Origin of the sequence: Mucilaginibacter gossypiicola, from assembly GCF_900110105.1 — a bacterium.
GTDB lineage: Bacteria > Bacteroidota > Bacteroidia > Sphingobacteriales > Sphingobacteriaceae > Mucilaginibacter > Mucilaginibacter gossypiicola.
The window spans coordinates 57,672-114,060 of sequence record NZ_FOCL01000018.1 but is presented as its reverse complement, the minus strand read 5'-3'; the positions used below and the strand labels follow the sequence as shown (position 1 = coordinate 114,060).

General features: G+C 46.2%; 62 protein-coding genes and 1 pseudogene (2 of these 63 only partly in view). 21 read left to right on the top strand and 42 right to left on the bottom strand.

The window, feature by feature from the left end:
- The 3 genes in view from idi to BMX50_RS32035 are tightly spaced (at most 38 nt apart) and all read right to left on the bottom strand, a layout consistent with a single transcriptional unit that may run on beyond the window.
- On the bottom strand, positions 1-154 hold the start of the coding sequence (gene idi / locus BMX50_RS32045; protein ID WP_091221232.1) for an isopentenyl-diphosphate Delta-isomerase. It extends 368 nt beyond the left edge of the window; 154 of the gene's 522 nt are visible here — the first part of the coding sequence; it begins with the start codon at positions 152-154; its stop codon lies beyond the left edge, outside the window.
- Between the two features lie 38 nt (positions 155-192).
- Positions 193-1,029, bottom strand: a complete 837-nt coding sequence (locus tag BMX50_RS32040; protein WP_091221228.1) for a phytoene/squalene synthase family protein — start codon at positions 1,027-1,029, stop codon at positions 193-195.
- Complete coding sequence (locus tag BMX50_RS32035; RefSeq protein WP_091221224.1) at positions 1,026-2,543, bottom strand: phytoene desaturase family protein; 1,518 nt, start codon at positions 2,541-2,543, stop codon at positions 1,026-1,028. Before BMX50_RS32035 ends, BMX50_RS32040 begins: the two co-directional genes overlap by 4 nt.
- Positions 2,544-3,071: 528 nt before the next feature.
- Here BMX50_RS32035 and BMX50_RS32030 point away from each other — a divergent pair.
- Together BMX50_RS32030 and BMX50_RS32025 are read left to right on the top strand one after the other, a co-directional pair.
- Positions 3,072-3,434, top strand: coding sequence for a response regulator (locus BMX50_RS32030; RefSeq protein ID WP_091221220.1), 363 nt, complete (start codon positions 3,072-3,074; stop codon positions 3,432-3,434).
- Between the two features lie 18 nt (positions 3,435-3,452).
- Positions 3,453-3,980, top strand: a complete 528-nt coding sequence (locus BMX50_RS32025) for a DUF892 family protein (RefSeq protein WP_091221218.1) — start codon at positions 3,453-3,455, stop codon at positions 3,978-3,980.
- Positions 3,981-4,424: 444 nt separating this feature from the next.
- Here BMX50_RS32025 and BMX50_RS35020 read toward each other — a convergent pair whose 3' ends face one another.
- The 6 genes from BMX50_RS35020 to BMX50_RS31995 form a co-directional block, all read right to left on the bottom strand.
- Entirely contained in the window at positions 4,425-4,619 is a 195-nt protein-coding gene (locus BMX50_RS35020) for a hypothetical protein (protein ID WP_223818015.1), read from the bottom strand.
- A 200-nt stretch (positions 4,620-4,819) separates the two neighbouring features.
- On the bottom strand, positions 4,820-4,894 hold the full coding sequence (locus BMX50_RS35240) for a hypothetical protein (RefSeq protein ID WP_394332330.1): 75 nt from the start codon (positions 4,892-4,894) through the stop codon (positions 4,820-4,822).
- A 1-nt stretch (position 4,895) separates the two neighbouring features.
- Positions 4,896-5,102 (bottom strand): hypothetical protein, encoded by a 207-nt coding sequence (locus BMX50_RS35010; protein WP_244281159.1) that lies wholly within the window; start codon positions 5,100-5,102, stop codon positions 4,896-4,898.
- A gap of 370 nt (positions 5,103-5,472) precedes the next feature.
- Positions 5,473-9,540, bottom strand: a complete 4,068-nt coding sequence (locus tag BMX50_RS32010; protein WP_244281157.1) for a chemotaxis protein CheB — start codon at positions 9,538-9,540, stop codon at positions 5,473-5,475.
- A 2-nt stretch (positions 9,541-9,542) separates the two neighbouring features.
- Entirely contained in the window at positions 9,543-11,063 is a 1,521-nt protein-coding gene (locus BMX50_RS32005; protein WP_091221215.1) for a GAF domain-containing protein, read from the bottom strand.
- A 599-nt stretch (positions 11,064-11,662) separates the two neighbouring features.
- A complete protein-coding gene (locus BMX50_RS31995; protein WP_091221208.1) occupies positions 11,663-12,046 on the bottom strand; it encodes a response regulator in 384 nt (127 codons plus the stop codon).
- Positions 12,047-12,343: 297 nt separating this feature from the next.
- Between BMX50_RS31995 and BMX50_RS34690 the strand changes: the two genes are divergently transcribed.
- The 4 genes from BMX50_RS34690 (at position 12,344) to BMX50_RS31980 (ending at position 13,830) form a co-directional block, all read left to right on the top strand.
- The gene (locus BMX50_RS34690; protein WP_167668165.1) at positions 12,344-12,502 is read left to right on the top strand and encodes a hypothetical protein; all 159 of its coding nucleotides are present in this window, start codon (positions 12,344-12,346) and stop codon (positions 12,500-12,502) included.
- 16 nt (positions 12,503-12,518) lie between these two features.
- Positions 12,519-12,764 carry a hypothetical protein gene (locus tag BMX50_RS31990; protein ID WP_091221203.1) on the top strand — a complete coding sequence of 82 codons (246 nt, stop codon included), beginning with the start codon at positions 12,519-12,521 and terminating at the stop codon, positions 12,762-12,764.
- Between the two features lie 161 nt (positions 12,765-12,925).
- Entirely contained in the window at positions 12,926-13,183 is a 258-nt protein-coding gene (locus BMX50_RS31985; RefSeq protein ID WP_091221198.1) for a hypothetical protein, read from the top strand.
- 59 nt (positions 13,184-13,242) lie between these two features.
- The gene (locus BMX50_RS31980; RefSeq protein WP_167668164.1) at positions 13,243-13,830 is read left to right on the top strand and encodes a DUF4142 domain-containing protein; all 588 of its coding nucleotides are present in this window, start codon (positions 13,243-13,245) and stop codon (positions 13,828-13,830) included.
- A 664-nt stretch (positions 13,831-14,494) separates the two neighbouring features.
- Here the strand turns inward: BMX50_RS31980 and BMX50_RS31975 are convergent.
- From BMX50_RS31975 to BMX50_RS31955, 5 genes are all read right to left on the bottom strand, one after another.
- Positions 14,495-15,037 carry a YciE/YciF ferroxidase family protein gene (locus BMX50_RS31975; protein WP_091221186.1) on the bottom strand — a complete coding sequence of 181 codons (543 nt, stop codon included), beginning with the start codon at positions 15,035-15,037 and terminating at the stop codon, positions 14,495-14,497.
- 47 nt (positions 15,038-15,084) lie between these two features.
- The gene (locus BMX50_RS31970; RefSeq protein WP_091221181.1) at positions 15,085-15,570 is read right to left on the bottom strand and encodes a DUF421 domain-containing protein; all 486 of its coding nucleotides are present in this window, start codon (positions 15,568-15,570) and stop codon (positions 15,085-15,087) included.
- A 419-nt stretch (positions 15,571-15,989) separates the two neighbouring features.
- On the bottom strand, positions 15,990-17,189 hold the full coding sequence (locus tag BMX50_RS31965; protein ID WP_091221175.1) for a DUF2252 domain-containing protein: 1,200 nt from the start codon (positions 17,187-17,189) through the stop codon (positions 15,990-15,992).
- A complete protein-coding gene (locus tag BMX50_RS31960) occupies positions 17,186-17,644 on the bottom strand; it encodes a low affinity iron permease family protein (protein ID WP_091221172.1) in 459 nt (152 codons plus the stop codon). Before BMX50_RS31960 ends, BMX50_RS31965 begins: the two co-directional genes overlap by 4 nt.
- Entirely contained in the window at positions 17,641-19,842 is a 2,202-nt protein-coding gene (locus tag BMX50_RS31955) for a glycoside hydrolase family 88 protein (protein WP_143065318.1), read from the bottom strand. The genes BMX50_RS31960 and BMX50_RS31955 overlap by 4 nt, the downstream gene beginning before the upstream one ends.
- Positions 19,843-20,022: 180 nt before the next feature.
- On the opposite strand from BMX50_RS31955, the gene BMX50_RS31950 reads away from it, so the two are divergent.
- Positions 20,023-20,949, top strand: coding sequence for a manganese catalase family protein (locus tag BMX50_RS31950; RefSeq protein ID WP_091221166.1), 927 nt, complete (start codon positions 20,023-20,025; stop codon positions 20,947-20,949).
- Between the two features lie 248 nt (positions 20,950-21,197).
- On the top strand, positions 21,198-21,668 hold the full coding sequence (locus tag BMX50_RS31945; RefSeq protein ID WP_091221326.1) for a CinA family protein: 471 nt from the start codon (positions 21,198-21,200) through the stop codon (positions 21,666-21,668).
- On the opposite strand, the gene BMX50_RS31940 is transcribed toward BMX50_RS31945, so the two are convergent.
- From BMX50_RS31940 to BMX50_RS31920, 5 genes are read right to left on the bottom strand one after another with little or no spacing between them, the layout of a single operon-like run.
- A complete protein-coding gene (locus tag BMX50_RS31940) occupies positions 21,655-22,383 on the bottom strand; it encodes a DUF3891 family protein (protein ID WP_091221162.1) in 729 nt (242 codons plus the stop codon). The two genes, BMX50_RS31945 and BMX50_RS31940, sit on opposite strands and share 14 nt — an antisense overlap.
- Complete coding sequence (locus tag BMX50_RS31935) at positions 22,380-23,360, bottom strand: SDR family oxidoreductase (RefSeq protein WP_091221159.1); 981 nt, start codon at positions 23,358-23,360, stop codon at positions 22,380-22,382. The genes BMX50_RS31940 and BMX50_RS31935 overlap by 4 nt, the downstream gene beginning before the upstream one ends.
- Positions 23,360-24,412: a glycoside hydrolase family 130 protein gene (locus BMX50_RS31930; RefSeq protein ID WP_091221156.1), complete on the bottom strand. Its 1,053-nt coding sequence runs from the start codon at positions 24,410-24,412 to the stop codon at positions 23,360-23,362. Before BMX50_RS31930 ends, BMX50_RS31935 begins: the two co-directional genes overlap by 1 nt.
- A 4-nt stretch (positions 24,413-24,416) precedes the next feature.
- The gene (locus tag BMX50_RS31925) at positions 24,417-24,710 is read right to left on the bottom strand and encodes a DUF3175 domain-containing protein (RefSeq protein ID WP_091221153.1); all 294 of its coding nucleotides are present in this window, start codon (positions 24,708-24,710) and stop codon (positions 24,417-24,419) included.
- On the bottom strand, positions 24,697-26,217 hold the full coding sequence (locus tag BMX50_RS31920; protein WP_091221148.1) for an FAD-dependent oxidoreductase: 1,521 nt from the start codon (positions 26,215-26,217) through the stop codon (positions 24,697-24,699). Before BMX50_RS31920 ends, BMX50_RS31925 begins: the two co-directional genes overlap by 14 nt.
- A 111-nt stretch (positions 26,218-26,328) precedes the next feature.
- On the opposite strand from BMX50_RS31920, the gene BMX50_RS31915 reads away from it, so the two are divergent.
- Genes BMX50_RS31915 through BMX50_RS31890 form a run of 7 tightly spaced genes read left to right on the top strand, consistent with a single transcriptional unit; the run spans position 26,329 to position 30,894 of the window.
- Positions 26,329-27,537, top strand: a complete 1,209-nt coding sequence (locus BMX50_RS31915; RefSeq protein WP_091221144.1) for a zinc-dependent alcohol dehydrogenase — start codon at positions 26,329-26,331, stop codon at positions 27,535-27,537.
- A complete protein-coding gene (locus tag BMX50_RS31910; RefSeq protein WP_091221141.1) occupies positions 27,537-28,325 on the top strand; it encodes an SDR family NAD(P)-dependent oxidoreductase in 789 nt (262 codons plus the stop codon). Before BMX50_RS31915 ends, BMX50_RS31910 begins: the two co-directional genes overlap by 1 nt.
- Positions 28,326-28,330: 5 nt before the next feature.
- Entirely contained in the window at positions 28,331-29,176 is an 846-nt protein-coding gene (locus BMX50_RS31905; protein WP_091221138.1) for an SDR family oxidoreductase, read from the top strand.
- Positions 29,177-29,208: 32 nt separating this feature from the next.
- On the top strand, positions 29,209-29,388 hold the full coding sequence (locus BMX50_RS31900; protein ID WP_091221134.1) for a DUF6496 domain-containing protein: 180 nt from the start codon (positions 29,209-29,211) through the stop codon (positions 29,386-29,388).
- A gap of 1 nt (position 29,389) precedes the next feature.
- A complete protein-coding gene (locus tag BMX50_RS35145) occupies positions 29,390-29,803 on the top strand; it encodes an SDR family oxidoreductase (protein WP_317040919.1) in 414 nt (137 codons plus the stop codon).
- 15 nt (positions 29,804-29,818) lie between these two features.
- Positions 29,819-30,397, top strand: coding sequence for an SDR family oxidoreductase (locus BMX50_RS35140; RefSeq protein WP_317040920.1), 579 nt, complete (start codon positions 29,819-29,821; stop codon positions 30,395-30,397).
- Entirely contained in the window at positions 30,394-30,894 is a 501-nt protein-coding gene (locus BMX50_RS31890) for a DUF4142 domain-containing protein (RefSeq protein ID WP_091221131.1), read from the top strand. The genes BMX50_RS35140 and BMX50_RS31890 overlap by 4 nt, the downstream gene beginning before the upstream one ends.
- Positions 30,895-30,934: 40 nt before the next feature.
- On the opposite strand, the gene BMX50_RS31885 is transcribed toward BMX50_RS31890, so the two are convergent.
- From BMX50_RS31885 to BMX50_RS31865, 6 genes are all read right to left on the bottom strand, one after another.
- Complete coding sequence (locus BMX50_RS31885; protein ID WP_091221127.1) at positions 30,935-31,135, bottom strand: hypothetical protein; 201 nt, start codon at positions 31,133-31,135, stop codon at positions 30,935-30,937.
- Positions 31,132-31,425, bottom strand: a complete 294-nt coding sequence (locus BMX50_RS31880) for a hypothetical protein (protein WP_091221123.1) — start codon at positions 31,423-31,425, stop codon at positions 31,132-31,134. Before BMX50_RS31880 ends, BMX50_RS31885 begins: the two co-directional genes overlap by 4 nt.
- 61 nt (positions 31,426-31,486) lie before the next feature.
- Entirely contained in the window at positions 31,487-31,927 is a 441-nt protein-coding gene (locus tag BMX50_RS31875) for an Hsp20/alpha crystallin family protein (protein WP_091221118.1), read from the bottom strand.
- A gap of 370 nt (positions 31,928-32,297) precedes the next feature.
- Positions 32,298-32,762, bottom strand: coding sequence for a hypothetical protein (locus tag BMX50_RS31870; RefSeq protein WP_091221115.1), 465 nt, complete (start codon positions 32,760-32,762; stop codon positions 32,298-32,300).
- A 331-nt stretch (positions 32,763-33,093) separates the two neighbouring features.
- Complete coding sequence (locus tag BMX50_RS34685) at positions 33,094-33,261, bottom strand: histidine kinase dimerization/phospho-acceptor domain-containing protein (protein WP_167668163.1); 168 nt, start codon at positions 33,259-33,261, stop codon at positions 33,094-33,096.
- Positions 33,262-33,301: 40 nt separating this feature from the next.
- On the bottom strand, positions 33,302-33,532 hold the full coding sequence (locus BMX50_RS31865) for a PAS domain-containing protein (protein WP_091221111.1): 231 nt from the start codon (positions 33,530-33,532) through the stop codon (positions 33,302-33,304).
- A gap of 228 nt (positions 33,533-33,760) precedes the next feature.
- Between BMX50_RS31865 and BMX50_RS31860 the strand changes: the two genes are divergently transcribed.
- From BMX50_RS31860 to BMX50_RS31840, 5 genes are all read left to right on the top strand, one after another.
- Positions 33,761-37,207: a PAS domain-containing protein gene (locus BMX50_RS31860; protein ID WP_091221108.1), complete on the top strand. Its 3,447-nt coding sequence runs from the start codon at positions 33,761-33,763 to the stop codon at positions 37,205-37,207.
- 168 nt (positions 37,208-37,375) lie between these two features.
- Entirely contained in the window at positions 37,376-38,950 is a 1,575-nt protein-coding gene (locus tag BMX50_RS31855) for a PAS domain-containing sensor histidine kinase (protein ID WP_091221104.1), read from the top strand.
- The gene (locus BMX50_RS31850) at positions 38,937-39,305 is read left to right on the top strand and encodes a response regulator transcription factor (protein WP_223818012.1); all 369 of its coding nucleotides are present in this window, start codon (positions 38,937-38,939) and stop codon (positions 39,303-39,305) included. The genes BMX50_RS31855 and BMX50_RS31850 overlap by 14 nt, the downstream gene beginning before the upstream one ends.
- Positions 39,306-39,807: 502 nt before the next feature.
- On the top strand, positions 39,808-40,248 hold the full coding sequence (locus BMX50_RS31845; protein ID WP_091221099.1) for an Hsp20/alpha crystallin family protein: 441 nt from the start codon (positions 39,808-39,810) through the stop codon (positions 40,246-40,248).
- Between the two features lie 832 nt (positions 40,249-41,080).
- Positions 41,081-41,305: a hypothetical protein gene (locus BMX50_RS31840; RefSeq protein ID WP_091221095.1), complete on the top strand. Its 225-nt coding sequence runs from the start codon at positions 41,081-41,083 to the stop codon at positions 41,303-41,305.
- Positions 41,306-41,487: 182 nt separating this feature from the next.
- On the opposite strand, the gene BMX50_RS31835 is transcribed toward BMX50_RS31840, so the two are convergent.
- The 14 genes and pseudogenes from BMX50_RS31835 to BMX50_RS31775 form a co-directional block, all read right to left on the bottom strand.
- Positions 41,488-41,865 (bottom strand): helix-turn-helix domain-containing protein, encoded by a 378-nt coding sequence (locus BMX50_RS31835; RefSeq protein ID WP_091221091.1) that lies wholly within the window; start codon positions 41,863-41,865, stop codon positions 41,488-41,490.
- A 104-nt stretch (positions 41,866-41,969) separates the two neighbouring features.
- Positions 41,970-43,538 carry a hypothetical protein gene (locus tag BMX50_RS31830; protein WP_091221088.1) on the bottom strand — a complete coding sequence of 523 codons (1,569 nt, stop codon included), beginning with the start codon at positions 43,536-43,538 and terminating at the stop codon, positions 41,970-41,972.
- Positions 43,539-44,247: 709 nt separating this feature from the next.
- Positions 44,248-44,706, bottom strand: a complete 459-nt coding sequence (locus tag BMX50_RS31825) for a macro domain-containing protein (protein ID WP_208864845.1) — start codon at positions 44,704-44,706, stop codon at positions 44,248-44,250.
- Positions 44,707-44,930: 224 nt separating this feature from the next.
- Complete coding sequence (locus BMX50_RS31820; RefSeq protein WP_208864844.1) at positions 44,931-45,770, bottom strand: PRTRC system ThiF family protein; 840 nt, start codon at positions 45,768-45,770, stop codon at positions 44,931-44,933.
- The gene (locus BMX50_RS31815) at positions 45,770-46,516 is read right to left on the bottom strand and encodes a hypothetical protein (RefSeq protein WP_091221085.1); all 747 of its coding nucleotides are present in this window, start codon (positions 46,514-46,516) and stop codon (positions 45,770-45,772) included. The genes BMX50_RS31820 and BMX50_RS31815 overlap by 1 nt, the downstream gene beginning before the upstream one ends.
- Positions 46,491-47,444, bottom strand: coding sequence for a hypothetical protein (locus BMX50_RS31810; protein ID WP_091221082.1), 954 nt, complete (start codon positions 47,442-47,444; stop codon positions 46,491-46,493). The genes BMX50_RS31815 and BMX50_RS31810 overlap by 26 nt, the downstream gene beginning before the upstream one ends.
- Positions 47,445-47,491: 47 nt before the next feature.
- Positions 47,492-47,668 (bottom strand): hypothetical protein, encoded by a 177-nt coding sequence (locus BMX50_RS34680; RefSeq protein WP_167668162.1) that lies wholly within the window; start codon positions 47,666-47,668, stop codon positions 47,492-47,494.
- A 2-nt stretch (positions 47,669-47,670) separates the two neighbouring features.
- Positions 47,671-47,886, bottom strand: coding sequence for a PRTRC system protein C (locus BMX50_RS31805; protein WP_091221079.1), 216 nt, complete (start codon positions 47,884-47,886; stop codon positions 47,671-47,673).
- Positions 47,887-47,897: 11 nt separating this feature from the next.
- Positions 47,898-48,497, bottom strand: a complete 600-nt coding sequence (locus tag BMX50_RS31800; protein WP_091221076.1) for a PRTRC system protein E — start codon at positions 48,495-48,497, stop codon at positions 47,898-47,900.
- Between the two features lie 5 nt (positions 48,498-48,502).
- A complete protein-coding gene (locus BMX50_RS31795) occupies positions 48,503-48,757 on the bottom strand; it encodes a hypothetical protein (RefSeq protein WP_143065317.1) in 255 nt (84 codons plus the stop codon).
- 2 nt (positions 48,758-48,759) lie between these two features.
- Positions 48,760-49,134, bottom strand: a complete 375-nt coding sequence (locus BMX50_RS31790) for a hypothetical protein (protein ID WP_143065316.1) — start codon at positions 49,132-49,134, stop codon at positions 48,760-48,762.
- A gap of 55 nt (positions 49,135-49,189) precedes the next feature.
- A pseudogene (locus tag BMX50_RS31785) lies at positions 49,190-50,247 on the bottom strand (DUF932 domain-containing protein).
- A gap of 35 nt (positions 50,248-50,282) precedes the next feature.
- The gene (locus tag BMX50_RS31780; RefSeq protein WP_091221066.1) at positions 50,283-50,627 is read right to left on the bottom strand and encodes a single-stranded DNA-binding protein; all 345 of its coding nucleotides are present in this window, start codon (positions 50,625-50,627) and stop codon (positions 50,283-50,285) included.
- 30 nt (positions 50,628-50,657) lie between these two features.
- Positions 50,658-51,104, bottom strand: a complete 447-nt coding sequence (locus tag BMX50_RS31775) for a hypothetical protein (RefSeq protein WP_091221063.1) — start codon at positions 51,102-51,104, stop codon at positions 50,658-50,660.
- A 1,219-nt stretch (positions 51,105-52,323) separates the two neighbouring features.
- Between BMX50_RS31775 and BMX50_RS31770 the strand changes: the two genes are divergently transcribed.
- Entirely contained in the window at positions 52,324-52,878 is a 555-nt protein-coding gene (locus BMX50_RS31770; protein ID WP_091221059.1) for a low affinity iron permease family protein, read from the top strand.
- A 381-nt stretch (positions 52,879-53,259) separates the two neighbouring features.
- On the opposite strand, the gene tal is transcribed toward BMX50_RS31770, so the two are convergent.
- From tal to BMX50_RS31755, 3 genes are all read right to left on the bottom strand, one after another.
- A complete protein-coding gene (gene tal / locus BMX50_RS31765; RefSeq protein WP_091221054.1) occupies positions 53,260-54,354 on the bottom strand; it encodes a transaldolase in 1,095 nt (364 codons plus the stop codon).
- 203 nt (positions 54,355-54,557) lie between these two features.
- Positions 54,558-55,757 carry an ATP-binding protein gene (locus tag BMX50_RS31760; RefSeq protein ID WP_091221050.1) on the bottom strand — a complete coding sequence of 400 codons (1,200 nt, stop codon included), beginning with the start codon at positions 55,755-55,757 and terminating at the stop codon, positions 54,558-54,560.
- A gap of 1 nt (position 55,758) precedes the next feature.
- Positions 55,759-56,389, bottom strand: partial view of an ATP-binding protein gene (locus BMX50_RS31755; protein WP_091221047.1) — the 3' portion only. The gene runs 380 nt beyond the window's last position; 631 of the gene's 1,011 nt are visible here — the last part of the coding sequence; its start codon lies beyond the right edge, outside the window; its stop codon occupies positions 55,759-55,761.

Below are 56,389 nucleotides of genomic sequence, written 5' to 3'. Positions count from 1 at the left end.
CCAAATCCCTTCGCTGAAGCAGCAACTGGCCTTTGCTGTTGAATACAAAAACGGAGAAGGCGCGGTGCAGCGTTCCCGATATGTGAGCCTCCATCTTATCTATTTCACCAATAGCGTTACCGGCTGTATCAACTATAATTATGTTATCTTCCAATTGTTATTTATTTAGGTTACTAGATCTTTCATCATGGATTAAAGCACATTCAACTTGTACCTTACCAGTGAATCAAACATTAAATAAAACTTGTGCCCGTTTGATACCCGTATCCTTTCCGACATTACTTTTTCGGCCGGTACTTTCGCTATTTTCCCGAATAGTTTCTTATAATAAACGTAAGCCAGGTAAACACCCTTGCGGCAGGAACGTGGCAACTCCCTGATCCCTTCCAGGGCTTCGTTAAGTTCTGAAAGAATATCCTGTTCTATAGCACGCTTGTTCTCGTCTGAAAATGCAGACAGGTCAACATCCGGAAAGTAGGTGCGATTAAGTTGCTCATAGTCAGCGTTTACATCCCTGAGAAAATTGACTTTTTGAAAAGCCGATCCCAATTTCATCGCAGGGATTCTCAAGCGCTCAAATTCGGCCTGATTGCCATTGGTGAATACGTGCAGGCACATCAGTCCGACTACCTGGGCAGAACCCATTATATATTGCTGGTATTTTTCTGCATTATAAGATTGTTCACCAAGGTCCATCTCCATGCTGTTCAAAAACTGTATGATCAGGTTGTGATTGATTTTGAATTGGTTGACAACCTGTTGAAATGAATTAATTACCGGGTTAATACTGATGCCACGCTCGATAGCGGTAAAGGTGTCAGCCTTTAACTCTGCCAGCATAAGTGATTTTGGATAATTATGGAAACTGTCCACGATTTCGTCGGCTAATCTTACAAAGCCGTAAATCGCGTGTATGGGATGACGTACCTCCTTGTTAAGAAATAATATCCCCAGGGAGAAGCTGGTACTGTAAAGCCGGGTTGTTTCCCTGCTGCACGTAGCAGATAAGATATCAAATCGTTCTTTCATTTATGGTTAAGATATTGTATTAGCAATTGAGCGGAAACCTTACCCGAAATAATTGAAGGTGGTACTCCCGGCCCTGGAACGGTAAGTTGCCCGGCATAAAAAAGGTTCTTTACCTTTTTATTTTTGATGGAAGGTTTAAGGTGCGCGGTTTGCATTAATGTGTTGGCCAGGCCGTAAGCATTCCCTTTAAAGGAATTGTAATCTGTCTTGAAATCTTTTACACAGTAGCTTTTCTTATAGTCAAGTGCGGTTCTGATCGATACACCAGTATAATCTTCCAAACGTTCCATAATTAACCCGAAATATTCCGCTCTTAACGCCTCGGTATCTTGTATATCCGGTGCCAGCGGCATCAGGATAAATAGATTTTCATATCCATCAGGGGCTACGCTATCATCTGATTTTGAAGGGCAGCAAACATAAAAAAGCGGCCTTGTAGGCCATTTTGGATCTTTGTAAATTTCTGTCGCATGGAGCTTTAAATCCGCATCAAAAAATAAAGTATGATGTTCCAGTTTTTCTAATTTTAGTTTTACACCCAAATAAAAGATCAGGCTCGAAGGAGCCATTACCCTTTTTTCCCAGTAGTCGGCACTATAGTTCCTGTTGGCTTCATCAAGTAATTGTTGCTCCACATGATGATAGTCCGCCGATGCAATAACGCCTTGAAATTCATCCTCGCCATATTTAGTACCTACCTTTTCGATATGTCCATTCGCAACCCGTAAATGGCTTACCGGTGAGTTGGTATGAAAAACAACTCCCTGGGCTTCGCATACTTTTTGCATGGCTTCGATGACTTTGCCAAAACCGCCTTTAGGATACCATGTACCGAGCTTTAATCCGGCATAATTCATTAAGCTGTATAAAGCAGGCGTATCTTGTGGCATCGCGCCCAGGAAAAGCACCGGAAATTCCATTAATGTAATTAAACGAGAATCTTTAAAAAATCGCCGGACATGCTTACTAAAAGAAGTAAAAACCTGTAGTCTGAAAGCGCCTTTGATCAGATCCCAATCGGCAAACTCTGATAAAGAAAGGCCTGGTTTATAAACCAATTTATTCATCCCCGTGCGATATTTATAGGCGGCTTCTTCTAAGAAAAGCTTAAGCTGTATAGCACTTCCAGGCTCTATCGATTCAAATAGCGATTCTAAAGCAGCATAGTCCGCAGGCACGTTTAATACATCGCTTTTTCCGAAGACAATAGTGAACCCGGGATCGAGTTGTTTCAATTCATAAAAATCGGACGCTCTATAACCGAAATCATTGAAAAAGTTCTCAAATACTTCAGGCATCCAGTACCAGCTCGGCCCCATATCAAAAGTGTAACCTTCCTCAACCATTTGACGGGAGCGGCCTCCTATGCCAATATTTTTTTCATAAACAATGACACGGTGTCCTGCCTTGGCTAAATAGGCGGCTGCACTCAGGCCGGCAAATCCGGAACCTATCACAGCGACAGAAGGCTTTTTACCGGTGATAATGTGATCAATATGATTTGGCTTTAACATTTGGCAGTTAAGGAAACAGGTTATTTTGAATTGCTGGATCAAATATAATTCAATAATATACTATATTTTAATTAATGGTATGTTTTTGTATTAATTCAGAAAGGTTTTAAATTGCATTTTCCACAAACATTATTTGCCGTTGATCTTATTGTTATCTGATAGTTTTAGTAACACTGAGAGCTTGGAGGTACTAGCTGTGGCAGCGTTTGCTTGGTGTTGACCAAGAATATAAAGCTAGTTAAGAAAGCTTTAGGAACGAGTATAGTTGCCGAAGAGGGTATAGGCTTTGCAAACTATAAGACGGAGTTTTCCATAAAGAACATATGTTAGGATACATAAAACATTTACAACTTATCTGATTAAAAAATCCATTTAATAAAAAAGCGTGTATTGAATGCGGAACACTTTGCTAACTTACTACAGGTAAAAACAATTATATTTTCCTTAAATCGGCTTTGTAAATCATTTTAGTTTTTTTCTGAGCCTTTGGATACGGTTTTGATATACATTTCCGAAGAAGCGCAACATATGTCTAAAAGAATACTGGTAATTGACGACAACGAGGATATCCTTGAAATATTGAACATCGTGTTCCAGGAATCCGGATACGACGTTATCTTGTCCAATACAGGCGAGGCAGCCGACAATATCGCGGTGATTCGCCCGGACCTTATTTTGCTGGATGTGAATATTGTTGGATCCGAGAAAACGGGGCCGGAAATTTGCCGTGAGATCAAGTCTAATTACCTAACCGCTGATCTCCCTGTGATGCTGGTTTCAGCCGAAACCGATCTTGACCTGATAGCAGTTGGCTGTGGCGCTAATTCATTTGTAAGAAAGCCATTTGACATCTACGAATTATTGATGCATGTTAAACAATACCTATCTTAGCAGAAAGATTAAACAGCTATGATGGAAAAACAACCCGGCGGATCTTTACAAAAAATTAGTCTGCCAAAACAGGAACTGAAGTCGTTTTTTATAAGTCACCTCAATAAAATTTACGCTGCCAAAGCACATTTGGTTTCAAACCTTCCGCAAATTGCCAATGAAGCGCATTTTAGGGATCTTCGACATGCCATAATAGAAACAATTGAAGATGTGGAAAAACAAATGGCTCGGATGGAAATGATATTCGCTTTACTGGACAGCAATATCAATCCCGGAAATTTCGGTGGATTGGCCGGCCTCGTAGATGACGCTTTTAAGGATATTAAACTTCACGAAAAGAAACATGAGCTTCGGGACATGTCCATACTGTTTTATCTGCACAATATTGAAAGCATGGAAATGGCATCATTTCAGATCCTCCAGATAGCGGCGGTTAAATTAAAGAACAACCAAATTAAACAGCTTATCCGGGAAAATTATGATGAGGCAAAGGCAGACAGGACATTAATGCTGCTGATTGCGGCTAAATACATTACTTCGGTTTAGCAATACTCCTTAACCATAGGATATGCGTAGCTAGGTCATTTCTGACACAAGGTAAGAGTTAGCCATCTCAAAATTTTCTCCCAATTATAATCTTTAATATTTCCAATTATAGAGTTCTACAAAAAAAGGTCCCAAAGAAGCCGTGTTTTATTTCACGTCACGTTTGCCCGAGCGTGCGTTTACCGGGCAAGTAGATTTGGAACCCAAATGACAGCCCCAGGCTGCTTTGATAGCCAGCGTTGCCAAAGCCCCCAACACCCTTGTACTTGACCATTGTCTCCAATTCAATATTGGGCGTAACAAAATAGACAACGCCCGGCCCGAAACTAAATAACAATCCATTGCGGTGGCTCCCGCCATCGCTGACATTAATCCCGCCAAGACCGACTGTTGCTTCTCCAAAAAACGCCCGTGTTTAACTACTTCAATGTCGGCGCCCAGATATTAACGTCCAAGTCCGCCGATTCCATAGTTTACCGTAGTGGCCGAAGCTTTTGCAGTTTGTATCCCAAGGTTAACACACCCGCCAAGGGCGACATTATCTTTTACAAACCAGGCGGCCTTTGGCGTGAGGTCAAGACTGAATACCTTCGAGTCATCCAGTCCAAGAATGATATTGGACAAACTGCCTCCCACCATCACATTTCCTTACTGTACTTGGGCGCTAACGATTTTTACTTGCGCAACCGCAGCAAGTAACATCAATAAGAATATTTTTTCATTTTGCTTGTTTTTTTTAAAAATAAAGTGAGTCCAATCCTCCGGTTTTGCTGACGGCCGGTAGCCGTTTTATTACTCGCTAAGGGCTGTGTTTGGCCATAACTCGTTGCTTCAATCCATTAAGCATAAGCACCTTGCACAACCAGGTAGGCTTCAACAGCTTTCGCGCGGTTTTTTGAAAGATGTATATTCAAATCAGCGGATCCAGTGTTGTCTGCGTGGCCAGCAATTTTCAACCACTTTGCCGTCTTCTTCTGTAACAATTATTTTTTTTTGCTGGATTAGTGGCACAACCCATTTAATAGGGCAACCTGCGCCATCAGCCTTCGTGCTGGCGTTCAGCACGGTGCCGGTGCCTTTATCAAATTTATTAGCAACAAGTTCACGGTTCTCAGCGGCCATGTCCATAGTATATTGCTGCTGGCCGCCTGTCGTTTTGCATCTGCTACTGCAAGACGGTTAAAATACTGTTGCCGTTGCTACAAATGTTTTTAAAAAGCAATAGGATTCAGAGCTAAAAAGTACTTTATTAGCCGGAAAATAGATCTTTTGATTAACGCCTAAATATAAAAGCCCTTTCTTCTGATTTAAAAAAAATTTATCTTCTCAAGTAGCCGGCGCGCGACTCGAACCGTAAATTGGATTGTTGGAAAACTACAAAGTCAGGAGGGTGTTAAAAGTTTTCTGTTCCCGATAAACGCATATTTTGTCAATTCATGGTTCGAATTCCGCACAATAAGGGGTAAACCCAATAAAAGCCTTATAGAATAGTTCATCGGATTTTAGGTTTTACCGGGACCTTAAACCAGAAAGTCGAACCCTGGTCGTTGTTGTCCTTTACACCAATACTGCCATCATGGCGACGGACAATTTCTGCAGAAATATAAAGACCGAGGCCAAGACCTGAAAAATGGGACGATGATTCCTGGACACGGTAAAAGCGGTCAAAAAGGAATTCCCTTTTATTGGGGGGAATGCCAATGCCGTAGTCTTTAACTTCCGCTACGAATTGTTCTTTTTCAACTCGGCAGTTGATCAGTACCTCTTTTGCTTCAGGGGAATATTTTATGGCATTTGTCAAAAAGTTATTGACCACCTGCTCCAAACGCGTACGATCAGCTGTTATCTCTAGCACACATTCGTCTTCAAAAATCAAACGGTGTGAATTATTCTGCAAGCCAACTTCATCTACACTTTCCTTCACCATCTGACAAGCATCAAAAGTGCTATAATTCAACTGTAATTTACCTTCCTGGATTTTGGTAACATCAAGTAGGTCATTGAGTAAAGCGGTCATTTTTTGAGTTTGCCTTTCTGCTTTATTGATGAATGAAACCATTTGATCTTTTGGGTCCAGTCTCCTGGCTATGCGTTGCAGGATCTGCAGAGAACCTTTCAAACTGGTTACCGGGGTTTTCAGTTCATGGCTGGCTATGCTCATAAACTCATCCTTTTTACGCATGAGTTCCTCTGTCGCGGACTGTGCCTTAATGAGTTCGATCTCAATTGCTTTTTGGCTTGTAATATCAATGATCGATCCCACCAGGCGGTAAGGCGTCCTGAATTCATCTTCCAGGATACTGCCCCGGTCGAGGATATAAGCATAATTACCATCTGATTTCAAAAAACGGTACTCAGCAGACCAGTTTTTAGCATGGTCATTTATTGCGTCGTAAACACTATCCTGAACGCGGTCGCGATCTTCCGGATGAACTTTGTCAAACCAAAAGCTGATCTTGTTAGTTTCATCATTACGGGTATAACCAAACATGGTGGTAAAATTTTCGCTTCGCCAAATCGTGTTGCTAACCAGGTCCCAGTCCCATATGGTGTCATTGGTAGCTTTTGCCACCAGATTAAAACGTTCCTCACTTTCCGAGAGTTTCTGCGTGCGTTCCGTTACCCGGTCTTCTAATTCCAGGTTAAGCGTCTTGAGTCCTTCGCGGGCGGTGATCAATTCCTGGTAGTTTTTACGGAGCTTTTGTTCGGCAATTTTCCGGTCGGTGACGTCATTCAGGCTCACAACAAAACCATCGTTCATCTTGGCAGTTACCACCTGGTACCACTTATCGTTATGGGCCTTCAATTCAGATTGCAGTGCTTTCCCTGTTTCGATCACTTTTGCTAATTGCTCGAAACTAATGGACTCCAAATCCTGAAAAGAATGTAATGAGGGCTTTGTTGAAAGGTCAGCGACAGTTTTTCCAACCAATGCCAAAGCCGTATTGTTATAAGCAATACATTGGTAATCGGTTACTTTGTGGTGGTTGCGCACTTCTTTGAAAGCCAGGATTGCTGCCGAGCTGGCGTTGAAAACACCTGAAATGATATTATTCAACTCCGTGATGACAGAGATATCTATAAAAGAAATGACTACACCGTCCCGCTGTTTTTCCTTACGGACATATGGCATAATACGCATCAGGTTAGTCGTTCCGTTCTTAAGCTGCACTTCTTTTTCAACGACCTGTGCGTCAGATAAGACCGTGTGAATATCATTCACCAGATTATCGTATTGAATATTGCTCGAAATATGATTGATCGGACGGCCTATGTCTGCCTCGATCAGGTTCACCAATTTAACGGCAGCCGGGTTGAATTTCCGGATATGCAGGTTACTGTCAATAAAGATCTGGCCGATATCCGTGCTTTTAAAATAATTATCAAGATCATCGTTCAATTCGATAAGCTCCCGGATCTTGGCCTGATGCTCCGTATTCAACGTATGAAGTTCTTCGTTCAAAGACTGGAGTTCCTCATTGCCCGATTGTAGTTCCTCATTGGCAGATAATAGTTCTTCGTTACTTGACTGTAACTCTTCATTGGTAGTCTCCATTTCCTCTACCGCCATTTGCAGGTTGGCGCGGGTTTCATTCAGTTCGGCCTCCACTTCAAGCAAGTGCTCCTGATGCTGTTCAGTCCCGGCAGAACTCAGATTGATCCCGTCTTTATCAATAAACTCCCCTTTGATCTCGGTAAACATGATCAGGGTTAATCCTCGTTGTGATGATGCGCCGGGCGGTTTGATCACGATCTGAAGGAATGCTTCTTCTTCTTTGCGCTTCAATCGAACCCTGTTGAGATATGTTTTTTTATGTTCCTTCCAGGCTCTGCGGATTGCTGTATTCAGTACGATGGCTATTTCTTTACTAACGAGGTTCAGGATGTTAAGGTCGATCTTTTTTTCAGGCAGATGCAGATAGCGGCGGTAGTTACCGACTGTTTCTTTGACGGTGAAATGTTTGTCAACGAATACAGCTACCGGCCCCGATTCTTCCGCCATTAAGTCGATAAATTCCTGTTCAGGTGATTTCTCCGGCTCTGGCACACTTTCTTTCTCTTTTGCTTTGAGCTTAAGAGACGGGCTGACGGAAGTGTAAGTATGGTGCAGGCCATAATTAATAGTACCGGTTTTTTGATAGATCTTCCAGCGGCCGGATATTTCAGTGATCCCTTCTTTTATCCCAGCGGCATTTTCACTGGAACCTAAAAATAAAAAGCCGTCTTTGATCAGCGAATAATGAAAAGTTGCAATTACTTTCTGCTGCAACAAAGTGTTCATATAGATCAGCATGTTCCGGCAGGTTACCAGGTCGTTCTTGATAAACGGCGGCGACTTGATGACATTATGCCTGGCGAATACGATCTGTTTACGGATAGACGGAATTACAGAATAAGCTTCGCGGTCTTTAACAAAATATTTTTTCAGCAGTTCGGCGGGAATCTCTTTAGCTACGCTCAAGGGGTAACTGTTTTTTCCAGCGATCTCAATACTGGTTTCGTCCACATCGGTGGCAAATATTTTAATATCCAGTTGCTTGCCGGATTTTTTGACACAATCATTGATTAGTACTGCAATGGAATAGGCCTCTTCTCCGGTACTGCAAGCACAAACCCACACCTTCAGCAATTCACCATCCTGTTTATGAGCAATAATTTCAGGAATAATATCTTTGGCCAACACTTCGAAGGCGGCCTTGTCCCGGAAGAACTTCGTGACCCCGATCAAAAAATCCTTGGCCAGCAATTTGACTTCCTGTTCATGATTATGCAAGTAGGCTACGTAATCTTTTACGTTAGCAATGTCGACAGCCAGCATACGACGGGCGATCCGGCGCAGAATTGTCGGCGTTTTATAAAGATTAAAATCCTGACCGCTGCTGGTGCTGACCAGCTGGAACAAATCATTGAGCAGCTCATCATCGATATGTTTGCCAGGCAAGTCAGGACTGATCTGCTGGCTGATAAAATTACGCAGTTCCTCATTCATCTTTGCGGGCGGCAGGATAAAATCAGCATTACCCGACGTGATCGCGCTGTTGGGCATGCCGTCGAATTTCGCGGTAGAGGGTTCCTGGACGATGACCATGCCGCCTGCATCTTTGATCGCCTCGATACCTTTAGTGCCGTCCGTTCCGGTTCCGGATAAGATGACTGCTATGGCCTTGTCCTTTTTATCGCTCGCCAGGCTGAAGAAAAAGGTGTCGATCGCGGTATTGGGCGATTTATCTTTGACCTTATCCGCCAGCTTCAGCTTATGGCCTTTAATAGTCATCAGCTTTTTATTGGGAATGATATAAACGCAGTTACGCTGCAAGGTCATATCATTGGCTGCTTCGGCTACCTTCATCCGGGTATGTTTGGCAACCAGTTCAACCAACAGGCTTTTATAGTCCGGCGATAAATGCTGTATTACGATAAAGGTTAGTCCGGAATCTTCGGGCATATGGTCGAAAAATTCATGGATAGCTTCCAGCCCACCGGCCGATGCGCCAATAGCTACGATATATCGGTCCAGCGAAGTTGCTTCCGGAAAAGTGATATGTTTTGGAGCAGCCACGTTTAAACTCTTGATTTTTTAGTATTGAATTCGAAAATAAAGGCTCTTAGGTTTTCGGCAGCGGCGACTTCCTGTGGTGTCCAAGCGGCGGCGGTATTGCGTACAGTTTCCTGCCATAATTTAAACGAAGCCCGCGGGTGGTATTTCTTGCCGTCAGGATCGAAATTGATCGTTTTTGAGGGATCTCCGCCCCAGTTAATGGTACGTACCACTTCAGGGCGGAAAACTACAATGAACTCGCCGCGTTCCGGGTTGACAGGAATCGAAAGTATGCCGCTCGCAATTTTAGCATACGGTATGGCTTCATCGAAAACTTCGGGCAGACTATCGGTGCTGAACACCTTGCCATCCTGTTTGTTTTGCAGCCAAAGGAACAAATTTTCCAGCGTATCCTGGTCAGGAACATCGCCTTGCGTACGTAAGGCCGGACCTATTTGGGTGGCTGCGCCACTGCTTTTAAACAGGTCTGTTAACCGAACCTCTCCGGCGTCAAAAAGCCCATCCCACAGGTCATCCTTAGCATAAGTTTGCGCTATCAACTCTGTTTGGAGTTGTTGCAGCTGGCTGTCGGCATCATATTGCGTTTTATGGGTAATACTGGAAATACGGTTTGAAATGACCGAAGAAAGCATTTCACAGACAGCGCCTGTTTCGAAGCTCAGGTAATGCGGGCGGACATGGTGGCACGCGATCAAGCCCCAGAGTTTTCCATTATCGATCACACGAATAGACATTGATGCTTGTACATTCATGTTTTTAAGGTACTCCAGATGTACCGCTGCTACGCCACGAAGGTTACAATCAGACAGATCGATGAAAGTGTTGGTCACCGGGTTCATCACCGGATAAAGCCTCACCGGAGTAAAATCACGATCAGGGATTAGACGGTAAGGGTTTTTTAAATAAAGGTCACGCGCTTGCCTGGGGACATCGGAGCCTGGGAAAGTATGCCCGAGGTAATGTTCAAGTTCCGGCGCATCTTTCTCTTCTGCGATAACGGTGCCGTTCCAATCTTCGTCAAAACGGTACATCATAATGCCGTCAAACCCGGTAATTCGGCGCAGTTCATGTATAGCCGCCTGACTTGCGTATTCAATGGTTTCCGCGGCCTCAATAGCGGCCATTGCGTATTTAACTTCCTCGTAAACACTCGTAAAAGAGTGTTCAGTAGGAAGGTCAGCTTTTTCGATCTCCAAAATGATATACTCCGGCTTAAAATGTGCCAGCGCCATCATTTTTCGCGACCCGAGTGTAATGGTAAGCGGGAATTTCTCTTTTGAATTTTGATCAAAACGCTCGCTAAGTGACTTAATAATGCTGGTATCGGTAAAATCCGAAAATAGTGTACCCGGAATAGACTTCAGGGGTTTTTCAAACAGATCAGAAGCATTTTCGCTAAGTTGCAGAATACTAAACTGATCTTTGCTCAGCACAAGCAAATAACCATAGTCCTGGACAACATTAATATGGTTGAGCGGCAGGCTGCCACAAAATTCGGAATCATAATTTTTTCTCTTAGCCATCAGCCAAATACAAATTAAAACAGGTAGTAATGATATAGCTAAGAAGTATATCGACAAAAAAGTATCGGCAAACTGATTTCAGGGAATAGCAGATTAAGTGCGAAAATATCTATTTTCCTTTGAGGAAACAATCTCACGCTCACACCAGATAGGAGTATCAGGAAGCCCGGCGGAGGATCAGATCAACAGTGGTTTCCTGCGTTCGTTCCAATTTTTCCGATTGAATAAGAGCGACATAGCTTTCGGCAGTGGATTTGATCTTTCCGTTTACATTGCTCAAGCCTGTCTTAAACAAAAAAAGGGAACGTTGCAGTTCTTTGAAATTTCTGCATACCGTCTGCGATTTTCCGCGATTTCGGACAACAACCTTTGTATATGTGCCATATCCATTTATTCCTGCTTCAAAATTTACCATATTGTAAACCTGCTCCAATAAAAAAAGTTTTCAAATATTAAATTTCGGGAAAAATGTATGTCTCGCTATTCAAGAATTACAGGCATAGTTGTAGGAACGCGGAAGCTAATCGCAGCGGCTTGCGGCAGTTGATTAAAGTACAAACTTTCCGTATTACTTCATTAAATATTTGAGTAGTCTCAACTTAGTCAGGCCGTAGGGCGTTTTGATGTGGTGATAGCCAAGACTGGACTTTATCCATAAAGAAGTCGAGATCGAACGGTTTAGGGATATAATCATCTGCATGGCTTTTTTCAGCAATGCATTCGATGTCATTTTTTGCAGAAATCAGTACCACCGGGATTGTTTTAGTCTGACGGTTCTGCTTTAATGCCCTGCAAAGCAGGTGCCCATATCCATCGCTAAGCCAGTCGTCAAGCAGGATCAAGTCAGGCTTGACGTTGCCTAATTTATTAAATGAAAGTATATCGGTGACTGCATCAACCAAGTAGCCTTTTTCTTCCAGTATATAGCGTATTATTTGAAGGATATCGTCATCGTCGTCGACTACAACAATTCTCTTTTTCATGTGCTTTCAAATTAGGTTGTCCATTCGCTTTAGATTCAAAGACTGATTACAACTATAGAAGCGAAGTTAATAATTGTTTCTTTAAAATCAAACATATAAATTAAAATTCAATTTTAATTTGGGATTATTTTCGATATTATTCAAAAAGTAAATATTCATATTCCATTTTAAATGAATCTGTTGTCTATTTAAAACTTTGTAAAAATCTTTCTCATTTTAATTTTCAAAAACTTTCCGTCCGAATTTTTATTAATTAAAAGTAAAAGAAGTATTCAACTGATTATTTAATTCAAAACTATGAAATCAAAAGTCAATACGGAAACAAGCAAAGGCCGTTTAGCTGGTGAACAAAAAAAGCCGGAAGCACCAAGAGTCTCAACGGTAACACCTGACAACGAAAACGGCGAGCCTGGACCTCCTGTAAAACGAGAAACAAAAACTACCACTCAGAAATAATTAGTTAAGATCGAATATGAGAAAGAACATTTTTACCGGCTTATTCGTGCTTTCAGTAAGCCTCATCATGGCTTGCAATGGTGATCATTCTGCCAGATCAGGGGAAGACACCGCACAAGCCAAACACGATGCGCCGTCAAATTTAGATACTTCAAAAACGACCAGCGTTACCGGCGATGCATCGACAATCGATAACAGTCCTTCCGGTGGTACTAAAACAAAAAAAGCGGATACCTCTAAAATGGATAGCGTCAAGAGGTAATGTTTGCGAATAATAGTGTACGGCAAATGTCTCATGTCGGCAAACGCGGTGAGTTTTCTTTTTCTTGTAATAGGCACGCCGTTTCCTTTGGGAGGTAAATTTTCAATTTATAGGTAGGGGAATTGTAAGAAGTTTAACTGAATAATTAATTTATCAAATCTATGAAAGCTTTAAAATTGATTGCATTTTTTGCAATGAGTGCTTTTGCTTTGACAGCCTGTAATCCGAATGATCGTAACAAAAAACTGAACGGTTCTACAGACACTACTGCAACTTTCAAAGCAGGGAGCGGGGTACAGCCTGATACCAATACGATCAATGATCAGCGAAAGGCTGCCAGGAAAGATACGTTGAAAGGCGATACTAATGGTAACGGTAATGCAGATCCAAGCGGCAGCTCTTCCAAAAGCAATCATTAATAATCTTTAAAAAGGACCTTAAGGGAAGGATAGTCGAAAACTAAATTCACTAAATGATTATGAAAAAGCTAATTATTATATTATTAGCATCTGCAAATATTGTGATTAGCGGATGCAATTCGAACAAAGACAGTAAAGAAAAAGCTGATAGTACAAATACTCATCAAGACTCGATCCATAACAAACAAACAGGCACGGGCGACTGGGCGATAAGTGCTCCCGACGCCAAATTTGCGGTAGAAGCGGCAAACGGAGGGATGGCCGAAGTTGAATTGGGCAAACTTGCGCAGGAAAAAGGCACTTCTAAAGCAGTAAAGGATTTTGGAAAGATGATGATCGATGATCATTCAAAGGCCAATTTGGAATTAAAAGAACTGGCTAAAAGCAAACGTATCGTCTTACAGGACTCCGTTGGCAAAGAAGAAGCCGAACTAAAATCTAAGCTTGCCTCGATACCCGCTAATGAATTTGACAAAGCCTATATTAATGCAATGGTGGATGATCATAGAAAGGATATCGCTACCTTTGAAAACGCACGTCATAAGGTAAAATATCCGGAAATGAAGGTGCTTATAGATAAGGCCTTACCAATGCTGAAGATGCACCTGGCTACTATCGAGAAAATAAAAATGCAAACCCCCGACTAATATTATCGGTTCGCAGTTGCAGAATTAGCCTGCAATCATGCAGGCTATAACAATTATTGTCGTAGGTTATAAATATATTTCGTTTTTGGTTTCAAAGTTTCATTACATTGGTCTTTTCAAGATGCCTGTTGCTCTAAATTTACTATGGTGAACAAGTTTGACCAATCACCAAATCGTTTGTTTTCTCTGAACGTACGAGGACAGCTGATAAATGGTTTGAGCGATCTCTCAATTGTTTAGCAGGGCTGTTTTCTCATAATTGTTATACCTTCATAAGGTAAATAAGCTGTTGTCTTTACCCTGGCAAACGGTTATTACGGTAAATCCATGCTCAAGAGGAAAGCTTAAATGAAACATTCAGCCGATCCAGCTCTGACTTCCTGCCCAGACTTATCTGCCATGCCGCTAAATAATCTTATAGCGTAGGAAGTGCCGGTTCCAAAGCCCGAAAGGTGGCGGGTATGGTTGGAGTCCATCCGGTATTAATGTCAAATGTGCACTCAAGGTCATCTGACTTAAGACCCATGAACTGGTCTTTTATACGCACTGTTATCTTTTGCGGCGCTGCATAGTTTGCATTCCTATAAAAATTCACTTAAAAAATCGGGCCATAAAAAAGGGATACCTTCCGGCATCCCCTTGTTAATCACAATTTTGCGGATGATTATTCTACTTCTGCGGCGGCGGCTTGGTTCACGTAATTTTCGGCTACTTGGGTCAACAGGGAATCGGCATTTTTTTCTTCGGCTAAGGTCTCATCCAGCAGGCTTTGTGCTTCGCTAAAACCCAAAGTTCCGGCCAGCGTACGCAGTGTGCCGTAAGAGGCGATCTCATAATGTTCCACTTTTTGCGCGGCAGAAATAATAGCTACGTCACGTACTTCGGTACCTTTGTCGGTATCTTCCAGTAACTCAGTCGCTTCCTTTAGCAAGCCTTCCATCGCCAGGCATTTCTTTGCAGCGGCTTTTTCACCGATTGATTCAAATACGCTTTCTAAGCGGGTGATCTGACCTTTGGTTTCCTCCAGGTGCGTGCTGATGGTGTTTTTAAGGTCTTCTGAAGTGGCGCCCTTAATCATTTTCGGTAAGGCAGTCGCCAGGTGTTTTTCCGCCCAATAGATGTCCTTTAATTCGTCAACGAATAATTCTTTTAACGCACTCTCTGCTTCAGGGGTGCGGCTCACATTTTTGCTTGCTTTTGTTTTCATGGTATTCAAAATTTAATCTATCTATACAATTAATATTCCAAAAAGCATTATTTTCGGATTACGCTGATCTCCCCGTTGCGTTCCATGTAGACTTTCTTTATTTTTTCCATATCCTCGGTCAAAGCTGATTTCCGTACTCCTTGCATGAGGTCTTCTTGACAGACGAGGGCCCTTTTCATGTGTTCTTTTAAGAACACACCGTCTTCAAAAAGCAAAATCTTATCGCCTTCCACCACACGGCTGAATTTCTTACTTGCAGCGATCAGCCGGCCTACTGCACGGTGCAGTAGTACGATCACCAGGCAACACACGACGACCGGGAAAAGAGGAGAGGCCCCTACAACGGCCCGGCTCATTATGGCGCCTAAAGAAACGGCAATTATGTTATCCAGTGCCGTCCGCACCCCGAATGACCGGCGGCCCGAGATGCGAATCAGCACCAGCATGATCAGAAACATCAGGGCGCCTCGGCTGCTCATTTGCAGCACGCTCAACTTTTCACCCTCTCCAAAAAGTTTAACTAATATTTCCATTCGCAATAAGTTTTGGGCCTGCTTGGCGCTCAGCCGGGCGGTCACCCGGATAAGCTTGCCGGCCTGTTGATCATAATTTTAAAGATGTATTCCGGCTGATTTAAATGGCCTTTGGCTTTCCCTGTCTGCAGCACTTTAAAATCTGGAAACAATTGCAAAGTATCCGTGACACCGACTATGCTTTCATCGCGCACCGTCCTACCGTCCCGCCCAGCCTGCTCGCAATGTATACCGTCGGTAATCCCGAAATCCGCCAGTTAGATCAGGAATGATCCGTATTATCCACAAATGACATCCAGCGGATCGCTTTACCCGTGTGAGCCCGCCGGATAATCTATTGAGGCGGAAGCGTTTCTTTTTTTATCTAAATCGATATTTCACCGAAGGCCGTCGGGCTTTCGTTCATGACTATAAGAAATTTATTCTTCATATTTTTCGGTTTTATAATCTTTTACAAACTCGTTGTAGTATTGTTTTGTTCTGGCAGCATAGCATTGTGCGTAGGCGATCACTGCTTCCTGCCATCCGAGGTCCAGCCCAAATGCTATCAGTTCGTCCAAAGTTCCTGAACCCTGCCTCCCGCCGCTGCGCAATTGCGCCGAAGCGGTCAGTGCCGCCATATCGTCTATAACCCGATACATATCGCGGTAATCTTTTAATAACCTGAACTTGATGCTATCCTTGACCGGCTGCAGTTCCTGGATAATAAAAGCATCGTTTTGAAAGACAGTCGTGCTAAGCAACGCTGCCGGTACATTTTGCATCCGTTGCTGCACGCCGATCACCCTCGCCGCTTCTGTATCCCAGGCGAGTTGCTGTACCGGTACAAAAGGTATTGCCGAAGAAGCCCGCGCCTGCTTCATATCCAATAGTAAATATTGATTTTTGGCATTGGTGCTTTTCAGTAAGAACAAATACCGCTTGACTCCAATGCTGCCCGTACCTGCCAGACGAAAAACAACGCTTTGTACTTCATAATTATAGGGGCTCTCACTACTGGTTTCAATCCATTCCTGGATATGAGCTTTCAAAGCTTTTCGAAGCGGTCGATCCAGCTTAAAATGCCGTTCATCTTCCAGCGAGAGCATAATGCTTTTCTTTTTACTGACCGTGCGTTTTTTGAGCAGGTCATGATAGGTGCTTTTGGTGGCTCTGGTCAGAAAATCATGAACAATGCCTTTGGCGGTCCGCGGTTCTATGCTGATCGCCCTGCCCTTCGCCAGGGTGGCCGAATAGGTCTTTAAGAATAATCGCGCCATCTTCAGCGCCTTTTTCTCTTCAAAACCAAGGTTATCAAAAGCGATAAAAATGCTGGTGACCATACGCACGGTTTCATAACTGGCCGGCGCCAGCAGCGCCTCGTCAAAATCATTCAGGTCAAAGTACACCAGCTTGTTATCACCTCTATAGCTCCCGAAATTCTCGACATGCAGGTCGCGGCAGATCCAGGCTAGCGGCGATAGTGGCAAGGGTTCGGCAGCTGCCAGGTCTTCGTAAAACAAGTGGCAGGTTCCCCGGAAAAAACGAAACGCATTTTCTGCCATCGCCTCGTATTTTAATTTAACTTTATCCGGCAACAAACCCTGATTAAAAGATTTCAGACGTTCTTTCAGTTTCATTTGGTTTTCAATTGGCGGCTACCGGATTTACGATAGTGGTTTTCTTCCGCGGCATCGATCGAATGCGTCCGGGTCAGGTCATTATCTTCTTCGGCCAGGGTGGATAGCTGTGCATAAAAATGATGTAGGCGGTCCAGTTCCTTCTCGGTGAGGTTCTCACTATCCACGAGGCGGTTGCTGCTACCCTCGTGCGAGGCCAGTAACTCGTTCAACTTTAGGTGAATGGCTTTTGAATCTTTGTTCTGGGATTTCTGAATTAGGAATACCATCAGAAAGGTCACAATGGTCGTCCCTGTGTTGATGACCAGTTGCCAGGTTTCCGAATAGTGGAACAGTGGTCCGGTCACTGCCCAGACCACAACGATCGCAACGGCTATGATAAACGCTGCCGAACTTCCGGCTGCCGCAGTAGCCCAATTGGAAAAAGCCTCAAAAAAGCCTTCTTTCTTTTTCATGACCAATGCATATGAATTGTGCTGTTGCCGGGTACCGTAAATTCCTGATGACCGTTTTTTACTTTTTTGCCGCTGAGTACATTCGTCTTTGTTTTTACAGTAAACGTTGGCAGCACTTTTTTACCTGTCTTTAGGATCTGCATGCGGCAGTGAAAGCGCTCATCTCCTTTAACGCTGAAGCTGAGCTGGCCGGAGCTGTGGCGGAAATGCGCGGTTGGATAATCCAGAAAGATCCAGAAATCCTCACCCGGTACCCGGTAAAAATGCCGGGGGATGATCCCGAAAGCCACGCCCGCCCCGTAAACTTCCTGCCCCACTGTGCCCGACTGTTCCCAGCCGTCGTGGATATCCTCGATCGCGATCCATAATTTATGATCGACCTGCCCGGTCTTTACCTTTTCGGACAACATTTCCTTTGGCAGGTTCGGCGGATAATAATACGGCGCCCGGTTTACCACGTAGCGCAGGAATTCCGGCACCAGGATATTTACCGCAGGCAGGATAGCTTGGTTTTCTGCATAAAGCAAGAAATTATGAAGCGCTGCAAATACCTCCTGCTCTTCGTAAGCCGCCGTATAAGGGGCGTCGTTCAAAGGAAATACTGCAAAAAAGGTAGGATAGTTTCTGGCGTAGCCGTAATCGCAATCCCATAACTGCATATTCTTCACCAGGTTAGCCAGGCATAGATAGGCGAGGTCCAGATACAACTGCTCTTTGGTTTCCTGGTAGAGCCACAACATCGCATTAGCGCCAAACGCCGTATTATTAGCCTGGTAAAACAGGTCGAACCCATTGCCCTGCAGGGTTTTAGCGGCCCGTTTGGCCTCCAGCAGGTACTTGTTCAGTTTAGTGAGCTGCCACGCATGCAGCATCACCAGCGCGTAAAGCCCGGCGACATCCTTTTCACCGCCTTTCCCGGGCTGGGTCTCCGCTTTGACAGCTTCCAGCGTTTCCATGTGATACAACACAGGCCACTCATAATTAAAATGCCGGGCTACCCGTATAGTATAATCCAGGGAATCTAAAAAAAGTTTTTTCGCTTGTTGATCCCCGCGAATAGCCAGCCGCCCTAAATTAAGTAAAGGATGATGCAGGTACCAAGAATCCATCACGTTGGGTTGTAACTGTTCCTCTTCACCGCTCAACTGACCGGCTAAAGCGGGCAGAAAGCGGACAACTGTTTTCAGTTTTTTGTTATAAAAAGCGTCCAGCCCGTTCCGGATCTTTTGGATCGCTGGCAAATCCGTCTTGCACCAGTCGTAATAATCTGTTAGCGGCATCAATACCGCAAGCTGTACCATCAATTCCGGCGGCGTCTGGTAATCGGCCACATAGGCGTTCAGGTAGTCCTGTCCCGCGCCATGCGACCAGCAGCCATGACTGAATTCCAGGTCGTGCAGTCCTTTGCCGACCATCTCCGGCCAGGGATAATATCGGGTTTCCGGTTTCGGCAGTACTAAATAAACATCTGCCAGCAGCTCCAAAAATTGTCTGGCCTGGGCTAGTTCATCTTTAGGGTAGTCCGGATCAAAAGCGATGAAGGCATCAGATAGCATCACTTCCCGATGCGCAGGGATTGGTTTATTCTTCAAGGTCGGCGGCAAAGCAAAGCCCAATTCCGCCCAGCTGCCGCCTACCGTATTGCCTAAAGAGGTTTCTGTTAGCCGGGCATAATCATTCAACGCGGTCAAGTTCTGGAAATACAGCAAGGCTCCGCTTTGGGGCCGGTCCAGCGTAACATACTGCAAGCCGGAACGCGTGCCCACCTGACTGACCAAAATGGTTCCCGACATTTCCTGGCTGCCGCCGTCAGGCCCGGTGATAACCATATCGCGCGGCCAAAAAGGGATCAGTAAGGGCTTGTGGGGTTTTATTTGCGTCTGGTAGTGGATGATCGGTTTATCCCGTGCCGGAAAGTTCACCAGCACCTTGTAATCGCCGATTGAACCTTTCAGATGAATCGAAAGACCAAGTTCATGCTTGCTTACGCGGGTAATTTCCAGGTGGTCGTTAGGTGCGTAAGCCGGCCGCAGGACAATCTGTACGCCTTTGGGACAGGTCACGCTTATCCATAATGAATTATTGAGATGATGGATGTTGACCGCATACCCGGCAAGATCAAATCTAAACATGGCCGGAAGATCCTGCCCATGAAATAAATTTTGTACTGCTATAGCCCAGGGTGAAAGTCCTTCCATAATAAGCATGAGGTTGCAAAGTGTGTTATATAACTAAAGGAGTAAATTTTTTGTTTTAAAATTTACTGTTAATTAAATCTTTTAATTAAAAAACATATCTCAGCGCTTTTGGTTGTAAAAATAGCGCGATCCTTTCCACCGAGCCGATTCTCTATCAAGTCACCATTAAATTTTAAAAATATGTTTCACCACGTTAAAGAATTACAATTCAATGCGCGGGTTTCCAAACCCGACCCCCGCTTCGCTAACTTATTACTGGAACAGTTCGGCGGGGAGAACGGCGAACTAGCTGCGGCCATGCAGTATTTCACACAGGCTTTTGGTGCCAAAGTCCCGCATCCTGACAAATACGATATGCTGATGGATATTGCCACCGAAGAGTTCAGCCATCTCGAGATCGTCGGGGCGACCATTCAGATGCTGCTCAAAGGCGTCAATGGCGAGCTGAAAAATGCAGCTGATAGTTCGGAGATCATGCAGGTAATGAACGGCAAAGCCGCCAAGGAGGACATTATCCATCAGGCGGTCTTCGCGAACCCGCAATTTGGGATCATCACCGGCGGCGGAGTTACGCCCCGCAATAGTCAGGGCATTCCCTGGTGCGCTTCTTATATTAATTCTAATGGCGACCTAACGGTTGACCTGCGCAGCAATCTGGCTTCGGAATCCAGGGCGAAACTGGTGTACGAGCACCTGATGAAATTTACGGATGACCCGTATATCCATGAAACGCTGTCCTTCCTGATGACCCGCGAGGTGACCCATTATAAAATGTTCGAAGCGGCGCTGGAAAGCATTCAGCCTAATTTCCCGCCGGCAGTTTTGGCCGCAGATCCGCGATACCTGCAAAATGCCTATAATATGTCTGAAGGAACCATACGCGGTCCCTGGAACGAAGGTGAGATCAAAGGCATGGGCAAGGATTTTGTATATGTAGAAGATCCAATCGCGCAGGCGAAGGAAACCGAGGGGCAGACCAAGCTCGCGGAGGACTTCACGAAGGAGATGAAGACCAAAGACAAAACGGATAAGCAAATGAGTGCGGAAAAAAGAGCGGAGGTAAGAAACGCGGAACCAGATGGCGTGGCGCAGTGGAGCACTTATTAACGAAAAAGGAAGTAATCCCCGGCGAGAGGACGGCCGCAAGGCCGTTTTCTAAAAACTATTAATACAAACCGAAGCCATCGTCAATATAGGCGCTGATATTAAGAGATTCGCTGCCAAGACCGCGCCGGTGCAGCATCATTTGAACGAGATCACAAAGATCGAGACCAACTTTAAATACCCTTTCAAAGTATATATTTTTGATCGCCGCCTCCGTGCAGCGCGATTTTCCTTTTACGTTTTATTTTATCATGGAACAAAAGATCGCAGAGTGCGCCCAACTGCTGGCGGAACAGAAATTGCGAATTGCTTTCGTGGAGAGCGCCACGGCCGGCTGGCTCTGCTCGGAATTTGCTTTGACAGAACAATCGGGGCAGGTACTGGAGGGTGGCATCACCTGTTATAATGCAGATCTGAAACAAAGCCTGCTGGGCGTACCCCACGAACTGATCGAAAAATATACGCCAGAATCTCAGGAAGTGACCGACGAGTTGGCGCGGCGGTTAGGGAAACTCATGCCGGCTGACATTTTTTTAGCCGTGACCGGCCTGACAACGCCCGGGGGCAGCGAGACTGCTGAAAAGCCTGTGGGTACGATGTTCGTGTCGGTTCTCGTCAAAGATCACCTTTTTTCGGAACGCTATGAATTCAAAGGCAGCTGCGAAGAGGTCATCAAGCAAACGATCATTGCGGCGGCGGCCCTGGTGATTAGTCACGTTTGAACGTCCAGCGTTTTTCGGTCACCTCCGCTTCCAGGAATGCCGACCGGAACTCGGCGCTATTTTTAAAAGCTAATTGCGGGATCAGCCGCGTTTCAAAACTAAGCTCAAAACCGGGATTTACAAACGGCCAGGGCCTCACCGTCAGCGTTTGATCGGCCGATTGGACGAGCTGGTAATCCCTCTTATCCGGCCCCTGGCTGATCTCAACCGCGCGCGCCTCAGGCTGGTTCCCATGCTGGCAAAGCAGCAGGGACAAAGCATCACACCATTCCAATAAGCGATAATCCCTTTGCGCTTCAGCCAGACTCATACCCAGCTCCTTCTGCCAGCGTTTCTGCAGCTTTTTTTGTTCCTGCAGGAATGCACGGCCTTGCGCATGATGCATGCACTCCGCGCCGTAAACGAAATCCAGATGAATGGAACAAAGCAAAGCAATATAACGGCTTTTAGATAATGCGAAATCCATCGTTTGGGTGCAGTGCCGCTGTTCAAAGACTTTCATTTTAAAGTCCACCGGGCCGCCCTGCGGGGTCAGCAGGTTATTGCGTTCCAGCTCTATTTGCGCATCGTCATGTTCAGCGATCGCCATGAGCAGTTCCATCCAGCGTTTGGTCCTGGCGCTCTGTTTCCATTGCTGCGCGATCTGCGCGGCCAGCAGGCCGTGCGCCCGCTGCGTAACTATTTCCCAGCCCGCTTCGGTATAATTGACTATCATTTCTTTTTACTCATCAGATATAAACCTAATGCCATGCCAGCAACCAAAACGCCCGCCATATATTTCCGGTGCGCTTTGGGTTCACCCGGCAAACCGAAACCGCCGTGGGTACTCAGGCCGTAATCTACGGTCGTAAACACATTGCCGTCGGTGAGTGCGATCGAATCAGCCGACCTTAGGTATCTGCGCATGACCAATCCTGTTATTTGGGTCATCAATTCCGGTAAGACGGCATGGCCTATTTTCAGTAACATTGAAACGCTGCCGACATAGGTATTTGCGCTCGGGGCAACAGCTACTTTTACCATGGCCCTGGCCAGCCGGAACGGGTCATAAACAGGGGGAGCCGGCTTTAAAACTTTAGCGGTATAATTGCCGGCATGCTGAATGCCGGGGGTATCTAAAAATGCGGGAAACAGGTCGCACACATAAATATCCGGCCATTCCGATAATTCGCCCTTCAAGGCTTCCGACCAGCCGCGTAAGCCGAATTTGGCAGCGGTATATCCTGCGCCGTAAGGCACCGGCAGAAAGCCGCCGATGGAGATGTTATTGATGATCGTGCCATAACCCTGTGCTTTAAATATCGGCAGCACGGCGTGCGCCCCGTTCATATAACCCAGCAGGTTCGTTTGAATAACCTGCTCGTGTACTGCCATCGGCGTTTTATCGAAATCGCCCGCGGCAAGGACCCCGGCATTATTTAGCCAGACATCGATTTTTCCCTGCCAGTCGTTCGCGGCGTTAGCTAAGGCGATCATCGCTTTGCTGTCGCTGGTATCCGTAGGCACGATAAGGGCCTGTGCGCCAAATGCCTCGCATTCGGTCTTTACCTCCTCAAGAGCTTCTTCGTTACGGGAAGCCAGTACCAAATTAGTTTTGTATTTCGCGAATTCGAGGGCGGCAGCCCGTCCTGCACCGCTGGAGGCCCCTGTGATAAGGATGGTTTTTCCCTGTAATTTTTCTAGCTTCCTCATTAATCGCAACTTAGTTTAGACAAAATTTCCTGAATTGAAAAATGCGCGCCGCAGACGAATTCATCCGCCGCGCCATAATAAATGGTGAGCAGATCACCGTCCACGATATGTCCGTTAGTGAAAACGACATTCCCAAAAAAGCCGCTGAGTTCATAGGCCTTGGTCGGTACCATGATCGGATCTTTGGTACGACCGATCACTTTTGACGGATCGTTCAGATCCAGCAGGAAGGCACCCAGACAATATTGATGCTCGGCATTAGCCCCGTGATAGATCTCGAGCCAGCCCCCTTTAGTACGGACAGGTGCCGCGCCGGCACCCACACGGGCGCTATCCCACATTCCGGGGCGTGTTTTTATAAGGCATTGATGGTTGCCCCACTGGCGGGTATCAGAAGATTCGGCCAGCCAAATATAATTGCCGCCAATTTCCTTGCTGCTTGGGCGGTGGAGACAATAATATTTGCCATTTACCTTCTCCTCGAAAATCGCGCAGTCCTTATTATGCGGCGGCAGGATCATTCCGCCGGACTCAAAATGCTGCCAATCCTTGGTGGTCTTCAGGCCAACGCCGACCCCATTGTCGGACACCGCAGTATAGGTCAGGTAGTAGGTATCCTCGATCTGGCTAACCCGGCAATCTTCAATGCCGAAGCGTTCCAGGCAGCCTTTGCCAAATAATGACGTATTCAATGGCGGTTCCAGGAAATGGATGCCATCGTCGCTGCTTAATATACGTAAATGTGATACGGTGGTCAGGTAATCCAGTCCTTTATAGCTGATCACACGTGCGTCCGTAGCGATCAGGTCCGGGTCGTTCAGCGGCACTTCGATGATCTCTGTGTTGCCGGTGGCGTTGAGCGCAGGAAAATAGATCACGCCTTCTTTTTGAGTTACACCTTCGGCTACGCGCACCAGCATCCAGGTCTCACCATTAAAGCGGAAAACCCCCGGGTTGAGCAGGCTGATGATCTGCAGACCTGCTACGCTTGGTGTCAGGTCTTTGGGCATCAGTAGTGGGTTTTCGGGAAAGCGGTCTGCTAAATCTGTCATATCCCTATTTTTCAGCTTTCCCGAAAAGTTTACGCAGCTTGTTCTTGGCTTTTTCCAGTGGCGCTTTCTGACGTTTGCTCAGGTTGCGCCCGGCGCGGTTCTCATAAAAATTGAGCATAGACATCGCGCTTTGGAAAGGTGAAGCTTTCCTTCGTTTGCTTTCTTCGGCTGAATGCTTGAGTGAGCCCGCGATCTTATCAGGGTCTTTGGATTTGAAAATATCTTTTTCCAGGTCGAGTGCATCACTCTGCTGAGTGACTTTGCCTGACCATTTTTTAACATGCTTATTTGTTTTCATTGATATTGAGCGTAAGAAGATCTTTTGTTGCAGGCCCTGTTAATACTTTTCCGCGAATGTCATAGCGCGCACCGTGACAAGGGCAGTCCCAGCTTTTCTCCTCGCCGTTCCAGCTGACGATACAGCCTGCATGAGTGCAGACCGGGTTAAGGGCATGAATGTTTCCAGCTTCGTCGCGGTAGGCGGCGACCTTTTGTCCATCTACTTCCACCACCTTGCCGGTGCCAGGCTGTAATCTTTTCAACGAATCGGTTTCGTGAACTTTTACCCGGTCGGCAACGAAGTGATACGCCACGTCAGCATTCTCTTTGACAAATTCGCTGAAGCTGTCCAGTGGCTTGATTCGCGCGGGGCTGAAAAGTTTTTCGTATTTATTCGGTTGGTTGCGGACCATATCGCTGAGAATTTTACCGGCGACGCTACCTAACATCATTCCGTTGCCGTTATAGCCGGTCGCGCAGTAAATACCTTCAGCCGCCATCGGCATTTGTCCGATATATGGCAAGCCATCAACGGGTACATAATATTGTGATGACCAGCGATATTTAACAGAGGAAACGCTATAATATTTGCGGACGTATTGATCGAGATTGGCGAAAGCCTTGTCCGGGTCTTCGTGGCCGGTCTTGTGATCCAAACCACCTACCAATAGCAGTTCTTCGCCGTTAATAACATGGCTGCGCACGTAATGATACGGCTCCTGCGAATCGTAGATCAGTGCTTCGGGATATTTGCCGCTTTTGAGTTTTACCGCCATCACGTAACTGCGGTAAGGCGCGCATTCAAAATTGAACAAATTAATGTTAGGCGGCATGTGCGTGGCGTAGACAACGGCTTTGGCCTGTATGTCGCCTGAAACGTGGATTCCGTCTTTCGTCTCAACGCCGGTGATCAGGGTATTAATTTTGACTCTCCCACCTGCAGCCAGGAACGCTGTTTGCAAATCCTGCAAGTATTTGAGCGGGTGAAACTGCGCCTGTCTATCCCAAACCAGGGCTTTTTTGAACGGTACAGGTGTCGGAACCTGATCGGTATAAGCAACGGGTACACCGACCTTAACAGCCCCCCGGTAGATCTCATCCAGTTGTTTCACTTCATTGTCGGTCTCTGCATAGAGGTAGCCGGGTTTGCTTTCAAAATCGCAGTCCTTTTGCCGGCTGCTGATCAGCGCAAAACCTTCTGCGATGGCTTCAGCAAATAATTTAGCGCCGTCTTCGCCAAAGGCACTTTCTGCTTCGCGATAAGTTGTATCGGCAAAGGTGTTGATGTGAGCGCTGGTGCCGCCGGTGGTGCCAAAGCCCGGTGAGTGTGCCTCGGCTAAAATGACCTGCTTGCCCGCTTCCTGCAATAAAAGGGCCGTGGTCAAACCTGTGATCCCGCCGCCGACCACCAAAGCATCATAAACAAGATCGTTTTTCGTAGCCGGAAAGGCTTTTAACACAGGTTGCTGCCAGGGGCTTTGTGACGCGCCGTCACGTGTATTTATGAGTTGAGTTTCTGTTGCCATACAATTACTACAAAAGGTGGAGGGACAGTGTTTTAAGTTATTTCATTTATTATTAAACAAAAAAATTTACTTCAGGTTAATTAAAAACATCAGAACTTAATCGATCTACTTATGAAAGCAGCAGTATTTCACAAACCCGGCGACATCCGCTATGACACGGTCGAAGACCCGCGTCTGCTGGAGGATTCAGACGTTATTTTAAAGGTCACCTCGACGGCGATCTGCGGTTCCGATCTGCATATTTTAAGCGGCGGCGTTCCGCAACCCAAACCCATGGTGATGGGCCATGAGTTTATGGGTATCGTGGAAGAAGTAGGTAAGGGGGTGAAGAATTTGAAGAAGGGCGACCGAGTGGTCGTTCCTTTTCCGATCTCCTGCGGGCATTGTTTCTTTTGCCAGCATGATGCATCGCCGGCCTGCGAGAATTCCAACTACAAACATTACGGCCCTAACGGCGACATAGCCGGTCAAAAAGGCGCAGCCTTATTTGGTTACACCGATCTGTATGGCGGTTATTCCGGTGGACAAGCGGAGTATGTACGTGTACCTTATGCGGACATCAGCCCAAGAGTGGTGCCGGAAAACATGAGCGATGAACAAGTATTGTTCCTGACCGATATTTTCCCAACTGGCTGGTCGGCCATCGACTGGGCGCAGTTAAAGGGCGGCGAAGTGGTAGCCATATTCGGCTCTGGTCCGGTAGGTTTGATGGCGCAAAAGGCGGCCTGGATCAACGGTGCCAGCCGGGTGATCGCGATCGATCCGCTGAACTATCGCCTGGAAAAAGCTAAAGCAGTTAATAAAGTCGAAACCCTGAACCCGCATGAAGTGGACGTAGTAGAAGCCATTCGCGCCATGACCGGCGGCCGGGGCGCGGACGTATGCGTGGATGCAGTGGGTTTTGAACCGGAGCGAGATATCCTGGACAAAGCCAAAGCGCTGATTAATTTTGAAGTAGGCAGCATGAAAGTGCTGGATACGGCTTTTAAAGCGGTACGGCGCATGGGTACGGTTTCGATCGTAGGCGTATACGGTTCCACTTATGATAACTTCCCGCTGCACCGTGTTTTTGATAAAGGCATTACGCTGAAAATGGGTCAGGCACCGGTTTTGAATTATATCGATCACCTGATCGAACTTGTGAAAACCGAAAAAGTGGTACTGGACGATATCATCACTCATACGCTGCCGTTGAGCGAAGTAACCCACGGTTACGAGATTTTTAATAAGAAAGAGGAAGACTGCGTGAAGGTGGTACTTAAACCCTGGGAGCAGCGCAAAGAAACGGAAAACAAGGAACCTGTAAAGATCGAGAACTAATGGAAAATCAACGAAAAACTGCTTTGATCACAGGCGGAACGAGCGGGATCGGCAAAGAACTGGCGAAACTTTTCGCTAAAGACAACTATAATTTGATCATCGTGGCGCGGGACCAGGCCGAACTGGACAGCACCAAAAATGAATTGCAAAGTTTTGGTATTACGGTCAAAACGATTGCGAAAGACTTGTCCGACATGGAACAGGCCAAGGTACTTTGCAGTGAAGTGACCGAACAGGTAGATGTGCTTGTGAATGATGCGGGCCAGGGTGTCTATGGTTTATTTAAGGACAATGAGCTGGAAAAAGAGCTGGGCATTATTCACCTGAATATCTGCGCCACAGTAATCCTGACCAAACATTTCGTAAGACAGATGGCCGGGCGCGGCGACGGTAAGATCCTGAACCTCGGTTCGGTAGCCGGCAAACTGCCGGGTCCCTGGCAGGCAGTGTACCACGCAACTAAAGCCTTTGTACTTTCCTTTAATACCGCTATCGGCGAGGAACTCAAAGACTCCGGTATTACTTTCACCGCACTGATGCCGGGCGCGACCGATACGGATTTCTTTAACAAAGCAGGAATGTTGGACAGCAAGATCGTGCAGGATAAAGAAGGTTTAGCCGATGCTGCCGAAGTGGCCAAAGAGGGCTACGAAGCCCTAATGGCAGGCAAAGACCGGGTGATCGCTGGCTGGAAGAACAGTTTAGAGGTTCACGCCGCTAATCTGATGCCGGACAGCGCGGTCGCACACACGATGTATGAACAGCAAAAACCAGTAAACCAACAATAACAATCATGGCCAAGACACCTGCAAAACATAACCGGCAGCCGGGCATCGAAGCGAAGATGGACCCGGCGCCGGAATATATCAAAAGCAGCTATGCCGGTTCGGGCAAGCTGCAGGATAAGGTTGCCCTGATCACGGGCGGTGATTCGGGGATAGGCCGCGCGGTCAGCGTGCATTTCGCCCGCGAGGGTGCGGATATAGCGATCGTATATTTAGATGAAGATATTGACGCGGAAGAAACCAAAAGATTGATCGAAGCGGAGGGCCGTAAATGCCTGCTTATCAAAGGCGATGTAAAAAAGGCCGCCTTTTGCAAAAAAGCGGTGGCACAGACGGTCAGTAAACTAGGGAAACTGAATATCCTGATCAACAATGCCGGCATGCAGTTCCCGCAAAAAGACCCCAGGAAGATCGATGAAAAGCAACTGGAGGATACTTTCCGTACCAACATCTTCGCTTATTTCCACTTTGCCAACGAGGCACTGGAGCACTTGGGGGAAGGCGATTGCATCATCAATACGACCTCGGTTACGGCCTACCGTTCCTCACCCAACCTGATCGATTATTCCTCGACCAAGGGCGCGATCACGAGCTTTACCCGTTCTCTGGCTACCAATTTGACCGACAAAAAGATCAGGGTAAACGCAGTCGCGCCGGGTCCGGTCTGGACGCCACTCATCGTGGCGACGTTTGATGAGGAAAAGATCAAATCGTTTGGCAGCGAGACGGCCATGAAACGTGCCGGTCAACCTTCGGAACTGGGTCCGGCTTACGTATTCCTGGCGTCGGATGATGCTTCCTTTATTACGGGGCAAGTGATCCATGTCAACGGCGGGGAGGTAGTTAACGGTTAATTCAATTCAAACAATAACTAATAGCAATCATTATGGCTAAGTACTCAGAAAAAGCACAGGACAAGGTCCACAAGGCTTTACACGAAGAAAAAGAAGGCACGCTGGAAAGCGGTCGCAGCGGTAAAAAAGTAACCAGTAAAAAACAGGCGATCGCCATCGGGTTATCCGAAGCCCGGAAGGAAGGCGCCAAAGTCCCTAAAAAGAAAGATTAACATGAATGAAGAAAATAAAGTGACCCGGCGCCAGGTGGTGGCCGGGTTAGGTACCGCGCTGGCGGCGGCGGCGGTATCACCCGCCTTTGCCGCTAACGGCTTGCATTTGAAAAATGCGGATGGTCCCGTGAAGATCAGCGATCCGACTACGCTTCACTCTAAACCGCCATTTAAGAGCCAGCCGCAGCCCTGGCCGGGTTTGCAGAGCAAAATGGACCCGGTACCTGATTGCGGCGAAACGAGTTATAAAGGTTCCGGTCGATTAATGGGCCGCAAGGCATTGATTACTGGTGGTGATTCCGGCATGGGACGTGCTGCGGCAATCGCTTATGCCCGCGAGGGTGCGGATGTGGCGATTAACTACTACCCGACCGAAGAACCCGATGCGCAGGAAGTGGTGGCGCTCATCAAATAAGAAGGACGCAAAGCGATCGCTATTCCCGGTGATCTGCGCAGCGAAGAGTTCTGCAAATCTTTGGTACAAAAAGCTGTCGCCGGTTTAGGTGGGTTGGATATTATTGTCAATAATGCCGGAAGGCAGCAATCGATCAATTCCATCACGGATTTAACCACCGAGGAATTTGATTCCACCATGAAGACCAATATTTACGCGCCATTCTGGATCATCCGGGAGGCGCTGCCGCATTTGCCGCCGGGATCAGCGATCATTGGTACAACCTCGGAACAGGCTTATGACCCTTCACCGGATCTTTATGCTTATGCGCAGACCAAAGCGGCAACGATGAACTACGTCAAATCATTAGCTAAACAATTAGGTCCGAAAGGCATCCGGGTGAACGGCGTGGCACCGGGGCCGGTCTGGACCGCTTTACAGATCAGCGGCGGCGCCCAGCCGGAAAAGCAGCAGATGTTCGGTAGCTGGACAATGCTGGGCAGACCGGGGCAACCTGCTGAGCTGGCGTCTATCTATGTACAATTGGCAGCCGCCGATGCCAGCTTTGCCAGCGGCCAGGTCTATGGGGCCTCGGGAGGGGTCGGTCAGCCATGAGAAAGTTATGTTTATTCGCTCTACTGGGCCTTGGCGCAATGGCTAAGGCCCAGATCCCGCAGCCGGACCCGGATACCACGGCCAAACATTTTCTGATCGTGGCCAGTATCAAGAATTTGCAGGAAGTCAGTTCAGGTCAGTTGGCTGGGCAGAAAGCTATGAATCCTGAGGTCAAAATGTTCGGCCAGATGATGGTGAAGGACCATGGTGATGCAGAACAAAAGTTATTGACTTTGGCTAAAAGCCGCGGAATCGCCTTGCCGGCAGTCGCGACCAGCGGCGTCAAGCCCGACCTGATGCTGGAACACGCCGGTGCAAAATTTGATCAGCTCTATGTGCATGGTATGGTCAGTGGTCATCGGAACACGGTGGATGTTTTCGAGAATTATGCGACCACGGGCAAGGATCCGGCAGTCAAAGCATTTGCACAGCAGATGCTGCCGGTGCTGAAGCATCACCTTATGGAGATCGAGGCTATCGATCAAAAGCTGAAATAATAAAAAGAGGCGGAGTATCTCAGCCTCTTGACGAACCGCATTACATTTGTCCAGCCCAATCATCATCACTGTTCCGCCGGAGCAGGATCATAGCGAACCAAATGATGAAACTGATGCCCAGCAGTTCTTTCAGCCCGGCGGGCAGCTGCCCTCGATGTAGCCATTTCGTTCCAGTCCACAGCGCCAGTAGCAGCATGCCAAACACTCCAGCCAATGACGCCGGAAAATTTTTTTGCTTCATAGCATTTCCTCCAGGTTTTTTAGCCGAAAGATCTCCCTGGCGATCAGCTTGCAATTGTGGCCAAGCTCGTCCAGCGTGCAGCAGATCGTCCTGATCTTTACCGGCAACTCATTTACCGTTTCCATTAAGTCGATATGCAGCGGGCAGCCGTCCCTGAGCTGCTCGGACCCTTTCAGCTGACCGAACAATCCATAGGCCGCCTCCCGGTCATTGCCGAAAAAGTACTGCCCGTAATCTGTGAATCCCTGCAGTGTCTTTACGCTCATCAGGATATAAAATTGTGTTTTCATGGTCGTGTTAAACACTAAGAGCCCCTTGCGCAGGAGCTCTTGTATTAAAAACTAATTACACTTATTTAATCTCGATCTGGCGGCGCACCGCTTTGGCCTCGTCGCGTTTGGCAATATCAATGCGGAGGATACCGTCGGTATAGGAAGCATCGATCTGACTGTGATCAGCGCTGTCCGGCAGCGTGAATGAACGCACAAATGAACTGTAACTGTACTCGCGCTTGTTATAGCTCTTTTGGCTGTCATTTTGTTCCGACTGCTGTTCAACCGAAATGGTGAGCTGGTTGCGTTCCAGATTCAGCTTGAAGTCGTCTTTTTTCAATCCCGGTGCAGCCAGTTCAACTTGGTAGCTATTCTCGCTTTCGCTGATATTAACAGCCGGCACTCGGGTGATCATGCGGTCGCTGAAAAATGTGTCGTTAAAGATTGATTCGAAAACATCATTAACTCCTGGTAATAATGTGTTGTTGCGTTTGTTGTTGTTGAATTTAACTAAGGTCATGGCCTTTTCTCCTTTAAATGTTACTCTAAAAAATTAATGTCAATTGTTAATTAAACTATACGCATATGGTCAAGCAGCGTGCCAACAGTCTGACAATGAAAATTTTTCAGTTTCCGGCTGCAATTTTTTCAGCTGCAAGGTCAATATTTCAGTAGCAACGCGCCTAACCCGCCATTCGCTGCAGGGTGCGGCGGTTCATGATTTTTCGTCGCCAGCGTCATGGGCTGGAAATTGTAATCTCCCTGCAGCCAGTCAGTGAAGTTTTGGTCTCCTTTCCCAAGCACTTTACATATTGTTGATACGCCAGGCGATTTCTTTTTCCAGAAGCTCGCTCAGCGCCAGTGCACCAGATATAATATTTTTCTCAATTTTACGCAGTTTTAGTTCCTTCAGATGTCAGCGTCATTTTATAAGCTATAGTTGCAGCCACAGCAAAAACAATGTGTGCCGGAATCCGTTGCAGATAGTAGTGGCTGTAGTTTATCCAGGGCGGCAAAGGATGCGCTTTAAAAGTGGCTTTCCAGATCAGGTAACCCAGGAATCCGCTGAGCGTACCGAGTATCAACCCGTTTTTTATGCTGTGTTTGATCTTACGATGTTCCCATAACTCCACATAGATAGCTGCAAAAACGAGCCCCATCGCATAATGGGCGCCCCACCCGGCAATTGTTTTCGCGTTACGCGATAACTGAGGTACCAGGCGGCTGATCAAGGTTTCCAGATGCTTAGGTTCTCTGAAATTCTCCTGAAATAAAACGGACATGAGCTCGCTGCCGGCTGTCATGACCGTAGTTCCGGCGATACCGGTTTGTGCCGTTTTTGAAAATTGATCCATAATTCGAACAAGACAATATCCGTGCCGCGTGGGTCCGGGTTAAAACCCGGCTTCGACATCGGGTTCAGTGTTGTTAAATTCGAACTAAAAAGGGTTCGCTGTGTGCTAATGACTACAGATGTTTTTAACTGCGGGCTAATTGCTACAGATGGTTTTCGGTTAACTCGTGAAACAATATTTTTACTCGCGCGCATAGTCTTAACATTCCTGGATCATCTCTTTAATCCTCCGAACACCTCTGTGAGTGTCGATATCCATGCCATCAGGTGCGGTGCATCTGTGTTGACTTGTGCCAGTTAATAAGAGAAAGCTTCAGGGCCGCGCATCAGCTTTACATAGCCTCCAACAGTATCAACGGCTGCGGTGAAACGGGTTTTAATAGAGGCCGTCCACTTTTCCTGGCTATGCGTTGCGGGATCTGCAGAGAACCTTTCAAACTGGTTACCGGGGTTTTCAGTTCATGGCTGGCTATGCTCATAAACTCATCCTTTTTACGCATGAGTTCCTCAGTCGCGAAGTGTGCCTTAATCAGTTCGTTCTCAATAGCCTTTTGGCTGGTAATATCGATAATCGACCAACAAGACGGTAAGGTGTCCTGAATTCATCTTCCAGGATAATGCCCCGGTCGAGATATAGGCATAATTACCATCTGACTTCAAAAAACGGTATTCAGGAGACCAGTTATTTGCATGGTCATTTATTGCGTCGTGAACACTATCGTGTACGCGGTCGCGATCTTCCGGATAAACTTTGTCAAACCAGAAGCTGATCTAGTTAGTTTCATCATTACGGGCATAAGGGGCATTTGTCAAAAATCATGTTGCCTTTTATTATTCATCCTATCGTGCAAATGCGTCAAACTCCCTATCCTGTTTTTTCAATGAGCGGGTATAATTTCGGGGAGAAATTTAAAAAAAATGGGCATGTTATACTCGCTTTCCAACAATTTGGAGGTTTTTTAGTTATAAGGGGAAACATTTAAAAGCCCCCAAATAACCGTGGACGAGGAATATGCTTTTTTAGTCGGGAGCGGCGAACATCATGAATTGATTAAACAAGCCGACTGGTCAGCGACCAGTTTGGGCGAGCCAAATTTATGGCCGGACAGCTTAAGGTCAGCGATCAGCATTGTACTCAACTCCGGCTTTCCGATCGCAATATATTGGGGTACGGATTTCAGTCTGATTTACAATGAACCCTGGAGCTCGATCCCCGGACAAAAACATCCCTGGGCATTGGGTAAACCAGGTGCGCAAGTCTGGACAGAAATATGGGGGGGCCTAAAAGAGGAATTTGACTCGGTTTTATACCAAGGGGCATCTTACCGTCGCCCTGACGCTCCACTTTATATGCATCGGTTTGGTTACACGGAAGAATGTTATTTTGATTACACGCTTTCTCCCATCAAAGCAATAGATGGTAGTATTGGCGGTGTCTTTAATGCCGTGATAGAAACCAGCTTCCGAGTAATCAATGATCGCCGCAATCAGCTACTTGTCGCACTGATGAATAGGAAAAACGAGGCACACCGATTGACCGAAGCGGTGCAGATCATCAAAGAGGTTTTGCAAACGGCCCAGGCAGATCTCCCGTGCTTCGCAATTTATGGCATTCGAAAGAACGATCACGCAGCAATCCTGGCCTCCGCTGGCTGGGATGTCGATCGCTTAGAACCTGTTTCCGACGGTCACGTTCACGATATTCATTTGATATATCCCGATGACATCAATCATTTCTGGCCTGAACCCCTGGTAGAAGCTTATGCCGCACCAATTGCCCACGGGGATGCCGAAATGCAGGGGCAGTTCGTGTGCGGGATTTCTGCGCGCAAACGACTTGATAAGGATTATTCTTTTTTCATCGAAAGCGCAGCCTTGCACATCGGAACGATCCTGAATAACTCGCTGGCTTACGAACTTAGTAAGGAATTTCAAAATCAGCAAACGCTGAACCAAGAACTGGCTGCGGCAAATGAGGAACTCACCGCCACCAATGAAGAATTAAATTCCACTCAGGAAAATCTTTACCAGCTAAATGCTGAGCTGGAGGAACGTGTTAATAAGCGCACCTCAGAACTGCGTTTGGAGCGCGACAAATTACGACGCTTTTTTATGAATGCGCCCGCCGGTATTTGTATTTTGTCCGGCCCGCAACTCATTTTCGAACTGGTCAATGGCCCATACCAGGAATTTTTGCCGGAAAGGGAATTACTCGGGCGTCCGATATTTGAGGCCTTGCCGGAAATTGAACATCAGCCAATCGGTGACATCATCCGTAATGTTTATAACAGTGGAGAAACCTATCAGGGAAATGAACTTTTAGTACCGCTGACCAATCCTTCCGGCGATCTGGTAGACAGGTTTTTTAATTTTACCTATCAACCCCGTACTGACCCATCAGGCGCGACGGATGGTATTATGGTGTTCGTTTACGACGTTACTGAACTCGTTCGCGCACGCAAGCATTCTGAGAAGGTTGAATCCGATCTCCGGGACTTGGTGATGAATTCCCACTATCCGCTAATGATACTGCGCGGCCCCGAATATATAGTGGAGATCGCCAATCGCCCTTTGGCAGATTTCTGGTATAAAGAGCTCGAAGAAATTACCGGACAAAAACTCATGGATATTTTACCGGAATTGATCGACCAGCCTTTTCCTGCCCTACTGGCGGATGTTTATAAAACCGGAGAACCTTACGGGCAGGAAGAGGAAATATTTTATGTGGAAAGTGAAACAGGACGACTGACAAAATATATCAGTTTTTATTATGACCCGATCAAAAGCCCTGACGGGCATGTAAATGGTATCATCGTTACGGCTTCCGACATTACCGAAATGGTGAAATCGCGTCATTTGCTTCAGGAGAGCTACAGTGAACAACAATCCCTGACCGAAGAGGTGGCGGCCACTAACGAGGAACTGGTAACGACCAATGAGGAACTCAGCGAAACACAGCGTTTATTAGAGCAGACGATTACGGGATTAAAGCAAAGCGAAGAAAGGTTTCGCTTCCTGCTGAACGCTGTACCGCAACAGGTTTGGACTGCCAAACCTGATGGTGCGCTCAATTATGTTAATGACGTTGTTTGCGAAGACTTCGGGGAAGACTCCAATGAAACCATCGTGGGTAACGGCTGGCGAAACTATGTTCATCCAGATGATCTGCCAGGTGCCCTTGAAAAGTGGACCCGCTCGCTTCATAATGGCCGTGAATACCTGACCGAATTCCGTTTACTTTTCGCTGACGGGAACTACTACTGGCATTTGTCACGTGCGCTGCCCCTGATCGAAGAAGACCGCATTGTATTATGGGTAGGTACCAATACCAATATCCATCAGCAAAAAACCAATGAGTTCAAAAAGGACGAGTTCATCAGTATTGCCAGCCATGAGCTGAAAACGCCCTTGACTACCATCAAAGCATTTTTTCAATTGACGCAGCGCGAGATCAATCAGCAACCACGCATCCAGCCACTGATCGGCAAAGCACAACGGCAACTGGACCGTCTCGGCCGGCTGATCGAAGACCTGCTTGATGTATCCCGCATCAATGCCGGGAAAATGGTCTACCATAAGGAGGAATTTGACTTTAAGCTCATGTTGCGCGAAGTTGTTGAAAGTATGCAGCATACGACCAACACCCACCAGATTATTTTGGACACGGATTGTCAGGTCCTGTATAGCGGTGATCAGCACCGCATTGAGCAGGTGATGGTCAACCTGATCGGTAATGCGCTCAAATATTCGCCGGACGCAGATCAGGTTATTGTACGTTGCGCGCAGGAAAACCAAAACCTCATCGTCTCTGTAGAGGACTTCGGAATTGGTATTCCCGAAGAACACCTCAAAGGCCTGTTTGACCGGTTCTACCGTGTCGACAATTCATCCGCAAGGTTTCAGGGCCTTGGTCTTGGTTTATTCATTGCGGCGGAGATCGTGAAGCGCCATGGCGGCAGTTTTTGGATCGAAAGCATCCCTGATAAGGGTTCAACTTTTTTCTTTTTACTGCCGTTAAGCGGGCAGCAACAGTTTTCAGACCTCTCGACAGATCAGCAAAGCTACTATGAAGGTAGTTTTATCTCCATCCGCTACCAGCCCGACGGCCACTTTATGGATGTGGACTGGAAAGGCTACCAGAACTATGACTCCGTGGTAAAAGGCTGCGAGATCATGCTCGATCTGATGAAAAAAAATCACTGCTCGCTGGTATTAAATAATAACAGTTCTGTCAAAGGTAACTGGTCTGAAGCGTCGGACTGGGGTGCAGAAGTCTGGTTCCCGGCGATGGCAAAAGCCGGCCTGAAGAAATTCGCCTGGATTTATTCACCCAGTACTTTTAGTCGGATTGCGGCAGGAAAGAGCCTGCCTTCCGAATATGACACCGTAAAAGTCGCTTTTTTTGATGATAAGGAAACTGCTGTGCAATGGCTGTTAACCCGATAGGCATTCTTTGAAAAAGTGTATCAAAAAAAGGATGTTTTAAAGCCATGTGTATATTTCATTGGCTGGTATGGACAGCCTTTTACCTGGAAGGTGTTTTGGAATAATTATTGCCTCCAGCATGCAGGAAAATAAAGAATTACAAGTAAAACTACATAGCTTATTTATACATTGGACAGTTTACATAATGGGGAATTCAGTTTTTCAAACAACACCTCAAAACAAGATTTTGAATTATTGACAAAGGCGCTGGATGCTTCCCTGTCCGGCATCATAATCACCGATAACAGGCAGCCCGACAATCCTATAATCTATTGCAATAAGGCCTTCGAAGATATCTCCGGTTACCAGCGTTCTGAGATCATCGGCCATAATTGCCGTTTTCTGCAAAAGGACGACCGTAATCAAACAGCCCGGCATATTTTGCGTGACGCTATTGATAACGGTACCAATGCCGTAGTAGACATCCGAAATTATAAAAAGGACGGAACGCTTTTTTGGAATGAATTATATATGTCACCGATCAAAGACGGGGACGACCAGGTTAAGTACTTCATAGGCGTTCAAAATGACGTCACGCGCCGCAAAAAAGCCGAAGATGAGGTTAAGTTTAACCAGGCGAAAATGGAACAGCGAATCCGGGAACGCACCAGAGACCTCCGCGAAAATGAAGAATACCTGGCAAGTATTGTACAAACCGTTCGGGAAAGCCTGATCGTGCTTTCGCCAGATCTGAAAGTTTTGAGCGTCAACGATCATTTCATTAATACATTTAAAGTCACCCGTGAGGAAACAGAAGGCAAAAAGCTTTACGACCTGGGTAACGGGCAATGGAATATACCAGAGCTGCGAAAGTTGTTAGAGCAGATCCTGCCCACCAATAACCCGGTAACGGATTTTGAGGTCGCGCATGACTTTCCACATATTGGCAAAAAGCTCATGCTGCTTAATGCGCACCGCATCGAACTGGAAGGTCAGTTCAAGGACCGTATTTTGATCGCCATTGAAGACATTACCGACCGGCGCGCCATCGAGCAGCGCAAAGATGATTTCCTGTCCATTGCCAGCCATGAGCTTAAAACCCCGTTGACAACCATTAAGGGCTATGTGCAAATCATCAACCGCCTCATTAAAAACTATGATGATGAAAAACTTCGGGAATCGGTGGGTAAAACCAGTTTATATGTGGATCGCCTTAACAATCTGATCGGGGAACTGCTGGATGTTTCGCGCATCCAGTCCGGCATGATCGAGTTGCATAAAGCGCCGTTTGATTTTGACCATATGATTCAAGAAACCGTGGGAAGCATCCAACAGGGCAGCCGGAATCATGAGATCGTATTAACCGGTCAGACAGGTGTCCAGTTTAACGGTGATGAATCTCATATCACCCAGGTGGTCACTAACCTGCTGAGCAATGCCATCAAGTATTCGCCGGATCATAAAGAAATTGGGGTACATCTCTCCGTGCTCAGCGGCTTTATCAAAGTTGCGGTGACCGACCATGGCGTTGGTATTGCCAAGGATGAACAGGCTAAAGTATTTGACCGCTTTTATCGCGTGAGAGACGTGCAGCAAAAATTTCCAGGGATGGGTATCGGGCTATATATCTGTGCTTCGATTGTCAACAACCACTATGGTTCGCTATGGGTAGAAAGTGAGCCTGGCAAAGGATCGACTTTTAGCTTTACTTTACCGCTGACTTCCAATCATACTAATAAAAATGGAGGTGATGATGCCCGCTAAGATATTGATTTGTGATGACGATGAGGGGATATTGGACCTTGTTGAATTAGTGTTAAAAGAAGAAGGTTATGAAGTGATTCCTGAGATCAACAGTCTCAACGTCGCCAACCTGGTCGGCAGCGAGCATCCTGACCTGGTGGTACTCGACTTATGGATGCCGGTTTTGTCCGGTGACCAGGTCCTGAGGAATCTAAGAAACGATCCTACTACAAAAAATCTACCGGTTGTGGTTATCTCTGCCAGCGGGGATGGCAAGACAATCGCTATGAATGCAGGGGCTAATGATTTTATACCTAAGCCATTTGATCTCGATCAGTTACTTGGACGGGTGAAAGCGTTACTGGAAGCGGCTTGACGAGGTCTGCCAACGATGTATTGCAACAGGTTAGCTCGAAATGCGCAACTTTCATAAAAGCATCTTGTTGAGCGGCCCAACAACAATTAACGCTTAGGGTAAAGCAGTCAGCGGTTAAAGTTGGGCCGGGTATCACTACTCCTATATTTTGAAAGGCGCGGGAAAATTTTTCATCCATTTTTTGAAAAGCTATTTGCACGGTCATGAATAGACCGGATAATATTTAACAATACTTGCGTAGTGGGACCATTGGCATTGTTCTCAGGCTAATACAGATTTCGCGGCAATGTTATGATTACGTGTTATTTCGGTACTGATGAAGTTCATATCAAATTCTATTTTCAGAAAAACTGACATTTTCAGACTGTAAATTTTTCATAAAACTGAATTTTTTTCAGTAAAAAGTCTCGTCAGAGTTCATGGCACAGCGCTTGATTATTTCGAAGTAGTTTAATTAACATTATAAGTTTCAATTCATTAATTTACTAAGGAGGAAAGACCTATGACTTTGGTTAAATTTAATCCCGCAAAAAAAAATGGTTCATTAATGCCAGGCTTTAATGACGTATTCGATTCCATTTTCAACGACACGTTCTTTAATGACCGACTGACCAGCCGCGTACCTGCAGCTAACATTAGTGAAACTGAAGACCACTATCATGTAGAGCTTGCTGCGCCCGGTCTGAAGAAGGAAGAGTTCAAATTGAACCTTGACCGTAATGTACTAAACGTTGCTGTGGAACAAGGAAACGAAAACAATGACGGCGCGAAGAATTATAGCAAGCGTGAATACAGCTACAATTCCTGGGTTCGCTCGTTTACCCTGCCCGAAAGTGCAAATGCGGAAAGCATCGAAGCGACCTATACTGACGGCGTGCTGAAGATCGATATCGCCAAGCGCGAGGAAGCAAAAATCGTTCGTCGCCAGATCGAGATCAAATAACCAGTATACGGATACTAATAATACGGCCCCTGTTTGGGGCCTTACTTATTGGCCATGGAATCACCATTTTATTTATTGATCAGCCTTAAAACGCCGAGTAGCTAAACCTTTCGGCGAATTCAACTTGGGACACGATCGGGAATTAGCTTATGCTTTGTTTGACAGTCTGGATGGAAACCCGGAAATAGATGATCTTTGTCATTTTCATTTGGACCTCATTGAAACCGCTGACACGCTGCCTGAAAAGATTCTCAGTAAATGTTACAGGCTGGACGAATTAGGGACAAACGCGGAACGGGGCGCTTTGGATATATTCACTTAATGGAAGAAACATGATCACCAAAACATTATTAACCCTGCTTCTTTTTGCGGCAGTAATTATATTGTTCCGAACAAATGACGATGATCTGGCCTGGTAGCTGGGAATGGTTGCCTATATCATAACACCACCCAGCATATGTTTTGGGTGCTCAGCTTATTGTCAGAATTGCTTAGTTATTGATAAAATGTTAATTAACTTTGTATAGTTATACTAAACCGATGTAATATGGAAAAACTAGTAATATTCAGAATGTTCTTATGTTTTCCTCTCGCAGGCGTATTGGTACCTGACGCCATGGTTGTATTATCAGGAACTTCCCATAATATCCCGACTGTCCACCTGGCTGTCGAATTGGCACTGATCATATTGATATCCCTTTGCAGTGCCGTGATATACTATAAAAAAAGAAATCGGAATTCACCTGGAAATGAAACCTCATTTTCCTGAAAAAGCCCTCAAAGATAGTGGGAGCAAATATGGTAACTTGTGTAACGCGCATGTACCTGTAATTTGAAAGGCGGCACAGGATGTGCCCCCCATTTCAAATTAACAACCATCGTTGTTGTAACGCAAAAAAATAATTGTATTCGTGTGGATGCGTTCAGAAAAGGCCCTAAAAATCAGCTTTACAATATTCATTATTTAAATGTTCATGAAAAAGGAGGGCATTTTGGTTACTTTGAAAACACTAAAGCCGTTATTCATGATATAAGGGCTACTTCTCATTTTTTTTAATTACAGAATTAATAACATTCAGTTCAAGCCACACATGGATGTGCATCGCTTTATCAAGTTTTGCTTGATAGGCAGTTCTATATCAAACGTCCACCCTTATAAATAAGACATTTAACATGAAGTATGGCCTATATAAAACTCAATTGATCTATTTAATCTCCAGTTTAAATATGCCTTCCGTATCAATTTACAACGGTTTTCCGCGAAATCGGGCTTTTGGAAAGCTCCTGAGTTTTTAGCATCCTTACTTCTTCGAACAGGTTGATGACCTTTTTCTGCAGATCAACGACCTCAATTTCCCGCGATTTCAACTTTTTGTTAAGCGCTTCCAGTGTGGAACTATGGAAACCGTAAGCCGGATCATCATACGCCAGCAATTGAATGACCGAAAGATCGAAGACCGCAGCGATTGTCTTCAGTCTGGACAAATTGATATCAGTGACGCCCGTTTCAATTTTTGAAAATGCAGCTATTGAGATGTTCAGACGGTTCGCCACATCTTCCTGACTCCAGTTGCGTTGTCGTCTCAGTTTACGAATGTTTTCTCCAAGTGTTCTCAAGTGTGATTATAAAATTGCTGGACACTAATTTAATCCAAATTATTTTAATTGCCTTATAATAATTTTAACCAATAAGTTACAGCCCGGTTGATGCGCTGTTTACGTTACCTGCTAAAGATCAGGTTCACGATAAAAGCCGAACAGATCAGGCCAACGAAATATTGCACGAGCAATATCAACACAAACCTTTTTCCGAAATTCAAAGCCTTGAACTCAAAACTAATTTTAAAGAACAAGAAGCTGGTATAGGTTAAACAATACCAGTAGGTCAAAGCCTTCCGCTTGTTGCCGGATGTATTTTCAGGAATGTTGGAGGGGTTTAGATTTTCAATATTGAGTACGCTGAGCAATTGCCCATAATGGTAGAAGTTATAGATGCTGAAACCGAAGATGATCAATAGTGACCAGTAAAGTACTTTGGTCTTTTCATATCCGTACCCCCACCAGTTTCGTTGAATGGTATCCCAAAGATGAGCGGGCCTCATTTTTTCTGCGATTACCCATGCGTTAAATGCAAATGTTTTCGAGATATGTTTTCGAATGAAAGTGAACGCAGCGCTGTTCGAGTCCAGTGGATGGCGTGTTGCGTTCACATGCCGGTATTCCATGTCCAGTTCCTCATAACTGGAATTGTAGCCATTGTCCTTAACCGATTTCAGGAGTGACTGGTAGGTGCTGCTAACCTGGTCATCGGTTGTGCCGGGAGGAAAATAAAGCCGGTAATTATGATACTCCACGTTCAGGTTTGCAATCCGGCTATCCAAAAGGTTAAGGTAGCAGATTCTCGCAGCGCCCGTATCGGCACGAAAGCCCCGCAGGTCAAGCGAAGCGGCCCTAAATTTGGAAAGATCGAGCGTATCCGGTAGAATGTTATTCTCAAATTCCAGTTTGCCGTCGGCCATTATCTCGCACGCTGAAAAGTCTAGATTCCCATGAAATTCACAATCCTTGATCGTGACAGTACTCCCGATCCGCTGGAAACCGATGGTCTTATTTCTTTGAAGTCTTTCCTGTGCTACACGCTTCAGGTTGGCGAATTTATCCAGGTTGTTGAAATGAAGACCTGCGCCAAAAAAATTACCTTCGAATGATACTTTAGTGCTTAATGTATCCCTTGTCAGAAAGTTTACGGGTTTTCTGAAGGTGCAATAAAGCAATTCGAAGGGACTTTTAAAGTTGTTGTTCAGAAAGTCACAACGTCCGTTAAAGATGGATTGGTATATTAATATGGAATTGTAGGATTTCATAGTCATGCTTTCCGCCTGGCGGGCTGTCAAGCCTTTATCAAACCTGGAATACAGAAATCCTGCGTCAGAACGGAAGTAAAGACCGGACATTGTCGTTCGGAATGTATCCGATGAAAAAGAAACCGGGCGGTTGAAAACAAACAGGGTAGCCTGCCTGATGTCATCCTCTCCCCGATTTTTCATTGTCGGGGTAACCGACGTATCCCTGAATTTTGAAATTTCACCGATCACCTTCCCCCAAATTTCCGCAGCGCTGTCCCGAACGGGAATATTACGGAGCGCTGTACGAATGGCCGAGTCATCGACAGAACCTGGAACCGAAATGCCCGTAGTTTTATTCCGCCAGTCGACGAACAGCAGGCTGATCATGACGGCCGAAACACATAAGACCAAAGTCCAGTTTTTGAAAGATTTATTGGCGGGCATTTATAAAAGGTAAAGGTGACGATTGGCAGTCTGTTATTTTGCCTGGCACTGCTTGTTATAATTTTGACATTAACCGCGGACCTGGCTTCCCTGGCAGAAAGATCGGCATTCGTATTGAATTTGGCAAACCGTACCACGGAAGAAAACTATCTTATACAAAGTTTCCTGCAATTTCGGTTAAGGAGACGTTCCTATTGACTATGCTATTTCTTAAATTGAACCGGTCACCAGGGAAAGCCTGTTCAATTTGCAAAAAAGCCACGCTTACCTAAAAGCATGGCCAAGTGATTTGTTATTTAATACCCCTATTAAAATAACAATATAAATACGTTGAAAGCAATCATAAGGTTTTAATTTTTTTATAAAAAAAGCCCGGCTGAGCGGGCTTCGATCGATGTAGGGCCGTATGAGGGGTATTAAAGCGCTGCAAATATTCCGACATAAAGTTAGTTTATTAAGTTTGTATTATTTATATGGAGGTGATGAAATTTTCATTATTTATCGCCATAAAATTAGCAAAATGGAAATTCTAATCCATTATTGGCTGGTGACGTGAAAATCTATCGTAATAGCTTCGGAGGCCCGAAACAGCAAATCAAGTATTATGGAGCGCGCCGTATTTTAGCTGCCCGGTTTTCCTGTTCAAAATACGGCGCGTTTCCCTGGGGCGGGCAGAGCCCGCCCACCGGGAAATTTAAGAACATTTGCGTTAACGTCGTGCGGGTTGATACACCCATATATCGGTGGCCACGCCGGATAGATGCTGTTCGATCATGGCTTTGACCTTCAGCCAGTCCAGCCCGCCGTTCCCGCATCCCAAGGCAGGCATGGCCAGGCTTTTCACCTTATTTTCCTTGAGGTAAGCTACAAGCGTATGCAATCCGCTTTCGATATACTCATACCTGGAGGGAAATTTCCAATGCTGTTTGGTCGGGAAATTGATAATCAGCCGTTCGCCGAGGATCAGTTCGCTATCCCTGACTGCCAGTATCTGCCCTGTGCGGAAACTCCCGTTCAGGCAGGCAACTTTATAAACCTCAAAATTATGTGGAAAGGCCCGTTTGAATTGCAGTGCGATACCCTTGCCCATCACGCCAGCTGTATTGACGGTATTGACCAGTGCTTCCGCACTTGAATCTAACAAATTTCCGGTGGTGTAGCGCAGCATAGGCAAATGATGATGATTGAATATTGCTCGTATTTTAAGTCGTAATATAGGGTATGCACACTAATCTGCTGTCGTTGGCAGGTCATTCCATGCTTTTAACTGCTGATACCTGTCTTCCCCATAATTTGAAAATAAAACGGTGTTTCGACGGGTTGTCCATTCGGTAACGCCGGGAATAGTTTGCCTGCATGATGGCCGGCTTAAGGCCGGTTACGATGATCTTATTAACTGCGGGATCGGTTATTCTTATGTTGTTCAATCTTTAATGGTTGTGAAATAAAGTCTTTCAGGTTCAGGAAGCAACCCCGGTTAAACAGGATGCCCTCCCGGAAAAGCTGCCACAACAGCGATGCGCCGTAATTGGCCAGTGTGGAGTTGATGAACAAATCCTGTTTGGTCAGCGCCTCGGCGAGGGAACAGCTTGGCGTTTCGTCGGCTTCTTCCGAGAACAGCAATAAGTCCCTGTACTCTTCGGTTACGAGGGGGAGGCTATCGACGGTTTCGTATTGTTTGGAAGCGGGCTGCGTGATCTTGTCCAATGTGGACAGGATAACCTGTCCGCTTGTCCGGCTGTTCCCGAAATCCATCCAGTATTTCGGGCGGTTCCGCCCGTGATAATTGTGTACAGTTTCCGTTAAAATTTTTGCAATGGTGAATCTGGCTTCCACCTTGTCCACGCAGCTGATGGTGACGGTGGCGGATGCCGTAGCTTTTCGGTTAGCCATGTGCTGATCGTACCGGATCGTTTCCGCTTTCCAGTTCGATCCAAAAAAGCGGTTGATGCGATTGATGAGGGCTACCGCTTTGAACTGTCCGAGTTCTGCGGTCGTGAACAACTGCCTTCCGAGGTTGGCAGTTTCCACTTTGTCGTCATCGAACAGCCTGACCATTAAGCCCGGATGCCCCAAATTGATCAATGACAGGTTCATCCTTGCGAGGGCGGTCAGCACCTGTCCGCCCGTACCGCCTGCGCCGATCAGGTTAACCGTGATGGGGTTGTACGGCCGTAATATTTCGTTTCCCACGATATGTACAGACGGCTTTTTGTTTTTGATCGTTTTCATCAGAGCAGGGATTTAAGGGTGTATGGTGTTTTGAGCAGTTCCTGCTGCGGGAAATCTTTTCCGGCGCCGGACAGTTTGCGCCACAGGTCGGTCGTATTGGATTTGGTGCTGTTGTTACCGTTGATGGAATGGCTGAAATAACTGTTGAAAAAGTAACTTTCCCAAGCATCCATAAAATCTTCCAAGGAAGTTGTTTGGTTAATATGGATGCTGACCGTACCCATACAAACCGCCCCGTTATGATAAATATTGAGATAAGGGGCATGGTAAAGGAGGGTGTCCAAATTGGGTTTGGTCTTTCCCCTGACGGCAAAAACTGAAAGCTTTTCGGCACTGGCTTTCCATACCATGCCGGGGATTCCGCATTTTCCTGACCGGATATCGAGGCTCTCAACAAAATACAGATCAACCTGCGTGGGGGGCGTGTACCAAATGGCGTTTCCGTTGGTTTGCTGATTGACGTACAAAAGATTAGCGGGTAAAAGTCCTTTACTTTTGAGGTAGCCATCCTTCAAATCCTGCGAGGTCTTTAAAATTTCAGATAAGCCTGTCATTTCCTTGATTGTCAGCGGGTGGGCGTTTACGGGCTGCCCGTTCCTGCCGATGTCGTAGCTTTCGACATAGATCTGCGTTTCTCTCGGCGTGTTCTCGATCTGGCTGATATTCGCTTCCCGGTCGTGCCTGTACAAAAGCAGGACTTTAAAGGGTTGGAAGCTGGTATTAAATTGTTCCGTTATATTCTTCATGATCGTAGTCGTCTAAAAGGTTTCGCAGGCGCTCCATTAAATGGAAAAACCTGTTCTCAAAATCAAAGTCGTTGTTTTCTTTTGGTGGCATCCGGTCAAAGCATTTCACGGAAACAGGTTCATCCATGACGGGCATTTCCTGAAAAGTGCAGTTGATGAGTTCATCCAGTTCATCGGCAAAGCAATCTGTCCCGCTCCAATAAAAGCCTGTATATTCAGTTGGCTTGATGTGCTCGTCCTCATTGGGGTAAAGCAGGTCGGGGTGTATACTATCCGCCAGTGAACGACCGGGGTAGTCCCGGTGTAACTTCAGGAAATCCAAGCCGATTAATTCCCATTCCAGTTCGTGCTGATCCCGGTGACGGTAGGCGGTCACGACTTTTTCCATCTGTGCCAATTGCTGCGGATTTTGGATAAGGCGCAGGATATGGATACCCGCCTGCCTTAACCCGTACATGGTATTTTCCCGGTGTTCGCGCCAGGCTTTATCTTCTTCGTCGTCCAAACCCTCGTCCTCCGCCTCATTCAGCCAGTTTTCGAGACAGTCGTACTGGCTGTCCATAAATGTACCATGCTCTGCATAAAATGGAAGTCCAACAATCTGGTAGAGATAGGCGAAAATGACGGTGAGCAATCCGGCAATCCGCTCGTGCTCCGCAGATTGCGACCACCGCCAAAAGGGGCGAACAGGGAGATAGAAAAAACAGCCTTTCAGATCGAACGTGCTGACCACTGCTAAAACGGCCTGCCTGCTTTCATCCGCCATGATCATACAATGATCGTTTTGATTGGCCTTACTGATCTGTCCGGCAATTTCTTTCCATGAACCATAAATATTCTGCGGAAAGGGCAGGGCGGACATATCCGGTATATGGAGGCCATAATAAGCGGAAAGGTTGAGGAGGGAGTTATTAAACTCCCGCTCCATGACTTCCCTGTTACCGTTGAATGCCCAAAAAGGCTGAAAAATGTGGTTTAAAAAACCATTTCCGCTACGCCTGCCGGGGCGCTTCTTGGCGGGTTTCGCCTTACCTCGTCGGCATCCGGCAGGCGATCTAAGCTGCCTGCCCATGCGCCGAACAATTGCTGTATTTTCCATTGGGGGCTGTCGGGTTTAATTTGGATAATCCTGTTCTTTCGCTGTGTTCTCATGGTTATCCTTTAGTTCCCATCGTCGTTTCGAAGCGGTACTGCGCTTCGCCGTTAATGATCTCCGGGCCTGTGATTTTGGCATTCGTTAATATCGGATATGTCCCGCCGTAGAAATGCTGTACATCGGTAATGGCGAAATTCTCGTTCGGGTCTGTCAGTCGGACATCCTGCCCGTTAACTTTATGCAGGAATACCCGCTGTAATTTGTTTACTTTCATGGCAATTGCTGTTAATCGTTGAACTGTTGGGTTAGCTTGTCATAGGTTTCCTTACCCGCCTGTATCTCTTTGCGCCTCTTGTTGAGGGTTTCGACCTGTTCGGGATAGTCGGTAGGGTCGGGTAACTGCGCCAACGCTTCGGTATATTTCATCTGCTTGGCCAGTTCTTTCGCCCTTTCCATCGCCTCGTCAAAGAAGCGTTTCTTTTCCGCTTTCGCCTGTTTGTCGTCAGCCTGTTGGGCGAACAGGTCATTTGCTTCGTCGCTGTCGTTGTCTTCCCCGGCCTCGTCAGCAGTTTTGACCTTTTTGCTGTTGGCCGTGTTTTTGTTTTTGGCTTTTTCCAGTTCTTTCTGATAGGTTTCCAGATTATTGACCAGTCCGATGGTCTGCTTGACTGGGGTGGCCAGTTCCGTAAAAAATCCCTCGTCCAGTTCGGTAGCTGTTCCGCCGATGGTCATCGGCGGGAGGGTATTCCCTGCGGTCGCCGAAATTTCGCCATTCCGCAATACGACCGAAACGGTCAGCTGTCCCTTGTTGTCGTTGTGGATATTCAACAGCATATTGCCCTCAAAGGCGAATGTGCTGATCTGTTCAAAAAAGTTCGTTTTCATATGGATTAAGATTTAAAGAGGTGGTTCAATGCTGCGAGGGCAAGCCAAAGCATACCCGCCAACAGGAATAAACTGGCGATCACCAAAAGCAGGGTTTCCAATATCGTCGTACAGATTGCCCGCCGAAAGGACGGGAATTGCTGTAGCCCTGCCACGTTTCGCCGGTAAAACCTGCGCCTGCCGATCAGGCAGCGGATAAGCAGGCTGATTACCATCAGTAATAAAGCATAGGGATTGTGATAGTTTCCTCCGGTGTTCATGGTCATTGAAATAAAAGTTCTACTGCGGGTTTGAATTTCGGGTCGCTGTGTTTGGCCTGTGCCACATACTGCGTTAAGGCGTGGGCGCAAAAAATAGCCGTGTACCCGTCAAATAACTGGTCGGCGAATACGTTCGGACTTTTATACAGGTCGCGGGTATATTTGGCCATGATGCGCTGGACGTCTTCGGCCAGTCCGAACCAAAACTCCACGCCGAAGAACTGGTCTTTCCAGTCCGCAGCGATCTGCTCCCGGTTGTTCAATACCGTTTCGGTCAGTTCATTCAGGTAGGCAAGGAATGCGGGGATTTCCTCGTTCAACAGGTTGTGCAATAGCCTCGCTTTTTGCACGTTGTTCAATATTCTCAAAGGCTGCATCTGTTCTGATTTTAAAAAATAAATTAAAAGCAGGGGGATTGCTCCCCCTGCCGGGTTAAGAAAGGTTGAGGGCATCGACACCACGGCGGGCGAAATCCCCGCAAAGGTTGAATGCGACCTGCGCCCGTTGTTTGGCTGTCCCCTCGATGATCGATTTAAATTTGGCGTCACCGTCCCTGAAATTGCGGACGTTCTGATAATAACCGGTGATGGCGTTGTAAGCGCCGAACAATGTCCCGGCAGTGGTTTCCATCTGCTGCGTTTCGTTCCCCATCGCATAGGCGAAAGCATTATCGACGATATTGGTATAGGTGCTTGACAGCTTGTCAAGCAGGCCCAGTTCCAAATTGCTGATGACCTCCTTGTTCGGGGCCATGGCCAACTGAATCAATTTTTTACCTGCTTGTCGGTAATCCGAACTTTAGTCCAGTAATTGAACAATTCCTCCAGTTCGGTGGCCATCGTATTGGAAATTCCCATGAGTGTATGCGCCTGTTTCAGGCGGTCATTGGCCGAAGCGGTGTGCCTGATCTTGATCGCCCCGGTCTGATTGCGGAGCGCAGCATTCAGCGTATTGTTACAAACGATACGGATGGGCGTAAATGCTGCGGAGATACTACCAAAACCATCATGCGAGGTAGTCAGGAATAAGTATTGTTCGATGAGATCCGCCCTGCCCACCTTGATGTAGTCCGGCAGTTTGGCGGTAATGAACACCCGTTCGCCGTTGCCCAAAGCGCCTGCGGTTTCGTATTGGATACCGCTGCCACCGCCCACGATGGCATCAAAGAACTGGAAAGCATCCGCATTCTGTACCACTTCGTAATCCTTGCCGACCACGCCCAGCACGCTGTTGTTGTCATTGCGTACCGTAGCGTAAAAATTGGGAACTGCGATCTTGCCGAAGTCCTCGCCGTCGGTCAGGTCATTCGCTAATACGTTGGTGAACAAAGGGCGTTTTTCTACGGTATAGTCCAATCCTGCAAAGCGGATAGCCTCGGCGCTTGTCGGGTGATCTGCGACGATCAGCCCGAGGCCATGCCATGCTTTTTGTTTCACGCTGAAGAAGCTTGTTTTTCCGGTCTGCTCGTTATAAAAAAGGTTATGTGCCATGAACTTGAATTTTAAGGGTTAAAAAATAGGATAGATTAACGTTGTCTTGGGAGGGTGCTGCGGGTTTCTGCGTTGTGTGATGCGCCTAAAAGGGTGATCTCGTTCGTGTGAAAGTTGAGGCTTGCCATCGGTTCTCCGTCCTTGCTTACCCAGGGTCTTGCACTCATGTGGCCGTACAGCTGTACCAATAAACCTTTGGTCAGGTAGGGTGCTAATTTGTCGGTACGCCAGAATGAGCAATCCACGTAGGTCGTTTCCTCTTTTTGTTCCCCGTTTGAAGTGTACCTGCGGTTGATCGCCAACCTGAACCCGGTCACTTTTTTGTCGGCGCTTGTCGTTCTCACGGTAGCGTCCGCTACCAGTCTTCCTGTGATCTCCATGATGTTCAATTTTTAAATTTTACCAATTCGTTAATTTGCTTTTCCCTTTAGCCGCCTTCCCCTGAATGCTGTTTTCAAAAGAAAAAACGGAAAAAAAGAAAGCCCGAAAAGGTGCCCGCGCAGGGCAAAAGGAAACGGAATAATTGGAGGGGACCCTTTGGGGAGGCGGCCGTTTATGCCGTAGTCTTTTGCGGATGATGACCGGGTCTTATTGCCGCGGGCAAAACCTTCGCTGGCCTTTTTATCCGTTTCTGGCGAAAACAGCGGGTAGGTCCTATAATTTCCCAAACCTTCGGATACAAATGCAGGAATGCCATGATGCGTTTGCCGAAATTCAGCCTGCAGGACTGCTGGCGATTGTTGTATACGTACAATAGAAACAGGGGAGTCGCGTCCCACCAGGAAGATGATGTTGCCGCAGGGCTGGCCTGTTGTACCAGGTGATCCTCTTCGAACAGCGGGGAACGGGCAGATCATAGACGAAACCTTCGGACAGCAACACTATCAATGTCGACAGAGCCGTCGAAGATTTGCAAATCCTGAGGAAGCAGCTACCAATCAATAAAATGTCGCTGTAAGACAATTTTGGGGGGAACATTCCGGTTGCCGCTTTCATTGGCCGTTAACCGAGGTACGTCAATCTTTATATTTACGCTTGTCGGCGGGAGGTCAACGGCAACCAGAGCAACCTGATCTGTGAAAATGTCGCGCTCAAGAAGAACCAGGCAAAAACGAAGTACTGGTGGGCAACTGTGTTAGCCGGGCGCGACCCTTTTAGAGCCCCGGCAGAACATTTAATGGCTATGTTCAGGGCCAATGGCAAAATATGATGGTTTCATCACAATATAATGTACCTGTAAAATGGAAATTTTCTGCAAGCCCGGTTTGCTCCTGCTATGGCGCGCCGGTTAATCGTGTTATAGGAGCGTTTTTTTACTTTTTCTCAAAGCTGCACCTTTACTGAACAATGAACTATATTTTATGATCCCGATCATTTTCAAATCGTAATACTTCGGCTACTTAGGAGAATCTTTTTAACAGCTTTACATTTTCTCTCGATATTCGGGCGATAAAGGTATCGCTTTCCGTTATTTTAAGGTTTAAAAATATGTTTATAGCGTTGGCCACTGTGGCAACATTTATGATAGTTGTAATCATCGTAATGGCAACATATCTTTCTCCGTTGCCACCTCAAATAATTTCCCCGCTGTCAGAACCAATGCCGTTCATTGACCCGACACACTGAGAGAAACATGTTGATCGCCGGCCGGAATTCCGGGAAGCGGGATCTATCCGGGCCGTTATCCATAGGCATCAGTCCCCTAGTGGAAAAAGTGATGTAGAAAATTCCGAAGGTCCGGCCAAATTCAAGGACCGGGAAAAGCGATGCTAAAAGCCAAATTTTGAAGTCAGAAAGAAGTTTGCTTTAACGACAGGTAAAAGTAGTCCGGATCCTGGTTCTCTTTGGTCGTATTTTTTCGATGACCGTTTACCGCTACCCCTGACCAACCAGCTGGGCTGTAGTCGTCGCGCACCAAGTTTACGCACAGACCTTTCAGGCGAGAATTAAGTTTTGCAGTACAATAACAAGGGTAAAGAAAGTCTATATGAACATTTTTCGCAAATAGACTCCAGTGATATGGCATGTCTCAAACATTTTAAGAATAGAATCCTTTATGATAAAATCCTTGTATTTATGACTAAAAAGAAAAACCTTTTCGAACGTTTTGCAAATTGGGCAACCAATGCGACTGGCAGTTCAGCTGCTTTTATTATTGCCGCGCTAACGATTGTCATTTGGGCGGCGACCGGCCCTTTAGCCCACTATTCAGAAACCTGGCAGCTGATCATCAATACCGGGACGACAATCATTACTTTCCTTATGGTTTTTCTGATTCAGAAATCGCAAAATAAAGACTCAAAAGCAATACACTTAAAGCTGAATGAGCTGATCGCTTCGCATGAAGGTAGTAGCAACAGGATGGTCAACTTAGAAGATTTGAGTGAAGAGGAACTAGATCAGTTACGCAAGTTCTATATGAAACTTTCCCGGCTGGCCATTGATGAAGATGATATCACCTGCACGCACTCTATCGATGCGGCGGAGGAGAATCATCAGATTAAAATGGGGCATTACCGAAGCCGCGAAAGTTATGTTACGGGCAGCTCGGGGAAACCGAATAAAAAGGACGTGCCAACCAAACCAGCTGTAAAGAAAGCCCCGGCAAAATCGGTAAGCAAAACAAAATAAGGGTAATTTCACGATCTTATGGAGCACGCCTTTGAAGATAAAGTGATGAAATGCAGCATGGCATATCAGTAGGGCTCCAGACAAAACCCAGTGGACGAAAGGTAATATTATGCGCTACGCAGTTTTTTTCATCGATCTTAAATTCCAGCCAGGCCTCAGCGGGCAATTTCATTTTGGCATACAACGGAACGCTTTTTTTATTTACTTAAAGCCAGAAATCCATTGCCTCTCCCGGCCACGATGAGGCTCGGCTCTAAAGGGCATAAATCCGTAATCAATGGCTGATTTTATCCAAATTCAGACGGCTGTTTGCACCGGAGAATCACAATAAAGCAAAGGCTATTATTAATTACCAGACTCACCCATTACCTAATCCTCACTTTAGCTGGCGCGTTTCTCAGCGATGGCAGCCAACATTTTTTTGAAAGGCTGGTTAAACTTTTCAATGGCGTCCTGTTCCAAATGCGCGGTGATTTGCTGTAGGTCGATGCCCGCATGATGCAGCTGATTCAACGTATTGTCTGCCGAGTGGAGTCCTGATTCCAAGGTATCAATCACTACTCCATGATCGCGAAAGGCATCAATAGTTTCCAGCGGTGCAGTATTGACTGTATCGGGCCCGATAAGTGCTTCAACATACTTGGTGTCCCGGGCAGAAGGGTCTTTGCTGCTGGTGCTGGCCCACAGCAAACGTTGCGGTTTGGCTCCTTCATCGGCTAGTTTCTGCCAGCGCTCTGAATGAAAAACCCTTTGATAGATAGCATAAGCCTTTTTAGCCGAGGCGATTGCGACCTCGCCCTTCAGGTCCTTCAACCCTTTATCTACCAGCATGGGATCAACGAGCACATCAATGCGGCTTAGGAAAAAACTGGCGACCGAGGCGATCTGGCTGAGGGACTCTCCGTTGGCGAGCCGGTCTTCCAACCCGGAAAGATAAGCCTCGACGACCGCTTCATAACGCTCCAGCCCGAAGATCAGCGTAACATTGACGTTGATTCCGGCAGCGATAGCCGCACGGATAGCGGGCAGGCCGGGCAGGGTGCCGGGGATCTTGATCATGACATTTTTTCGGTCGACCCGTTGCCACAAGTTCTTGGCCTGGCGGATAGTTCCTTCGGTATCTAAGGCCAGCGCTGGCGAGACTTCCAGGCTGACATAGCCATCAGCGCCCACCACATCGTCATTGTAAACGGGATCGAAAAGGTCTGCCGCCTGTTGAATATCGGCGATTGCCAGTTCGAAAAACAGTTCTTCGTCGCTTAGCGAACTATCGGCTTTCGCCTTGATGTCGGCGTCATAATCCGAACTCGAGGATATGGCCTTTTCAAAAATTGCCGGGTTAGAGGTTACGCCACGCAGGCCATCCTCATCGATCATTTGTTTGAGCTTACCAGTATTCATGATTTTCCGATCGATAAAATCGAGCCATATGCTTTGTTTGTGTTGGTGGATCTGCTTAACTTTATTGTCTGCCATAAGAACTGTAGCAACTGGGAAATAGTCCTCCTCCAAAGCCGGAAAAATCCAATGCTATTTAAATAACCCGACTTTACAACTTATGTTTGTGAAGATGTCAGATAATAAATACTTTGACTGAGTCGCCTTCGTAACGTTATCTTTCCCAGAAAATCGTCTAATTTTGACGGGAGAGCAGTTTGGGTATCTATACTTGCCGTTAATTACACGATACAGCAGCTGGGTAGATTGAAATGAAATGTCGAACCTTTATGCTCTTCACTTTCTACCCAAATCTTACCGCCATGGTCGGTCACAATTTTCGAAGTTATATAAAGCCCCATACCCAATCCGGCGTGCGTTTTGCTTACGTCTTCAGCGCGGTAAAATTTATCAAAAATGGATGTCATCGTATCTGCCGACATACCTATACCCTGATCTTTAATTGATATAGTAATATACCCCTCACTGTCAAGAACTGAACCAACTTCTATGTCTGTATTAATGTTTGAATATTTGGCCGCATTGCCCAAAAGGTTCGAAAATACCTGCTCCATCCGTAGGATATCGATCATTACATCAGCATCATCCCCCAGAGTGCTGTTAATGGTATGATTAGGCATAATACTTTGCATCACTGCTAACTGCTCAATGATAAAACTATTAAGCTTCACTTGCTTTAAATTGTATTGCAAGTTGCCATTTTCAGCCCGCGAAATATCAAGCAGTTGCTGCACAAGCGAATTAAGCTTGGTAGACTGCAAGTCTATTTTATTTAATATTCCCTTCAATCGATCGGAAACCGGTTCTTTAGTGGTTTTTGCCATCTGAGTGAAGGCTTTTAAAACAGTCAGGGGTGTTTTAAGCTCATGGCTGGCAATGGAGATAAATTCAGTTTTCTTTTCGTCTATCAGTTTTGTCCGTCTCAATTCCTCTTCCTGCTCCGCGGTTAGTTTGTGCAGGTGCGAGTTTCGTCGTTTTATTTCTTCGTAAGGATTAAGGGGCTGTTCCTCCTGAAAGAATTTTTTAAGTATGCTGATCTTAACCGCGTCGAGCTTTAATGACCGTGGCAGCCCCAGCTTCATATCTATAATATAAGCACCATTCTGGCCGGTTAATTCAAACTCGGGCACCAGCTTTTGGGCATAGTAAAAACCTTCATCGCCAGAGGTTAGTTTGATTTCGCTATTGAAGGTTACGTTGGCCTTTAACACATACCGTGTTTTATTTTGTTCAATCCCAATAGCGAGCGTGCCGTTATCGGTGTATTCAATAACGGCCCGGGCCACTTCAGATACAGCAGTGGCAAATGTGGTTTGTGTCGCCACGGTTAATCCAAGCTTTTCGGCAACCTTCATCGACCGCTTGTGAGCAAGCACCAGGTCCATTTCATTCTCTAGCGAGATGCTTACTACTTCTGTCATTTTATTTAACTTTTGCTATGATCACCGACATGTCGTCGTTTTTACGTGCATGGTCTTTATATATTGCGGCAGCTAAAACGGAAAGATCGTATTTATACATTAACGGATATTTTGCAAGGTCGATGCGGGTTTTAATCCCGTCAGAACAAAGCATCACCTGGTTAAATTCATCAGCAAGGTATTGCTGATCATTCATGGTATTAGGTATGTTATGGCCCACAATGCCGTTGTACGACATATGGTTTTTGAAATTTATAGGTCCAAACATGCGCGCGGCAATATTACCTACGCCTGCAGATGACCACTTTTTTTCGCCGTAATGATAGCCGACTACATTTATTACCGCTCCACGGGTTTTTTTTATATTCGCATGAATAAATCGCAATGTTTCCGTAGGACTGTAATCAGGAAATACTTTGAATGCGGCGGCGGCCTCGTTAATAGCCTTGTTAGCCTCGGGGCCGTGCCCTAAGCCATCTGCCAGCATCATCTTTAAATATTTATCTGTTTTTTTATACACAAAGCCATCGCCGCTTGTTTTTTCGCCCGGCTTGGATACCACTATCGGCCGCATGATTACGTTGTCGTCCGCTTTCGACTTTTCGGGGTCGCTGTAAACACGGCTAAGTACT

Bases quoted from the DNA above. Each gene is read 5' to 3' on its own strand.
- BMX50_RS31990 (WP_091221203.1), top strand. From the start codon at position 12,519: ATGAGAAAGAACATTTTTACCGGCTTATTCGTGCTTTCAGTAAGCCTC.
- BMX50_RS32005 (WP_091221215.1), bottom strand. From the start codon at position 11,063: ATGGCTAAGAGAAAAAATTATGATTCCGAATTTTGTGGCAGCCTGCCG.
- BMX50_RS31950 (WP_091221166.1), top strand. From the start codon at position 20,023: ATGTTTCACCACGTTAAAGAATTACAATTCAATGCGCGGGTTTCCAAA.
- BMX50_RS31915 (WP_091221144.1), top strand. From the start codon at position 26,329: ATGAAAGCAGCAGTATTTCACAAACCCGGCGACATCCGCTATGACACG.
- BMX50_RS31810 (WP_091221082.1), bottom strand. From the start codon at position 47,444: ATGGAGCGGGAGTTTAATAACTCCCTCCTCAACCTTTCCGCTTATTAT.
- BMX50_RS35010 (WP_244281159.1), bottom strand. From the start codon at position 5,102: ATGGCCGCTGAGAACCGTGAACTTGTTGCTAATAAATTTGATAAAGGC.
- BMX50_RS31775 (WP_091221063.1), bottom strand. From the start codon at position 51,104: ATGATCTGCCCGTTCCCCGCTGTTCGAAGAGGATCACCTGGTACAACA.
- BMX50_RS31905 (WP_091221138.1), top strand. From the start codon at position 28,331: ATGGCCAAGACACCTGCAAAACATAACCGGCAGCCGGGCATCGAAGCG.
- BMX50_RS31930 (WP_091221156.1), bottom strand. From the start codon at position 24,412: ATGACAGATTTAGCAGACCGCTTTCCCGAAAACCCACTACTGATGCCC.
- BMX50_RS31940 (WP_091221162.1), bottom strand. From the start codon at position 22,383: ATGATAGTCAATTATACCGAAGCGGGCTGGGAAATAGTTACGCAGCGG.
- BMX50_RS31960 (WP_091221172.1), bottom strand. From the start codon at position 17,644: ATGAAAAAGAAAGAAGGCTTTTTTGAGGCTTTTTCCAATTGGGCTACT.
- BMX50_RS31795 (WP_143065317.1), bottom strand. From the start codon at position 48,757: ATGAACACCGGAGGAAACTATCACAATCCCTATGCTTTATTACTGATG.
- BMX50_RS31760 (WP_091221050.1), bottom strand. From the start codon at position 55,757: ATGACAGAAGTAGTAAGCATCTCGCTAGAGAATGAAATGGACCTGGTG.
- BMX50_RS31975 (WP_091221186.1), bottom strand. From the start codon at position 15,037: ATGAAAACAAAAGCAAGCAAAAATGTGAGCCGCACCCCTGAAGCAGAG.
- BMX50_RS31850 (WP_223818012.1), top strand. From the start codon at position 38,937: ATGATGCCCGCTAAGATATTGATTTGTGATGACGATGAGGGGATATTG.
- BMX50_RS31875 (WP_091221118.1), bottom strand. From the start codon at position 31,927: ATGACCTTAGTTAAATTCAACAACAACAAACGCAACAACACATTATTA.
- BMX50_RS32025 (WP_091221218.1), top strand. From the start codon at position 3,453: ATGATGGAAAAACAACCCGGCGGATCTTTACAAAAAATTAGTCTGCCA.
- BMX50_RS31910 (WP_091221141.1), top strand. From the start codon at position 27,537: ATGGAAAATCAACGAAAAACTGCTTTGATCACAGGCGGAACGAGCGGG.
- BMX50_RS31805 (WP_091221079.1), bottom strand. From the start codon at position 47,886: ATGAAAGTAAACAAATTACAGCGGGTATTCCTGCATAAAGTTAACGGG.
- BMX50_RS31920 (WP_091221148.1), bottom strand. From the start codon at position 26,217: ATGGCAACAGAAACTCAACTCATAAATACACGTGACGGCGCGTCACAA.
- tal (WP_091221054.1), bottom strand. From the start codon at position 54,354: ATGGCAGACAATAAAGTTAAGCAGATCCACCAACACAAACAAAGCATA.
- BMX50_RS31870 (WP_091221115.1), bottom strand. From the start codon at position 32,762: ATGGATCAATTTTCAAAAACGGCACAAACCGGTATCGCCGGAACTACG.
- BMX50_RS35145 (WP_317040919.1), top strand. From the start codon at position 29,390: ATGAATGAAGAAAATAAAGTGACCCGGCGCCAGGTGGTGGCCGGGTTA.
- BMX50_RS31770 (WP_091221059.1), top strand. From the start codon at position 52,324: ATGACTAAAAAGAAAAACCTTTTCGAACGTTTTGCAAATTGGGCAACC.
- BMX50_RS32030 (WP_091221220.1), top strand. From the start codon at position 3,072: ATGTCTAAAAGAATACTGGTAATTGACGACAACGAGGATATCCTTGAA.
- BMX50_RS31970 (WP_091221181.1), bottom strand. From the start codon at position 15,570: ATGGAAATATTAGTTAAACTTTTTGGAGAGGGTGAAAAGTTGAGCGTG.
- BMX50_RS31790 (WP_143065316.1), bottom strand. From the start codon at position 49,134: ATGCAGCCTTTGAGAATATTGAACAACGTGCAAAAAGCGAGGCTATTG.
- BMX50_RS31935 (WP_091221159.1), bottom strand. From the start codon at position 23,360: ATGAGGAAGCTAGAAAAATTACAGGGAAAAACCATCCTTATCACAGGG.
- BMX50_RS31830 (WP_091221088.1), bottom strand. From the start codon at position 43,538: ATGCCCGCCAATAAATCTTTCAAAAACTGGACTTTGGTCTTATGTGTT.
- BMX50_RS35020 (WP_223818015.1), bottom strand. From the start codon at position 4,619: ATGGTGGGAGGCAGTTTGTCCAATATCATTCTTGGACTGGATGACTCG.
- BMX50_RS32035 (WP_091221224.1), bottom strand. From the start codon at position 2,543: ATGTTAAAGCCAAATCATATTGATCACATTATCACCGGTAAAAAGCCT.
- BMX50_RS31955 (WP_143065318.1), bottom strand. From the start codon at position 19,842: ATGGAAGGACTTTCACCCTGGGCTATAGCAGTACAAAATTTATTTCAT.
- BMX50_RS31965 (WP_091221175.1), bottom strand. From the start codon at position 17,189: ATGAAACTGAAAGAACGTCTGAAATCTTTTAATCAGGGTTTGTTGCCG.
- BMX50_RS34690 (WP_167668165.1), top strand. From the start codon at position 12,344: ATGAAATCAAAAGTCAATACGGAAACAAGCAAAGGCCGTTTAGCTGGT.
- BMX50_RS31880 (WP_091221123.1), bottom strand. From the start codon at position 31,425: ATGAAAACACAATTTTATATCCTGATGAGCGTAAAGACACTGCAGGGA.
- BMX50_RS31800 (WP_091221076.1), bottom strand. From the start codon at position 48,497: ATGAAAACGAACTTTTTTGAACAGATCAGCACATTCGCCTTTGAGGGC.
- BMX50_RS31820 (WP_208864844.1), bottom strand. From the start codon at position 45,770: ATGAAAACGATCAAAAACAAAAAGCCGTCTGTACATATCGTGGGAAAC.
- BMX50_RS31845 (WP_091221099.1), top strand. From the start codon at position 39,808: ATGACTTTGGTTAAATTTAATCCCGCAAAAAAAAATGGTTCATTAATG.
- BMX50_RS32040 (WP_091221228.1), bottom strand. From the start codon at position 1,029: ATGAAAGAACGATTTGATATCTTATCTGCTACGTGCAGCAGGGAAACA.
- BMX50_RS34685 (WP_167668163.1), bottom strand. From the start codon at position 33,261: ATGCGTAAAAAGGATGAGTTTATGAGCATAGCCAGCCATGAACTGAAA.
- BMX50_RS31900 (WP_091221134.1), top strand. From the start codon at position 29,209: ATGGCTAAGTACTCAGAAAAAGCACAGGACAAGGTCCACAAGGCTTTA.
- BMX50_RS31825 (WP_208864845.1), bottom strand. From the start codon at position 44,706: ATGCTGCGCTACACCACCGGAAATTTGTTAGATTCAAGTGCGGAAGCA.
- BMX50_RS31945 (WP_091221326.1), top strand. From the start codon at position 21,198: ATGGAACAAAAGATCGCAGAGTGCGCCCAACTGCTGGCGGAACAGAAA.
- BMX50_RS31980 (WP_167668164.1), top strand. From the start codon at position 13,243: ATGAAAAAGCTAATTATTATATTATTAGCATCTGCAAATATTGTGATT.
- BMX50_RS31885 (WP_091221127.1), bottom strand. From the start codon at position 31,135: ATGAAGCAAAAAAATTTTCCGGCGTCATTGGCTGGAGTGTTTGGCATG.
- BMX50_RS31815 (WP_091221085.1), bottom strand. From the start codon at position 46,516: ATGAAGAATATAACGGAACAATTTAATACCAGCTTCCAACCCTTTAAA.
- BMX50_RS31985 (WP_091221198.1), top strand. From the start codon at position 12,926: ATGAAAGCTTTAAAATTGATTGCATTTTTTGCAATGAGTGCTTTTGCT.
- BMX50_RS31890 (WP_091221131.1), top strand. From the start codon at position 30,394: ATGAGAAAGTTATGTTTATTCGCTCTACTGGGCCTTGGCGCAATGGCT.
- BMX50_RS31925 (WP_091221153.1), bottom strand. From the start codon at position 24,710: ATGAAAACAAATAAGCATGTTAAAAAATGGTCAGGCAAAGTCACTCAG.
- BMX50_RS34680 (WP_167668162.1), bottom strand. From the start codon at position 47,668: ATGAGAACACAGCGAAAGAACAGGATTATCCAAATTAAACCCGACAGC.
- BMX50_RS31780 (WP_091221066.1), bottom strand. From the start codon at position 50,627: ATGGAGATCACAGGAAGACTGGTAGCGGACGCTACCGTGAGAACGACA.
- BMX50_RS31995 (WP_091221208.1), bottom strand. From the start codon at position 12,046: ATGAAAAAGAGAATTGTTGTAGTCGACGACGATGACGATATCCTTCAA.